The following is a 40,437-nucleotide window of genomic DNA, read 5'->3' as shown; positions in this document are numbered from 1 at the left end:
CAGCCGTACCCCAACCAAGGGCGGCATGACCACGCTCATTTCATGGCCTACTGTCAGGTGATAACCATCTCAGCACATTTTGACGCTATATAGTTGCCTTGGAGTTGGGGGCGCCGATAGGGTCAGGAACGAGCGTGACAACTTCGAAAACGAGACCGTAATGCGGCCCGTGAAGCAGCGTCAGCCCGGCGACAACTGTAGCCCGTCTTCAGAGAGGCGGGACCTTGTTTATTGGGCGGGAGTCTTGTCTTGAGGTTTTCCGTTGCTCATGCCCAGGCGGATGGCCGCCAGGGCCAGGACGGCACCGGCCAGGGACACGGGGCCGGCCGGGCGGCCGAAAAACACGATGTCCCAGATGAAGGACAGGGTGGGCATGATCAGGATGGCCAGACCGGCCACGGCGGCCGAGACGTAGGGCAGGCCCCGGGAGATGAGCAGCCAGCCCAGGCCCTGGGAGATCACGCCGTAGGCCAACAGCCACCCCGCGTCCGTGGCCGTGGGCACGTCCAGGGGGGAGTTGCCGCCCCACCAGCAGATCGCCAGCAGCGGCAGGGCCGTGGCCAGGGAGATGACGGCCATGCCCGGCACCGGGTCCGGGGCCTCGGGCGCGGACTGGGAGATGCGCACCAGGAAGGTGTAGCCCCCGAACCAGGCGGCGGCGGCCAGGCCCAGCAGCACGCCGCCGAGCATGCCGCCCCCGGTGCCGCTCACGTCCACCCCGGCCAGCAGCCAGAGCCCGGCCAGGGCCAGGGGCGCGGCCACCAGGAGGCGCGGGGACAACGGCTCCCGGAGCACGGCCCGTCCGGCCAGCGCCAGCACGAAGACCTGGAAATTGATGAGAATGGTGGCCAGCCCCGGGCCCACGGCCAGGATGGAGCGGTGCCAGCAGGCCAGGTCCAGGGCCAGGCACAGGGACGCGGACAAGGCGAAGGGCAGCACCGAGCGGGGCATGCGCAGGGTCTTGTGTTGCAGAATCGAGACTATGGCCAGGGCCAGGCCGCCCACGAACACGCGATAAAACCCGGCCACGTCGGGCTCCACCTGGGCCAGTTTGGCGAACACGGCGGAAAAGCTGATCATCACGCCGCCCGCCACCACGCTGCACAGCGGGGAAATCTTCAGCCCCAGGAAGGGCGGCAGGCTTTGGCGTGGCCCGGCGTTTGCTCCTATTGTGTCATGCTGCATGGAAATCCCTTTGGAAGAACCATGCCTTCTGAGATATCATAATAAAATCAGTTGGTTGCATTTTTTCTTTCCTACCGGCCGCCTCGGGAAAGTGATGCAAAACAGCGACTTGCGTTGCGAAATTGCGACGGTTCGTTCACCGGAATTTTCGGCGAATCGGCTGCTCCCGGCTTTGAATGCTGCTCGCAACGCTTTATGATGACAAGTTTTTTCGCTCCGGACAGGGCCGAGAGGCCGGGAGTTTTATTTTTGCGACAGGGTTTGAGAAAGCAATACGATTTTGATATGTTTTGAACGAAACCCCCGGCGCACCCTGAATCCACTATCTGAAATCCGGCGCCGGCGGCCCACCTGGAGAACGGCTATGCCTGAACGTGATGTGGCCTCGCAAGACAAGCTTATCAAAAATTTCGACTCCATCCTCGACCTCATACCGGACGGCATCTACATTTCCGACAAGAAGGGCACGACCCTCAAGATCAACGAACCCTACGAGCGCCTCACGGGCATCGACGCCTCGGCCGTCATCGGCAAGAACGTCTATGACCTGCAGGATTCCGGGGTTTTCGACACCATCGTCAACCCCGAGGTGGTGGCCACGGGCAAGCCCGCCACCAGCGTGCAGGAGGTCAACGGCCTGAAGGTCGTGCTGCGCGGGTTCCCGGTGTACAACGCCCGGGGCGGGGTGGAGCTGTGCGTGACCTTCGTGCGCGACATCACCCAGATCGACCGCCTGCGCCGCGAGGTGGCGGCCCAGCGCGAGCTGGTGGACGCCTACCAGCGCCAGATGGCCAGCCTGAACCCCGAGGCCGTGTTCCAGAAGGAGGGCATGATCGCGGTCAGCTCCTCCTCCCTGGACCTCCTGAAGGCCCTGGACAACATCGCGCCCACCGACGCCGTGGTCCTGATCCTCGGCGAGACGGGCGTGGGCAAGGACGTCCTGGCCCGCCAGATCCACAAGAAGAGCCTGCGCGTTGAGAAGCCCTACCTCAAGGTGGACTGCACGGCCATTCCCGAGAGCCTGGTGGAGTCGGAGCTCTTCGGCTACGAGCCCGGGGCCTTTTCCGGGGCCCGCTCCAAGGGCAAGCAGGGCCTGTTCGAGATGGCCAACGGCGGGACCCTGTTCCTGGACGAGATCGGCGAGCTGTCCCTACCCATGCAGACCAAGCTTTTGCGCGCCATCCAGGACCAGGAGATCATCCGCGTGGGCGCCACCTCCGTGAAGCCCATCGACGTGCGCATCGTCGCGGCCACCAACCGGGGGCTGGAGGAGGAGGTCAAGAAGGGCCGCTTCCGCAGCGACCTCTACTACCGTCTGAAGGTCGCGGTGCTGCACATCCTGCCCCTCAGGGAGCGCCGGGACGACATCCTGCCCCTGGCGCGCGTGTTCCTGCACCGCTTCAACGAGAAGTACCGCAAGGACGTCTGCTTCAACGACCGCGTGGAGAACGTGCTTCTCAACTATGGCTGGCCGGGCAACGTGCGCGAGCTGGAGAACACCATCCACAGCATCGTGGTCACGGCCACCAAGTCGCGCATCTCCTGCCGCGACCTGCCCGACTCCATGGCCTCCAAATGCGACGCCTCCGCCTCCGCCGACGCCCTGGCCCACCACATGGAGTTGGGCCGCAAGTCCCTGAAGGAGATCGTGCAGTCCGTGGAGCGCAGCATCATCGCCGAGGCCATGGAGCTCTACGGCTCCTCCACCAAGGCCGCCGAGGCCCTGCAGGTCAACCGCAGCACCCTGTTCCGCAAGATGGGCGGCGCGGCCGAGGAAGTCCAGAACGGCAAACGGCGGGGATAAACCTCCCGCCGCCGATTGGCTTAGAAGGTCTATCCCCGCCGCTGCTATGAGGATGGCGGAGAATCGGTCGTCCGCTTTGCCGCTTTAGTCCGGCCCCGGGGCTAGTTGCCCAGGCGGGCCATGACCTCCTGCACGATGTTGCTCACCAGGTCGGTGGTGGAAGCGCTGGCGGAGCCCACACCGCCCACGGCCACGCCCGGAGCTGCCGGGGCCAGGCCCAGGAGCTTGGCCGCGTTGCCGTACATGATGCCCTGGCGCACTTCGGGCTTCAGGGGCATCTGCTCGTACTTCTTGATGGCCTCGCGGAAGTCCACGAAGGGATGGGCGCTGGCGAAGAGCACCTTGTCCGGGATCATGGTGTTGCAGGCCTGGATGTAGGCCTCGGCCATGGGCGCGTGCTCGAATTCCGAGAGGTCGATGTACACGTTGGGGTTGCGCTCGGCCACGATGATGGCCTCGTTGACCCAGGGGTAGCCGCCGTGGCTGATGACGATCTTCAGCTGCGGGAAGTCCCGGGCCACGATGTCGATGTAGCGCGGGGCCACGTGGTCGATGATGGAATTGGGCACCAGGGTGGCCGGGCCCGTGGTGAACACGATGGGCACGTCCAGCTCGCAGCACTTGGAATAGATGGGATAGTACTTGGCGTCGTTGGCATAGATCTGCGCCAGGTACGGGTCCACGGCCGCGCCGCGCATGCCCAGGCTGCCCACGGCGGCCTTGAGCTCCTCGATGGCACCCATGCCCTTGTGCGGGTCCAGGCCCACGAAGCCGATGAACTTGTCCGGATAGGCCTTCACGAACTCGATGACGCTGTCGTTGTTGGACTTGGCCCCGTAGGTGGTCTCGCAGTCGCGGCCGGTGATCACGGCCTTGACCACGCCGTTGGCGTTCATGTCCACCACGACCTCGTCCAGGGTCTGGGGCTTCATCTTTCCGAAATCGATGCGTTCGCAGAGCCCCTTGAACATCTTGCTGTTCTGGATGCCCGTCACGGTTTCGGGCGTATTGGGTCTGAATCGGAAGTCGATGATCTGCATGATTGTTCCTCTATCGTCTTTATACGGTCCTTCCGTCGTGGGCGGCGCTGATCCGGCCGCTGCCCGGCGAAACTAGGTTAACGGCTAGCTCGAAACCTCGACCTCGTTGCAGGCCGTGGCGGTCTCCACTCCCTGGCGCGCCGTCTCCAGCAGTTCGTTGAAGTGCTCGTCGTCCAGGTTGGGCGTGTCGCCCATGGGGTAGTCGCGCCCGATGTAGGCGTATTTCGGCGTGCCCATGCGGTGGTAGGCCAAAAGTTCATATTGGACCCCGGGCAGGGTGCGCACCAGGGCCGCGATGGCCGCGATGCTCTCCTTGGTGTCGTTGATCCCGGGGATCACGGGTGTGCGCACGGTCACGGACTTGTCCGGATGGGCGGCCACGAGCTTCTTCAGGTTGTCGAGGATCGGGGCGCAGGAGCCGCCCGTGGCTTCCTTGTGCACGGCCTCGTCCACGCTCTTCACGTCGAAGAAGATGGTGTCCAGGTAGTTGGCGGCCTCGTCCAGCACGTGCCAGGGCACGTTGCCGCAGGTCTCGATGCAGGTGTGCAGCCTGCGGCGCTTGGCCTCGCGGAGCAGCGCCAGGGCGAACTCGCTCTGCAGCAGGGGCTCGCCGCCGGAGAGGGTCAATCCTCCGCCCGAGCGGGCGTAGAAGATGCCGTCCTCCTCCACGCGGGACAGGGCCTTGTCCACGGTCATGGTCTCGCCGTAGACGTTCAGCGCGTGGGTGGGGCAGTGCTCGGCGCAGGTCAGGCACTGGCGGCAGGCCTCGGGCAGGCGCACCACGATGCCGTCCTCGTTGAAGCCCAGCGCCTGGTTGGGGCAGACGTCCAGGCAGCGCTTGCACTTGTCCACGGTCAGACACTTGTTGGGGTTGACCGCGATCTCCGGCTCCAGGATCTGGGATTCCGGGTTGCTGCACCATTTGCAGCGCAGGGAACAGCCCTTGATGAAGACGATGGTGCGGATGCCCGGGCCGTCGTGCACGGAGTACTTCTGGATGTTGAAGACCGTGCCGGTGACGGATTTGTCTGGAATGTTGGCCAAGGTGCGCTCCTCGCGCTTGTGTTCAGGCCGGAGGGGGCGCTTTCGCGCCCCCCCGGCCGGAGGTTGGTCAGGGTTTCTAGATGGACTCGTGGGCCGTGCGGCGGATCAGGTCGTCCTGCAGGTCCTTGGACAGGTCGCAGAAGTAGGCGCTGTAGCCGGCGATGCGCACGATGAGGTTGCGGTACTTCTCGGGCTCCTTCTGGGCGGCCTTGAGGGTTTCCGCGTTGACCACGTTGAACTGGATGTGCCACAGGCGCAGGTCGCAGAAGGTGCGGATGAAGTCCACGAGCTTCTTGGTTCCCTGCTCGCCTTCCACGCATTTGGGGGTGAACTTGATGTTCACCAGGCGCGCGGCGCGCTCGCGGAAGTTGAAGTTCTTGGTGGTGTAGTTGGACAGCATGATCGCGGTGGGGCCGTTGTGGTCGGCGCCGTGGGACGCGGACGAGCCGTCGGACAGCGGGGTGTAGGCGTAGCGGCCGTTGGGCGTCGCGGAGACGACGCGGCCGAAGGGCACGTGCGAGGTGAAGGGCACGTAGCGCACGTCCAGGTGCACGCCCAGCTCCATCTGGTACTTGTTGGCGAACTCGACGCAGACGTGGTCCAGTTCCTTGCCGATGGCGTCGGCGTAGGGGTCGTTGTTGCCGTAGCAGGGCACGTTCTGCAACATGGCGCGGATGTCTTCCTTGCCCTCGAAGTTGCAGCGGCAGGCCTCGATGACCTCTTCCATGGTCAGCTTCTTCTCCTCAAAGACCAGCTTCTTGATGGCGGACAGGGAGTCCACCACGGTGCCCAGGCCCATGAACTCGAAGTAGCCCAGGTCGATGCCCTCGGGCACGTCGGGCTGGTGCAGGTCCACCGCGTGCTTCATGGCCAGGTCGTGCATGGCGCTGCCCAGCGGGGTCGCGAAGTGGTTCTTGCGGTTGTGGATGACCTGATGCTGTTGGATGAAGGCGTGCTTCAGGAAGTTGCGCTCCTGGGCCTTGAAGGCCTCGAAGAACTCCTCCCAGGTCTTCATCTTGGTCGGGTCGCCGGTCTCGATGGAGAGCTGCGTGTCCCCGTACTTCATCATCTTGCCGTTGTAGAGGGTCATCTCCAGGGCGGCGGCGAAGTTGATGTAGGGGTTGCCCGAGGTGTAGGTGTCGCGGTTGGGCATGCGGGTCTCGGCGCAGCCGGACACGGCGTAGTCGAAGATCTCCTCGAACTTGGCGCCCTTGGACAGGTGCAGCGGGATGACTTCCTCATCGTTGATGAGCTTGGGGAAGCCGGAGCCTTCCTTGATGGTCTCGGCCACCTCGGCCAGGAACCGCTCGGGGGCGCGGGCGTGGATGCGCGCGGCCAGGTCCGGGTAGTGGTGCGGGAACTCGCGCTTGGAGCGCAGGAACAGGTAGCTGAGCTCGTTGGTGGCGTCCAGGCCGTCCTTGGTCTGCCCGCCGACGGTCACGGCCTCCCAGTGGGCGTAGCCCTCGTTGAAGGCGCTGCCGTTGGGGGAGATGTAGAGGTCGATGAACTGGGCCATGCCCACGTACATGCACTCGATGAGCTCCAGGGCCTTCTCGTCGTCCAGGATGCCCGCCTCCACGTCCTTCTTGTAGAAGGGGTAGAAGTACTGGTCCATGCGGCCGTTGGAGATGATGGTGCCGGTCTTCTGCTCGATGCGCGAGAACATCTGGGTGAACCACTGGCTCTGCACGGCCTCGTAGAAGTTGGTGGCCGGGAACTCGGGCACGCGGCGGCAGTTGGCGGCGATCATCTCCAGCTCGGCCTTGCGCGTGGCGTCCTTTTCGGTCTTGGCCATCTTCTCGGCCAGGTCGGCGTGGCGGTTGGCCCAGAGGATGATGGCGTTGCAGACGATGACGATGGCTTCGTAGAAGGGCTTCTTCTCGGTGTTGTCCACGGGGGACATGGGGTCCAGGGCGTCGATCTTGGCCTGGGCCTCGTCACGGATGCCGCCGAAGCCGCGTTTGAGGACCTTCTCGTAGTCGTGCACCCACTGGATGGAGCTGCGGAAGGAGGCGGTCTCGTTCACGATGTAGCGCGAGAACAGGCCGTCGGGGTCGTCGTAGGTCAGGGTGTGGGTTTCCGGGGGCAGGGCGGCGTTGAGGGCCTCGTGGAAGGTCTTGCCCTTCCAGTAGGGGGCGATCTCCTCGACGATGACCCGGATGTCCTCCTGGGTGATGGAGAACGGGGAGCTTTCGCGCTTGGGCAGCTCCACCACGGCCATGTCCAGGAAGTCGCCGTCCAGTTCGGGGTAGAGGATGCCGTAGCGGCCCTGGCAACCGGCGCGGCCGGCCAGGAGCTGGTCGTCGTCGATATACACGGTCATGTTCTTGGCGATGTTCATCAGCGCCTTGGCCCAGCGCAGGGTCAGGTGCTCGCCCTCGGTCTGCTTCATGGACTCGGTGAAGTACTTGGCGCGCTCCACGTCGATGGCGGGCTTGAGGTTCTCGATGGTGTCGAGAATCTTGAACACGCGTTTGTGAGTCTCACGGTATTTGTTGGTCTTGCCGGCGATTCGGTCCTGAAGGGCCTGTTCATGGGGAGACAGGCAGCAATCTATGGTCATGTTAGTAACTCCTTGAAAGGTGTAACGAAACTTTAGGATATGAGCGTTTGAGCAAGTTTGGTGCCATTCTCTTCGGTTTGGCGTCACATTGTCTCTTTCGCTGAATTCCCCCGTTTTACAGGGTGGTTCCGTTGCAAGACCCGTCCCGTGCGGAGCCCGCGTCGCTGTTCGCGTCGGCGGAGGGGGGATTGTCTGATGCGGTTTTGCAACGTCAGTGTTTTTATCCTTTGGTTTCAGCTAGTTGCTCTAGGCGTGAATTTGCATCCAAATCCCGTGCCCGGCGCAATTCTGCAACGCCCGCGGGGCGAGGCTTTTCCCGCCCCGCAGGCGGTTTTCTAGTGGTTCAGGAACATGGGCAGCCAGGTCACCAGCTTGGGGAACATCATGATCAGGCCGATGCCCACGATCTGGCAGAAGATGAACTCGATCATGCCCTTGTAGATGTCCGACAGATGCCAGTGCGGTATGCAGCCCTTGATGAAGTAGCAGGACAGGGCCACCGGCGGCGACAGCCACGAGGTCTGCAGGGTCACGGCGTAGACGATGGCGAACCACAGAAGGTCCACGCCCATGGCCTTCACCGTGGGCAGCATGATGGGCAGGATGATGAGCACGATGGGCACCCATTCCATGGCCCAGCCCAGGAAGAAGACGATGGCCATGATCATGGCGATCATGATCATGGGCGGCAGCTCCATCTGGATCAGCTGGTTGGACAGCCAGGAGGCGCCGCCGAGCCTGGAGAACACCGAGCCGAAGAAGTTCGAGGCCGCGATCATGATCAGGATCATGGCCGAGAGCCTGATGGAGGAGTACATGGACTCCCTGAAGGCCTTGAACTTGAACTTGCGGTAGGCCAGCACCAGGACCAGCGAACCGAAGGCGCCGCAGGCCGACGCCTCGGTGGGCGTGGCCAGGCCGGCCAGGATGCTGCCCAGGGTGGCGCCGATGAGCAGCACCAGGGGCACGACGCCCTTGACCAGGTCCACCATCAGCGCCCCGAAGGACTCGGCGCGCAGTTCCTTGGGCAGCGGCGGGCCGAGCTTGGGGTTCAGGAAGCAGCGGATCAGGGCGTAGCCGCAGTAGATGGTCGCCAGCAGCAGGCCGGGCACGATGGCCCCGGCGAAGAGGTCGGTCACGGGCACGCCCATGAGCGGGCCCATGACCACGAGCATGATGCTCGGTGGTATGAGTATGCCCAGGGTACCGCCCGCGGCGATGGCCCCGGCCCCCATTCGCGTGTTGTAGTGGCTGCGGCGCATGGCCGGTTCGGCCATCACGCACAAGAGGGTGATGGAGGAGCCCACGATGCCCGTGGCCGCCGCGAAGATGGTGGCCGTGACGATGATGGCCACGTACAGCGAGCCCGGGATGGGGGCCATGAGTTTTTGTATCGAATGGAAGAGGTTGTCCATCAACCCCGCGCTTTCCAAAATATATCCCATGAACAGGAAGAAGGGGATGGCTCCCAGCACCGGGTCGCTCATGACCTGGTAGAACTGGATGTTCAGGAGATAGAAGACCAGCTTGCCGATGCCCAGGTAGCCGAAGCCCAGGCCGATGAAGATCATGGTGAAGGAAATCGGGAATCCGGTGCAGAAGGAGACCAGGAGCCCCACCAGGGACAACATGCCGAGCATTTCGTTGAATTCCATGACGGTACTCCCTTATTCCTGCGTTGCGTCCAGACATTCCGGGACATGGTCCTCGGGAGAGTGCTCGGCCTTTTCCCAGAACCACTTGTTGTAGCGGAACGCGTAGTAGCTTTTGATGGTTTCCGACAGGCCCTGGAGGATCATCAGGAAGAGGCCCAGGGGAATGGCGAACTTCATGGGCCAGATGATGGGCATCCAGGGGCTGGAGATGATGGTCTCGTTCTGATGGAAGGACTTCATGAAATAGTTCCAGCCGACCCAGAGGAAGACGATGTGGGCCGGGAAATAGAGGAGGACATAGATGATCATGTCCATCAGACCCTTGGTCCTCACGGACCAGTGGGCGTAGAGGAAGTCCGTGCGGATGTGTCCGCCTTCCTTGAGGCAGTAGGGCGACGCCACCATGAAGTAGATGCCGTACAGGATGAGCGCGGTGTCGCCGGCCCAGATGGTGGGCGCGTTGAAGAAGTAGCGGGCGATCACCTCATGCACCAGTGCGTACATCATGGGGATGATAAAAAAGGCCGCGCCTTTGCCGAACAGATCGCTGATCCAGTCCAGGCGTCTGACGAGTGTGTCTACGGCCTGTGAGGGCCCGGGCCCGAGGGCTGTGTTTTCGGAGTGCACGTGTGCAATCCCCCTTCTTTGTCTTGAATGTTCCTGAAAAGGCCGCGGGAGAGGGGTCCTCCCGCGGCCTTCTAGAGAGCGCGGTTGTGGTTACTTCTTGTAGTCGGACATGGCGCCGCTATCCATGGCGGCCTTGCCCATCTTGAAGTACACGCCGTTGACCTTCACCTGGTAGGGCACGGTCAGGGCGGCCCACTGGTTCAGGGATTCCAGGACCTGCTTGAAGAAGGGGCTCTTCTTGGAATACTTGTCCAGGACCTTGGGCACGGCGGCCATGTATTCCTTGATGTAGCCGTCGGGGGTGTCCTCGAGGATGACGCCCTTCTCCGTGACCATCTCCTTGAGGGCCTTGGAGTTCAGGCTGACGTTCATCACGATCTGGTCGGCAACGCTGGCGCGCATGGACTCGTTGATGACGTCCTGCAGGTGCGGGGGCAGGGAGTTGAACCAGGTCTTGTTGATGTACACGTCGCCGATGGACAGAGCCTGGTGCAGGCCCTGCAGGTAGTAGTGCTTCCACACGTCGGCCAGGCCCAGGTTCTTGTCGTCGCCGGGGCTGATCCACTCGGCCGCGTCGATGACGCCGCGCTGGGCGGAGGGCACGATCTCGGAGCCGGGCATGGAGACCACGGGCATGCCGATGAACTTGAAGGTCTCGGCCGGGATTCCGGGAGGCGAGCGGAACTTGGCCTTCTTCATGTCATCCACGTTGGTGTACTTCTTGGGGAACCAGCCGAAAGGCTCGGGGCCCATGGGCATGGTCAGCCAGGCCTGGATGTCGTAGCCCAGCTCCTTCTGGTAGTACTGGTTGAGCAGCTTGTTGCCGTCGCCTTCCCAGGCCCAGGACAGCAGACCGGCCTGGTCCAGGCCCACGCCGAGTCCGGCGGTGGGGGCGGCGAAGAGCAGGCCCGCGGGGTGCTTGCCGGACCAGTAGTGGGTCCAGGCCTGGCCGCCGTTGATGATGCCTTCGCTCACGGCGTCGAGAATTTCGAAAGCCTTGACGATGGCGCCGTCAGCGAACACTTCGACCTTGATCTCGCCGTTGGACAACTTCTCGATGCGCTTGCCCAGGCGATCCATGGTCTCGAAGTACATGCTGGACCCAGGGACAGCAGTCTGGATTTTGAGTTCGTACTTGGCAGCCTGGGCCTGCGTCGTCATGACGAACGCCAAGCACATGGCAAGGATCAGGGCGCGTTTGAACATCATAAGCTTCTCCTTGTCGCGAACAAAACGGATTGATTGACCACGTGCCGCAGCCCCACCGGCTGTGGCATCGCTTCCCCAAAAAACTCCCCGGGTTACCTTCCCGAAGAGATTCTACTCCGCAACGAGCACGGTCCCCCCTAAGCAAGGTCAGTGCCATTTTTCACATGAAAATTGGTGCATGAAGAGCAGAACGCTCCGGTAAGCGGCTGTTCGTGGACTTGCGGCGGGGGGGCGAAAAATCAGAGTGCTTCGGTCTGTCTTGTCTCCGGGCTGCTTGTTCCCTTTGTGAACGTGAGTGGTCTTACCACGGCCGGGCCAAGTGTTGCATATTTGCGGGCTATGGTTATATCTAATTGAATTATTTCGTCTTTTAAAAACGCCCTGTAAATCGGCTGTTGCGTTTTTGCACCATCGGTTTTCGCCTATATATATGGACCTCGACGCGTGGTTCTCGGTTTCCTGTTTAACTTATTGTAAAATTGAGATTTTTCCAAACATATTTTGTCCACGGCCGGAACATGGTGTAGTGTTGCAGTTTTAGGACTTTCAGTCCGATTTAGTTAGTAATAATAACTATTCAGATGTCATCCCGAAGCGTGGGAACGTGAGGCGGGTGCGCCGCCGGTTTGTAAGGTTCATGTCATTAAAGGCGCAAGCTCCGGGTTCGGGGGCGGAGTGAAATTTACATAAAAGGGCGCTGGCCGAAGGAATGCACGGAATCCTTGCACGATAGTTGCAAAACCGGTCCCTGAACTTCATGGCGTCCTGGCGCTTTCTGACCGGAAAAATATTGGGAAAGCGACGGGTTGCAGGGTGGGCCGAACCGGATGCCGGGGCCAAAACGGCATGCGGGCGAGGCGCTCGCCCTGTCTTCCGCCGAGGCGGGGGCGCCGCCAGAGAAGGAGAGACGACACATGGGTAAAGAGATCATCACCCTCTCGGATATCCTCAAGGCCGCCGAGGCCGGGCAGACCTCCATCCCCGGTTCCGGGGACGGCGTGGTCATCACTGCCCAGGCCCGCGACAAGGCCGCGGAACTGGGCATTTCCCTGCCCGGCGTTCCCGCCCCTGTGGGCGCGGAGGCCTGCGTTTCCGAAACCAGGCTCGTGGACGAGGTCTGTTCCCTGCTCGCGGAGCGGGGGGCGGGCAACGTCTCGCCCGAGGAGCTCCGGCGCGTGGTGTCCGAGGTCACGGTGGCGCGGCTGGGCCGTCCAGCCGGCCTGGGCCCCGGGCGGGGCCAGGGCCTGGGAGCGGGCCTGGGGCTCGGTCAGGGCATGGGCTTGGCGCCGGGCCGCGGCGCGGCCGCCGCGCAGGCGTCCCAGGGCGGCCCGGGGCAGTACACCGCGGCCGGCGGCGTGTATCAGGTGGAGTTCGCCCGGCTGTTCAAGGACGGCTCCGACCAAGCCGTGGCCGAGGGCCGGGTCCTGGTGGCCGAGGCCGTGAACTGCGATTGCGCGGACCTGAACGGGGCCTGCATGGAATGGGAGAACGCCTCCCTGCCGCGCACCCTGGAGCGGCCCGAGATCGCCGTGGTCATCGACGGCGAGCTGCGCCTGACCACCGAGGGCCGGACCCTGGTGGGCAAGCCCGGGGACATGTTCTACCTCTCCGCCGGGTCGCAGGTGGAGTACGAGGCCCCGGGCAAGGTCCGTCTGGCCTGCGTGAGCGTCAAGTAGGGCCCAGGGCATCGATATTTCGCACAAGGAATCAGCAGTGGATATTCTGGAATTCTGTATCGAATCCTGCCGCAAGGAACCCGGCACCGTCGTTTTTCCCGACAGCCTGGACCCGCGCGTCTACAAGGCCGCCCTCAGGCTGGAACGCGAGGGCCTGGCCCATCCCGTGCTGGTGCAGTCGCCCTTCGCGCTCCTGGACAGCATGCGCGGGCAGGACCTGCGCGCGGCCAAGTTCGAGGTCCTGGACCATTCGGGCAAGCGCCAGCTGGAGCGCAACGCGGAGACCTACATGGAGATCCGCAAGGAGAAGGGCAAGCCCGTGTCCGAGGAGGACGCCCTGCGCCTGGTGAACCACCCCCTGGCCGCCGGGGCCATGATGGTCAGGCGCGGCGAGGCCGAGGTGGGCGTGGCCGGGAACCTCTCGTCCACGGCCGAGGTGCTGCGCGCGGGCCTGGGCGTGTTGCCGCGCAAACAGGGCCTGAAGACCGTTTCCAGCTTCTTTTTCATGCTCTCCCCGGACGGTTCCAGGCAGTACGTGTTCGCGGACTGCGCCGTGGTGCCCGAGCCCGATGCGGAGATCCTGGCGGACATCGCCATCGCCTCGGCGGAAAAGGCCCGCAACGTGCTCCGGCAGGAGCCGCGCGTGGCCATGCTGTCCTTCTCGTCCAGGGGCAGCGCCAAGCACCCCCGCGCCGAGATGGTGCGCGAGGCCGCCGAGCTGGCGCGCCGCCGCGCCCCGGACATCAAGGTGGACGGGGAGCTGCAGTTCGACGCCGCAGCCGTGCCCGAGGTGGCCTCCCTCAAGGCCCCGGGCAGCATCCTGGAGGGCGAGGCCAACGTCTTCGTGTTTCCGTCCCTGGAGGCCGGGAACATCGCCTACAAGATGGTCCAGCGCCTGGCCGGATACGTGGCCCTGGGCCCGTTCCTGCAGGGGTTCGAGGGTGGCTGGCACGACCTCTCGCGGGGCTGCAGCGCCGAGGATATTTTCCGGGTGGCCGTCATCGGCACCTGCCTGAGCAGGGGCAACCTGCTGAATTAGCAAGAATCCGCCCGTCAGGGCGGCCAAGGAGGACGACATGGACGCATTGGGAATGATTGAGACCAGGGGCATGGTGGCCTTGATTGAGGCTTCCGACGCCATGGTCAAGGCCGCCCGCGTGGAACTGGTGGGCTACCAGAAGATCGGGGCAGGCCTGGTGACCGCGCTGGTTCGCGGCGACGTGGCCGCGTGCAAGGCCGCCACCGACGCGGGCGCCGCCGCCGCCAAGCAGGTGGGCGAGGTCATCGCGGTGCACGTGATCCCCAGGCCCCACGGGGACCTGGACGGGATTTTCCCGCTGAACAAGAAGTAGGACCTCCCGGGTCCGTCCGGTTCGCCGGGCGGACCCGGGGACAGGCCTTGAGCCTGTGAACGGACCAGGGTCGGGCGCGCGCGTCCGGAGAAGCAAGGCACTTTCACAATCCCGGGACGGGGAAATGGACAAGGAAACGTTGATCCGGGCGGTGCGCGAAGCCGGGGTGGTGGGCGAGGGCGGAGCCGGTTTTCCGGCCCACGTCAAGTACGACACCCAGGTGGAGACCGTCATCGCCAACGGCTGCGAGTGCGAGCCGCTGCTCTATTCGGACCAGACCATCATGCTGCAGTACGCGGCCGAGGTGGTCCGGGGGCTCGCCGCCGTGCGGGACGCCGTGGGCGCGACCCGGGGCGTGATGGCCATCAAGGCCAAATACGTGGAACAGGCCGAGGCCTTCGCCGCGGCCATGCAGGGCACCGGGCTGGAACTGGCCCGGCTGGACAATTTCTATCCCGCCGGCGACGAACACATCCTCGTGCACGAGGTCACCGGCCGGACCATCCCGCCCCTGGGCCTGCCCAAGGAGGTCGGCGCGCTGGTGGCCAACGTCGGGTCCCTGTATTCGGTGGCCCGGGCCCTGGACGGCGCTCCCGTGACCCACAAGCTGGTCACCGTCACCGGCGAGGTGGCGCGGCCCTGCGTGCTGCGGGTGCCCGTGGGCACGGCCGTGTCCGAGTGTCTGGCCGCAGCGGGCGGCCCCGTCACGGCCGACCCCGTGCTGATCATGGGCGGCCCCATGATGGGGCGCTTCCTGGATTCCGCCGAGGCCCAGGCCAAGGCCGTGATCACCAAGACCAGCGGCGGGATCATCGTGCTGCCGCGCGGGCACCACCTGCACGCCATGGCCACCATGCCCGTGGAGGTCATGCAGCGCCGCGCCTCCGTGGCCTGCATCCAGTGCCGGTCCTGCACGGACCTCTGCCCGCGCCATCTCGTGGGCCACGGCTTCGAGACCCACAAGGTCATGCGCGCCTTCGGCGGCGGCAAGGACGCGGCCATGGGCGCCACGGCTGCCGCCCTGTGCAGCGAGTGCGGGGTCTGCGAGCTGTTCAGCTGCCCCATGGGCCTCTCGCCCCGGCGCATCAACGCGGCGCTCAAGGCCGCCTTCCGCCAGAGCAAGGTGGCCTACGAGGGCCCGCGCGAGGTGATCCCCGCGCAGACGGCCCTTCGGCCCCTGCGCAAGATCCCCACCCCGCGCCTGGTGGAGCGCGTGGGACTGGGCAGGTACATGGACATCCATCCGGAATTTTTGGGCGATCTGACGCCTGACACCGTTCGCATACCCCTCCTCCAACACATAGGGGCCCCTGCGGCCGCCCGGGTCCAGCCCGGGGACCGGGTCAACCCGGGCGACCGCATCGGGGACATCCCCGAGGGAGCCCTGGGCGCGGCGGTGCACGCCTCCATCGGCGGCGTGGTCCAGGCCGTGGACGCAACCATAACAATCAAAGGAGCCTAAAGGTGGTCGCCAGCATTCAGGCCGTCGGCATGATCGAGTTCAACAGCATCGCCACGGGCATCGAGGCCTCGGACGCCATGATCAAGGCCGCGAGCGTGGAGCCGCTGTTCATGAAGACCGTATGCCCGGGCAAGTTCGTGACCGCCGTGTACGCCGAGGTCGCCTCGGTGCAGGCCGCCGTGGACGCGGGCAAGGCCTGCGCGCAGGGCCTGGTCATGGACCATTTCGTGATCCCCAACATCAGCCCGTCGGTGATCCCGGCCCTGTCCTGCGCCGTGAACGTGGAGCGGGGTTCGGCCCTGGGGGTCATCGAGACCTTCACCGCCGCCTCCTGCATCGTGGCCGCGGACATCGCCGTGAAGACGGCGGACGTGAGCCTCGTGGAGGTGCGCATCGCGCTGGGTCTGGGCGGCAAGGCCTACACCCTGCTCACCGGGGACGTGGCCGCCGTGGAGCAGGCCGTCAAGGCCGGAGCGGGCACGGCCGCGAACCTGGGGCTTCTGGTGCGGGACGTGGTCATCCCGGGCGCGGCTCCGGAACTTTTGCAACATCTGGCCTGACCGGGCGGCCCTTCGGGCCCCCGGCGGCGCAAACCGTCGAGGTAGGAAATGGCGAGTCACGATGCACTGGGTTTTGTGGAGGTCATGGGCATGGCCGCGGCCATCGAGGTTTCGGACGTCATGGTCAAGACCGCCTGGGTCAACGTCAAGACTGTCTGCAACGCCGACGCCGGACTGCTGTCCGTGGTCTGCGAGGGCGAACTGGCCGCGTGCAAGGCCTCGGTGGACGCCGGGGCCGCTGCGGCCCAGGCCATGGGCGCGCTGCTGCGCACCAATCTCATTCCCCGGCCCGCAGAAGGGCTGGAGACCCTGGTCATGGACTACGCCGATTCGGTGACGACCAAGCCGCAGCCCGTCGAGGAGGAGGCCGCTCCGGTCGCCAAGCCGGCGGCCAAGCCCAAGGGCAAGGGCGGCAAGAAGTAGGCGATTTCTTTTACACCATTCACTAGGACAACAGGACAAGGAGAATCACAATGATGGATGCTTTGGGAATGATCGAGACCAGGGGCATGACCGCGCTTATCGAGGCCTCCGACGCCATGGTCAAGGCCGCTCGAGTTGAGCTGGTGGGCTACACCCAGATCGGCGCCGGTTACGTGACCGCGCTGGTGCGCGGCGACGTGGCCGCCTGCAAGGCCGCCACCGACGCCGGGGCCGCCGCCGCCAAGGCCGTGGGCGAGGTCATCGCCGTGCACGTGATCCCCAGGCCGCATGCGGATCTGGAAGCCATCTTCCCCCTGAAGAAGTAGCGCCCGCGCGCTCAAACGCCGCGCAACGGACCGCTCCGCACGAGGCGGACGCGCCCGGCGCGCAGGGAGAACGTTTATGGAACTGGGCAAGGTTGTGGGACAGGTCGTATCGACGGCCCGCGTCAAGGGTCTGCCGAACCAGACGCTGCTTCTGGTGGATCTGGTGGATGTCGAGGGCAACGTCCTCGACGGCAACCAGGTGGCTCTGGACGCCGTGGGCGCCGGGGAGGGCGAGATCGTTCTCCTGGCGCGCGGCAGTTCCGCTCGCCGCGTTCTGGACGACGCGGTTCCCATCGACCTGAGCGTGATCGGCATCGTGGACCAGATCACCTCGGGCAAGCGGGCCCTGTACGAGAAATAACGTCAACTGGAATACGGTGGTGCACCCATGTCCGTTCGACGGGAAGAGATTGAATCCATAGTGGCCGAGGTTCTCGGCCGGATAGGAGCCGCGGCTCCGGGCGTGGCCCCGGGCGCGGGACAAAACGACTGGGGCGTGTTCGAGACCCTGGACCAGGCCGTGGCCGCGGCCCAGGCCGCGTACCCGCGCATCGAGACCCTGGCCGTTCGCAACCGGGTCATCCGGGCCATCCGCGTGGCCGCCAAGGCCAACGCCCGCCGCCTGGCGGAAATGGCCGTGGGCGAGACCGGAATGGGCCGCATCGAGGACAAGGTGCGCAAGAATCTGCTGGTGGCCAGCCGGACCCCCGGGGCCGAGGTGCTTTCGCCCAACGCCATGTCCGGCGACATGGGCCTGACCCTGGTGGAGAACGCCCCCTGGGGCGTCATCGCCTCGGTGACCCCGTCCACCAACCCGGCGGCCACGGTCATCAACAACGCCATCAGCATGCTGGCGGGCGGCAACTCCGTGTGCTTCGCGCCGCATCCCTCGGCCAAGGAGACGACCCAGGAGGCCATCCGCATCCTGAACAAGGCCATCTTCGACGAGACCGGCATCAACAACCTGCTGGTCTGCGTGCGCAAGCCCACCATCGAGGCCGCCACCCAGCTGTTCACCTACCCGGGCATCGACCTTCTGGTGGTCACGGGCGGAGAAGGCGTGGTGGGCGCGGCCAAGGCCGCCACGGACAAGCGGCTCATCGCCGCCGGCGCGGGCAACCCGCCCGTGGTGGTGGACGAGACCGCGCACATCGCCCGCGCGGCCAGGAGCATCTACGACGGCGCGTCCTTCGACAACAACATCATCTGCGCCGACGAAAAGGAAGTGCTGGTGGTGGAGGCCGTGGCCGAGCAGCTCAAGACCGAGCTCAAGGCCTGCGGGGCCGTGGAGATATCCCGGGCCCAGGCCGAGAAGTTGGCCGAGACCGTGCTCCTGGACTACCCGGCCAAGCCCCGGGCCAACCCCAAATGGGTGGGCCGCGACGCCGCCGAGATCGCCAAGATCATCGGCCTGTCCGTGCCCGAGGAGTGCCGCCTGCTCATCGTGGACGCCGGTCCGGACAAGGACTTCGTGTTCGCCCGCGTGGAGCAGATGATGCCCATCCTGCCCCTGGTGCGCGCCCGCAACGTGGCCCAGGCCATCGACTGGGCCCTGGAGCTGGAGCGCAACCTGCACCATACCGCGGGCATGCACTCCACCAACATCGACAACATGCAGGAGATGGCCAAGCGCGCCAACACCAGCCTGTTCGTGAAGAACGGCCCGCACGTGGCCGGTCTGGGCGCGGGCGGCGAGGGCTGGACGTCCATGACCATCTCCACGCCCACGGGCGAGGGCGTGACCAACGCCAGGTCCTTTGTCCGCCTGCGGCGCTGCACCCTGGTGGGCAGCTTCCGCATCGTCTAGGAACATGCAGGACGTCTGGAAGCAAACCAACGCCAAGCTCGACAGGGCGGCGCGCATCCTCAACAACGAGGAGCGCGCCGCCGCGCCCGGGCCGGTGAGCGTGGGCGTGGACCTGGGCACCGCCGACGTGGTGCTCATGGTCCTGGACCGCAAGGGCCAGCCCCTGGCCTGCTTCCTGGAATGGGCCGAAGTGGTGCGCGACGGCGTGGTGGTGGACTTCATCGGCGCGGTGAACATCGTCAAGGACATGGTGGAGAAGGCCCAGGAACGCCTGGGCCTGCCCATCACCGAGGCGGCCACGTCCTTTCCCCCGGGAACGGATCCGCGCCTGTCCACCAACGTGCTGGAGCGGGCCGGGCTGGACGTGCGCGCCGTGAGCGACGAGCCCTCCTGCGTGGCCTCGCTGCTCAGGCTGGACAAGAGCGCGGTGGTGGACATCGGCGGCGGCACCACGGGCATCGCCGTCATCGACAAGGGCGAGGTCCTGTCCTGCGGCGACGAGCCCACGGGCGGCAGGCACATCTCCCTGGCCATAGCCGGGCACTACGGGGTGCCCATGGCCGAGGCCGAAAAGCGCAAGCGCCAGGCCGAGAAGTACGGCATCCTCGGGCTGGCCACGCCCACCCTGCAGCGGGTGGCGGACATCGTGGCCACGCACATACGCGGCCGCGACGTGGACCGCTTCGTGCTCACGGGCGGCACCTGCTGCCTGCCGGGCATGGACGCGGTGCTCTCGCGCGAGCTGGGCCTGCCCGCGTTGCTGCCGAGCCAGCCGCTGCTCCTCACACCCCTGGCCATAGCATCCCTGAAGTGAGACACGATCGCCCCAACCCTACGCGCCCCACACAGGCTGACGGCCCATGAAAATCCTAGTCATCAACTGCTCAGGCGGGACGCTCCGCTACCAACTCGTGGACACGGACCATTCGGAATCCCGGGCCTTGGGCGTGGTGGAGCGCATCGGCGAGCCCGGATGCCGCGTGACCCACTCGGCCTATCCCGAGTCCTGCCACGAGTACAAGTTGGCCTGGGACCAGGAATTGCCCAACCACGCCGCCGCCGTGGCCCTGGCCGTGGAATTGATCACCGACCCCGAGCACGGGGTGGTGGAGGCCGACGGCATCGACGCCGTGGGACACAGGATCGTGCACGGGGGCGAGGCCTTCACCCGGTCCGTGCTGGTGGACGACGCCGTGGTGGAGGGCATCCGCGCCACCATCCCCCTGGCGCCGCTGCACAATCCCCCGGCGCTGGAGGCCCTGGAGGCCGCGCGCGGGCTGTTCCCGAACACGCCCCACGTGGCGGCCTTCGACACGGCCTTCCACCGCACCCTGCCGCGCAGGGCCTATCTCTACGGCGTGCCCCTGGCCTGGTACGAGGAACTGGGCGTCAGGCGCTACGGGTTCCACGGCATGTCCCACGCCTGCGCCGTGCGCCGCGCGGCCCGGCTGTTGGGGCGCAGGCCCGAGGACTGCAATTTCATCACCGTGCACCTGGGCGACGGGGCCTCCCTGGCGGCCGTGCGCGGGGGCGAGAGCGTGGACACCTCCATGGGCATGACGCCCATGGCCGGGATGCTCATGGGCACGCGCTGCGGCGACGTGGACCCGGCGGTGATCTTCCACGTGGCCAATCGCACGGGCCTGCCGCTGACCCGCATCGAGGAGATCCTCTCCCGGGAGAGCGGGCTGGTGGGGCTGTGCGGGGCCAGCGACCCCCGCAACCTGCGCGAGCGGGCCGAGGCGGGCGACAAATGCGCGGGGCTGGCCCTGGAAATGTTCGTCTACCGCTGCCGGGCCTTCGTGGGTTCGTACTGCGCCGTGCTCGGCCGGGTGGACGCCCTGGTCTTCACCGCCTGCGTGGGCGGCGACGACCCCGAGGTGCGCAGGCTGGTCTGCGACGGGCTGGAAAACCTGGGAATCCATCTGAACGCCGAGGCCAACACGGCCCAGCAGAGCGGGCGGGGCGCGGACATCTCAGGGCCGGGGAGCCCGGTGCGCGTCCTGGTTGTGCCCACGGACGAGGCCTTGGAAATTGCCCGTCATACAGCTGAAATCCTGAAATATAACACTTGATAAGCGGACGTTTATTGGGCTATTCGCAAGAGTGGAACGATGCGCCTGGGTGGGCGCAAGGGCCCGTGGCGTGTCCAAAAACGCCACGCTCATCCTAACGAAAATACTGGCGGAATAGGAATATGACCAAACAGTGCATGACCCTGGGCGGCGACGACGGTTCGCTGCTGGCCGAGGTCAAGACCCGTTCCGGGCAGAATCCCGCCCGCTGCATGCAGTGCGGCAAGTGTACGGCGGGCTGTCCCGTGGGCCTGGACGCGGACATGCCGGTGAACGCCGTGCTGCGCCTGGTGCAGGAGGGCCGCCGCGAGGAGGCCCTGGGCAGCCGCTTCATCTGGCTCTGCGCCCAGTGCCGCACCTGCTCGGTGCGCTGCCCCCAGGAGATCGACGTGGCCGCCGTCATGGGCGCGCTGCGCGTCATGGCCTGGAAAGGCGGCTATGCGGCGGACAAGCGCGTGAAGACCTTTCTCAAGGCCTTCGTGGACTCCGTGGGCCGCTTCGGCCGGGTCCACGAGCTGGGCCTGATGGCCGAGTACGCCCTGCGCACGGGCCGCATGTTCGACGACCTGGAGCTGGCGCCCAAGGCCATCACCAAGCTCTCCATCCTGCCCCACACGACCCCCGGGGCCAAGGAGGTGCGGGACATCGTGCGCCGGGCCATGGCCGCCAAGCCCGACGAGGACAAGCCCAAGGCCGCCGACAAGGCCGGGGAGGAGCGGTCATGAGCCGGACCTACGCCTATTATCCGGGCTGTTCCCAGACGGGCACGGCCGTGGAGAACGACCTTTCCGTGCGCGCCGTGGCCCGGGCCCTGGACGTGGCGCTCACGGAAATCCCCGACTGGACCTGCTGCGGCTCGTCCCCGGCCCAGTCCGTGGACAAGACGCTGCTCGCCGCCCTGGCCGCGCGCAACCTGCGCCTGGTGGAGGACATGGGCCTGGCCGGGGTGGTCACGCCCTGCCCGAGCTGCCTGAAGGCCCTGAAGGTGGCCGGGGAGTACGTGGAGGACGAGAAGGGCCGGGGCCTGGTGGGCGGGCTCCTGGAGCGCATGCCCTCGGGATCCGTGCCCAGCGCCTCGGTGCTGCAGATCCTCGTGGAGGACGTGGGCCTGGAGGAGATCGCCTCGCGGGTGGTCCGACCGCTTGCGGGCCTCGTGGCCGCGCCGTACTACGGCTGCGTCATGACCCGCCCGCGCCGCCTCATGGGCTTCGACGCCGAGGACGACCCCGTGAGCATGGACAACCTGCTCGCGGCCCTGGGCGCGAAGGTGCCCGATTTTCCCTTCAAGGTGGAATGCTGCGGGGCCAGCTACGGCGTGCCCCGGCGCGGCATCGTCGAGCGCCAGTCCGGCCGCATCCTGGACATGGCGCGGCGGGTGGGGGCCACGGCCATCGTCACGGCCTGCCCCCTCTGCCATCAGAACCTGGACCTGCGCCAGGGCCAGGCCCTGCGCGCCCTGGGCGCGGACTTCACCATGCCCGTGCTCTACGTGACCCAGGCCCTGGGCCTGGCCCTGGGGCTTGAGCCCCGCGAGCTGGGGCTGGACCGCCACGCCGTGAAGGTGGACGAACTCTTGAAAACCGTATTCGAGGCCCCCGGGGCCGACGTACAGGACAACCGGGAGGCCGGATCATGCGCATAGGAGTCTTCGTCTGCCTCTGCGGCAGCAACATCGCCGCCACCGTGGACGTGGACAGGGTCGCGGAGATAGCCAAGGGCTATCCCGACGTGGTCTTCGCCAAGAGCGAGATGTACGCCTGTTCCGAGCCCGGCCAGATGGCCATCCGCGAGGCCATCACAGAGATGGGCCTGGAAGGCGTGGTCGTGGCCTCCTGTTCCCCGCGCATGCACGAGAACACCTTCCGCAAGGCCGTGGAGCGCGCGGGCATCAACCGCTACATGTTCGAGCAGGCCAACATCCGCGAGCACGTCTCCTGGGTCAGCAAGGACATGGAGAAGAACACGCGCAAGGCCGCCGAGCTGGTGCGCGCGGCCGTGGAGAAGCTGCGCCTGAACCGGGGGCTGACCGCCGCGACCTTCGAGGTCAACAAGCGGGCCCTGGTGGTGGGCGGCGGCGTGGCCGGCATCCAGGCGGCCCTGGACCTGGCCGAGGGCGGCCTGCAGGTGGTGCTGGTGGAGCGCGAGCCGTCCATCGGCGGCAAGATGGCCAAGCTGGACAAGACCTTCCCCACGGTGGACTGCTCGGCCTGCATCCTGGGCCCCAAGATGGTGGACGTGGCCCAGCATCCCAACATCACCCTGCACACCTATTCGGAGATCGAGGAGGTCTCGGGCTACGTGGGCAACTTCGAGGTCACGGTGCGCAAGAAGACCCCCTACGTGCACTGGGACGTCTGCACGGGCTGCGGCCTGTGCATGGAGAAGTGCCCGAGCCGCAAGAGCCCGGACCCCTTCAACGAGCACCTGGCGCCCACCACGGCCATCAACATCCCGTTCCCCCAGGCCATCCCCAAGAAGGCCCGCATCGACGCCTCGGCCTGCATCAAGCTGACCAGGGACAAGTGCGGGGCCTGCGCCAAGATCTGCCCAACCGGGGCCGTGGACTTCGGCCTCGAGGACCAGCTGGTCACGGAGAAGGTGGGCGCGGTGATCCTGGCCACGGGCTACGACCTCTTCGACCACGCCAAATATCCCGAGTACGGCGGGGGTAGGTACCCCGACGTGATCACCTCCATGCAGTACGAGCGCCTGCTCAACGCCTCGGGCCCCACGGGCGGGCACGTCAAGCGCCCCTCCGACGGGCGCGAGCCCAAGCGGGTGGTCTTCGTGCAGTGCGTGGGCTCGCGCGACCCGTCCAAGGGCCGCCCCTATTGCTCGGGCTTCTGCTGCATGTACACGGCCAAGCAGGCCATCCTGACCAAGGACCACATCCCGGGCGCGGAGGTCTACGTCTTTTACATAGACGTGCGCGCACCGGGCAAGATGTACGAGGAGTTCTACACCCGGGCCCGGGAGGAATACGGCGTGCGCTACGTGCGCGGCCGGGTCTCCAAGATCTGGGAGGTGGGCGACACGGTCACCGTGCAGGGCGCGGACACGCTCCTGCAGGCCCAGGTGGAGGTGGACGCCGACCTGGTGGTCCTGGCCGTGGGCGGCGAGCCCTCGGAAGGTGCGCGCAACCTTGCTGAAAAGCTGCGCATCTCCTACGACTCCTATGGATTCTTCATGGAAGGGCATCCCAAGCTGAGGCCCGTGGAGACCAACACGGCCGGGGTCTTCCTGGCCGGGGCCTGTCAGGGGCTGAAGGACATCCCGTCCTCCGTGGCCCAGGGCAGCGCGGCCGCGGCCAAGGCCCTGGTGCTCCTGTCCCGGGACAGGCTGGAGGCCGACCCCCAGGTGGCCCGCGTGAACTGGGCCCGCTGCATCGGCTGCGGCAAGTGCGCGCTGGTCTGTCCGTTCCAGGCCATCGAGATGACCGAGGACCGTTTCGGCGCGCCCAAGGCCAGGGTCATCGAATCCCTGTGCCAGGGCTGCGGGGTCTGCAACGTGGCCTGCATGGACAAGGCCGTGCAGCTTGATCATTTCACCGACGACCAGATTCTTGCGGGAGTGAAGGCGTTATGCCGGGAATGGAAGGAACAGAGCTGAAAATAATAGGTTTTCTCTGCAACTGGTGCTCATACGGCGGGGCGGACACCGCGGGGGTGTCGCGTTTCGACCAGCCCACTGACCTGCGGGTCATCCGCCTGCCCTGCACCGGCCGCATGGATCCGCTGTTCGTGCTGCGGTCCTTCATGGCCGGGGCCGACGGGGTGCTGGTTTCGGGCTGCCACCCCAACGACTGCCACTATACCTCGGGCAACTTCTACGCCCGGCGCAGGATGGAGCTGCTCAAGAACTTCATGCCCATCCTGGGCATCGAGCCGGACCGCTTCGAGTACACCTGGGTCTCGGCCTCGGAAGGGGCCAAATGGCAGGCCGTGGTCACGGGATTCACCAAGCGCATCCACGAGCTGGGGCCCGCGCCCCGCATCGTCGATCTGAAGGATGTGCCGCTGCGCTTCAAGGAGGGCATGGACGTATGGCCGAGCTGACCCAACTCAAGGAGGCGGTGGCCAAGGTGCTGCCCGAAGTGAAGTACGTCATCGCCTGGCAGCGGGGGCACCAGCCCCTGCGCTCCCGGCCGCTGTTCGTGCGCGGGCCCGAGGACATCGAGAAGATGATCTGGGACGAGACCTGCACCAACAACCTGGCCTCGTACCTCACCAGCCACAGGGGCGAGAAGATCGGCATCGTGGTCAAGGGCTGCGACAGCCGCTCGGTTATCGAGTTGTTGCAGGAGAAGCTCATCGCGCGCGACGACGTGGTGCTCATCGGCATGCCCTGCACGGGCATGTTCAGCCTGAACAAGATCCGCGCGCGCCTGGACCTCTCGCGCCTTGGGGCCGCCGATTGGGACCAGGAGTCCCTGCGCATCGCCACCCGCGACGGCGAGGAGCACTCCTTCCCCCGCGACGAGGTCCTGGCGGACCGCTGCCTGTCCTGCGCCTATCCCAATCCGCTGGCCTTCGACGTGCATGTGGGCGAGCCCCTGGAGCCCTGGGCCCCCAGGCAGCATACCTACGCCCGGGTCCAGGAGTTCGAGAAGCTGCCCATGGACCAGCGTTTCGAGTTCTGGCGGCGGGAGATGAACCGCTGTGTGCGCTGCTACGCCTGCCGCAACGCCTGCCCCCTGTGCGTTTGCAAGGACCACTGCATCGCCGAGTCGCGCCAGCCGCACTACCAGTCCCAGGAGGCCGACGTCTGCGAGAAGTGGTTCTTCCAGATGATCCACGCCATGCACACAGCCGGGCGCTGCACCCAATGCGGGGCCTGCGAGCGGGCCTGCCCCATGGACATCCCGGTGCTGTTGCTCAAGAAGAAGATGGCGCAGGTGGTCGAGGACCTGTTCGAATACGAGGCGGGCATCGACCAGACCGCCGTGCCGCCGCTGCTTACCTTCCAGCTGGAGGAGCGGCATATCGAGGAGAAGAAATGGTGAGCGCCCAACTGTTTTTCCTGCCCCGGGACGCCATGGCGGGCTGGCTCGGAGGGCTGACCGAGGGCATGCGCGTGATGGTTCCCGTGCGCGAGGGCAACGCCGTTGTCTACGCGGAGTTCGACCCCGGGCGGCCCATGATCCTGGACAGCCAGACTGCGGCCAGCCCCAAGCACGTGATCTTCCCGCAGAACGAGTACCTTCTGGAGTACCGCCTCTCGCGCGACACCGACGAGGAAGGCCACCGGGCCGTGGAGCTGCACGCGGAATATCCCAGCCAGAAGACCCTGGTCTTCGGGGCCAGCCCCTGCGGCGCGCGCGGCCTGGCCACCCTGGACCCCGTGTTCCTGGAAGGAGCCGTGGTGGACCCGTACTTCAAGGCCCGGCGGGAGGCCAGCGTCATCGCCACGGTGGTCTGTACCTCCCCGGGGGACGCCTGCTTCTGCCACTGGGTGGGCGGTTCGCCCGACGATCCCACGGGTTCGGACCTGCGTCTGACCCCCGTCGCCGGCGGCTATCTGCTGGAAGTGGTCACGGACAAGGGCGGGGCGCTCCTCAAGGTCCGGCCCCTGGAGGCCGCCACGCCCGAACAGCGGGACGAGGCCGCCGCCGTGGTGGCCAAGGTCCTGGAGGGCCTGGAGCCCGGCCCGGATCTTTCGGAAAGCCCGGACTGGCTCCAGGCGTCCTTCGACGACCTGGAGTTGTGGAAGCGGGTCTCCGAGGCCTGCATCTCCTGCGGGGCCTGCACCTACAACTGCCCCACCTGCTACTGCTTCAACATCACCGACGAGGCCTCGGGCCTGGCCGGGGAGCGGCTGCGCAGCTGGGATTCGTGTATGTTCGCCCACTACACGCGCGAGGCCAGCGGGCACAACCCGCGGCCCACCAAGGAGTACCGCTACCGCAACAGGGTCCTGCACAAGTTCTGCTATTACCCGCGCCTGTACGGCGGCCAGAAGGGCTGCACGGGCTGCGGCCGTTGCATACACCTCTGCCCCGCGGGCCTGGACATCCGGGAGGTTCTCCTCCGGGTCAAGGAGCGCGGCATGGAGAATACCGGTGACTGAGCTTCCCAACCCCTATCTTCCGGACCTGGCCACCATCATCGAGGTGGTGGAGGAAACCGAGACCATCAAGACCTTCCGCGTGGTCCTGGACAACGAGGACAAGATGCGCACCTTCACCTTCATCCCCGGACAGGTGGCGCAGCTCTCCGTGTTCGGCACGGGCGAGAGCACCTTCGTCATCAACTCCTCGCCCACGCGGATGGACTACCTGCAGTTCAGCGTGATGAAGACCGGCGAGGTGACCACGCGCCTGCACACCCTGTCCGCCGGGGACCACGTGGGCGTTCGCGCGCCCCTGGGCAACGGCTTCGACATCGAGTCCATGCGCGGCAAGAACCTGCTTTTCGTGGGCGGCGGCATCGGCATGGCCCCGCTGCGCACCCTCATCGTCTACGTGCTGGACAACCGCGACCAGTTCGGGGACGTGTCCATCTTCTACGGCGCGCGAGGCCCGGCGGACTTTTGCTTCAAAGAGGACCTGGAGGCCTGGGAGGCGCGCGAAGACGTGATGATGCTGCGCACCGTGGACAGCACCTGCGACTTGTGGGGCGGCTGCGTGGGCCTGGTGCCCAACGTGCTCCTGGAGCGGCGGCCCTCGTCCGAGAACTGCGTGGCCATCACCTGCGGCCCGCCCATCATGATCAAGTTCGCCATGAAGGCGCTGTTCGAGCTGGGTTTTCCGCCCGAGCGCATCGTGACCACCCTGGAGAAGCGCATGAAGTGCGGGGTGGGCCTGTGCGGGCGCTGCAACATCGGGCACAAGTTCGTGTGCAAGGACGGCCCCGTGTTTACCAAGGCCGAATTGGACGAGCTGCCTCAGGAATTCTAGATATTCGGGCCGTGGCGTCGGGGTGGCGCCCCGACCCGGAGAGGGTCGGCATTGCGGACCGGAGGCGGCGGGGTGGCCGCTGAGGGCCGGGAGATTTCTCTCCCGGCCCTTTTTATTGGGAGGGGAGTGGACTGGGGAGGGGAGTCGTGGCGCAAAACCACTTCTGCCCTCCCGCCCGCCCACCGCGTTCCCTCGCGGGTAGGGCGTTGGTTTGTCGGGAGTGAAGGGGGAGGTGACGCGGCCGCGCCCCATGCGGGTACGGGGGGCTTCGCTTCGGGGGTTGCCACCCAGGTCGCTGCGCCCCCCGCACCCGCATGGGGCGCTGGGAAGTGGCGGTGGTGCGGTCCCTCAATGATTCTTCCCCTCGTGTCGCGGCACAGGTGATGCCGCCCCGTCGCACGAGCCCGGCTTCGCTTCGCTGATTTCCATCACAGCCGCTACGCCGGGCAGCGCGCCGGGGCTTGGGGAGTCCCGGAGGGCGGGGCGCGAGTAGCGTTACGGTCCGGGGCTGAGAATCATAGCATGGATCATGCGGAGGGATTTGGAGTCCTTGATGGCGTGGCACGAGTAATGCGGTAGGCCATGGAAAAGAACCCTCGTATCGGGCAATGCCCACGGATACCGACCCTCATCCGCTCAACGTCCAAGCTCATCAGCCGACTTCAACGGCGCACATCCATACCCACCCCGGAAATCGGGACCGTAAAGCGAATTCCCGGGCGTACCGTGTAGCCCGAGGAATTACGCAGGGACCGCCTGCACCCTCGACGTCATGACCCAGCGACCATTCTCTTCCAGCAACGTGCCTCTCGGACGCACATCCCCACCCCCCGCATCGGGGCGATAGGGGCGACGCGGAGGCGTATCGCGTAGCCCCGCCAAAGCCCCTGCCCCGCCGACACGTGCGGCCTTCTTGGGAAGACAAACCTTGGCGTTACCCATGGCTCTAAGGGTGCGGTATCGCCTCCACTTTAAGAGGGGGCAGGGGAGTGCAGAGGGGCCTGGGGGGTTCGCCCCCCGGCCCCTTTGCCAGCTGGTTCTAAAGCGCAAGCTTTAGAACCAGCTGTTCCCCCCCAACGAATTTCCCCGCCCGAACCCCCAGCCTCACCCACTCCAACAAAAAGCCGGGAATTCCCCAAATCCATCTTGACAATGAAATTCAATCTCAACTAATAACAACCCCACAACAACCAACTACCCCCCCAGGAGACTCCCATGCCCAAAGTCCTGATCGTCTACGGCTCCACCACCGGCAACACAGAAACCGTCGCCGACGGCGTGGCCCATGCCCTGGAGCAGGGCGGGGCCGCGGTGAAGGTTCGCAATGTCTCCGACGTCTCCGCCCCGGGGTTGGCCGAAGGCTACGACGCCGTGCTCTTCGGTTGCTCCACCTGGGGCGACGAGGACGTCGAGCTCCAGGACGATTTCGTGCCTTTGTACGAGGATCTGGAGAGCGCGGGCCTGGACGGCGTGAAGGTGGCGGTGTTCGGGTGCGGGGATTCCTCCTACACCCATTTCTGCGGCGCGGTGGACGCCATCGAGGAGAAGGCCTCCAACCTGGGGGCGAAGATCATCGTGGATTCCCTGAAGATCGACGGCGACCCGGACAACGGCGAGGTCGAGTCCTGGGGCGGTTCGGTGGCCGCGAGACTGTAGTCCTCCGCTTCGGCCGGGGCGGCCTTGCACCCCGTCCCGGCCCCTGCGGCCCCCCCGGCGAAAGCCCGCCGGGGGGGCTCTTCTTCAGACCCCCATTACCCCTTTGAGCTGGACGAATACCTCGTGGTCCCCGGGATGGCGCGTGACCGCGTGCACGTCCTCCAGCTTCTCAACCTGGGAAATCATCTGCTGCAGCCGGTTCTGGTCCTCCACCAGGAGCCAGATGCGGCTCTGGGAGCCGTCGCCCAGGGGCATGCAGGCGATGCCCTCCACGTTGTAGGCCCGGCGGGAAAACAGGCCGCAGACGTGGCTCATGACGCCGGGATGGTTGTTCACGGACAGCTCCAGCACGGTGAGCCCGGACTGGGCGGCGGCATTGGCGTCATGCGTCGGCATGTTCGACTCCTTTTTCGGTGCCCTGGATCATTTCGCGGTTGGCCGCTCCCGGAGGCACGAAGGGATAGACGTTGTCGTCAGCCTGGACCCGGAGGCGGATGAGGCTCGGGCCGGGCTCCGCGAAGGCCCGGTGCAGGGCCATCATGGGGTCGGGCAGGCCCGTGAGGTCGCAGGCCGCCAGGCCGAAGCCCCGGGCCACGGCCGCGAAGTCCGTGCCCCTGGTGTAGCTGGTGGCGAAGCGGTTGTCGTCGAAGAGCAGTTCCTGGAGCTGCTGCACCAGGCCCAGGGCCTGGTTGTCCGCGAGCACGATCTTCAGGTTCACGCCCTGCTCGGCGGCGGTGGCCAGCTCCTGGATGTTCATCAGCAGGCTGCCGTCGCCCGTGAAGCAGACCACCGTGCGCTCGGGCCGGGCCAGGGCCGCGCCGATGGCCGCGGGCAGGCCGAAGCCCATGGTGCCCAGGCCCCCGGAGGTCAGCCAGCGGCCGGGTTTCTTGAAGGGGAAGGCCTGGGCCGTGCGCATCTGATGCTGGCCCACGTCCGTGGCGATGATGTCGTCCTCGTCCAGCAGCCCGGCCACGGCCTTGATGATGCCGTAGGAGCTGGTGGGGTCGTCGGCGTGGGGCAGGATCATGGGATGGGCGGCGCGCAGCCTGCGCACCGTGTCCAGCCAGGGCTGGCGGCGGTCATGCGCGACCATGGGCAGGACGCGGGTCAGGAACTGGGCGGCGTCGGCGGTGACGCCCAGGCGCGTGGCCTTGATCTTGTCCAGCTCGCAGGGGTCGATGTCCACGTGCAGGATGCGCGCGCCCGGGCAGAACTGGTCGACCTTGCCCGTGGCGCGGTCGTCGAAGCGCGCGCCCAGGGCGATGAGCAGGTCGCATTCCTCGAGGATCATGTTGGTGTAGGGCGCGGCGTGCATGCCCAGCATGCCCAGGCACAACGGATGCTCCGAGGGCAGGGCGCCCAGGCCCATGAGGGTGCAGGCCACGGGGATGGAGGCCTGCTCCGCCAGGGTGCGCACCAGGCGCGCGGCCCCGGACTGGATGACTCCGCCGCCCGCGTAGATCAGGGGCCGCTCCGCCGTGTTGATCATGGCCGCCGCGGCCTGCAGGGCGCCGTCGGATATCTCGGGGCGCGGGTCGGCGCGGCCGGGCTCGGGCCAGGATTCGAAGGTCAGGCTGGCGGTCTGCACGTCGCGGGGGATGTCCACGAGCACCGGCCCGGGGCGGCCCGAGGCGGCGATGCGGAAGGCCTCGGGGATGATGGTCAGCAGGTCCTCGACGGAGCGCACCAGGAAGTTGTGCTTGGTGGCCGCGATGCTCATGCCGTAGGTGTCCACTTCCTGGAAGGCGTCGGTGCCGATCAGGGTCCGGGCCACCTGCCCGGTGATGCAGACCAGGGGCACGGAGTCCAGCTTGGCGTCAGCCAGGGCCGTGAGGGTGTTGGTGGCTCCCGGGCCGGAAGTGGCCAGGAAGACCTGGGGCGAGCCCGTGGCCCGGGCCATGCCCTGGGCCATGAATCCCGCGCCCTGCTCGTGGCGGGCCAGGACGTGGCGGATGAGCCTGCTGCGCGACAGGGCGTCGTACAGGGGCAGGTTGGCCCCGCCCGGGATGCCCGGGATGATGCGGATCGCCTGCCGTTCCAGAAGCCCGACGACGGCTTCGGCTCCTGTCATGATGTGCATGATCGGCCTCCTTGATGTTCCGCGGTGCGGCGGCGGGAGGCCTCCCCATGGAAGGCGAAACACCCCGCCGGCTCGCGCCGACGGGGTGTGAAATTCAGTTCTGCCTTGAACTTTGGAGAATTTGCCCGCTACAGCGCCAGCGCGTTGTGGTCGCGTACTACGACCACTACGTTTACGAGGACCCCGGTTAGGGCGAGGGCGGACAGGCGTTGCATGGGAATCTCCATTGAAAATTTGATGCTTAAAGAACATCGCTACCCGCATTCCGGGTGCTCGTCAAGAGGATGGCGGAAATTTCAGCTCTTTTTGTGCGTTTTCGCCCGGGCGTGAGGCGGGTTGTCGCGCATGAAGCGCCCGGGCGGCGCGCCCACGGCGCGGGCGAAGGCCTTGGTGAAATGGCTCTGGTCCGCGAAGCCGCAGGCCAGGGCCGTGTCCGCCAGGGACGTGCCCTGGTCCAGGAGATCCAGGGCCTGGCGGATGCGGCAGTGCAGGCGGAAGTCCGCCGGGGACATGCCCGTGCCGGAGACGAACAGGCGCTGCAGATGGAACTTGCTCAGGCGCGCCACCCGCGCCAGGTCGTCCAGGCTGTGGGGCGCGGCGGGGTCCCGGGCGATGGCGCTCGCGGCCCGGCGCACCCCGCCGTGGTCCTGTGGCGTTACGGCGTCTCCGGGGCCCGTGTCCGCCGCGCGGGCCACGAGGTCCAGAAGGGCGGGCAGGGCGGCCTCGCGCTCGGCCAGGTTCGCTGGGTCCGGGGGCAGCAGGCCGAGGAACGCGTCCAGGACCCGCGCGGCCCCCGGGTCGGCCACGCGGGGCCCGGAAACCGCGCCCAGGTCCGGGCGCACCCCGGCGGGCAGGCAAAGCAGGCGGTAGGAATGGGGCCCGTCCCCGGTCCGGCAGGAGTGGCCCCGGTCCGGCGGGATCACGAACAGTTCCCCGGCGCGCACCGGGGTTTCGCGCCCGTGCATCCGGACCAGGCGCAGGCCCCGGTCCACCATGCCGACCACCAGGCAGCTGTGGGCGTGGCGCGGGAACGCGCCGTCCACGTCCAGGCCGATCACGGCGCTGATTCCCTGGTCCGGGACCGGGATCACGCGCACGCTGCTGGCGCCTCGGCTGTGCTTCGCGGATGCCATGCGGGCTTCGCGCTCCTTTTCCTTCCGGGCCGGGCCCCGGCCGCCTACTTCAGGGGCGGGCTGAAGGTCGCCACCAGGGTCACGCCCCGGGGGCCAGCGGTCACGCTGTGCCGCACTCCCTGGGGCATGACGGCCATCTCCCCGGGCCGGTAGGCGAGTTCGTTTCCGTCCACGATGCACACGGCCGCGCCCGCGGCCACCTGATGCAGTTCGGTCTGCTCGGGGTGCGCGTGGTCCTTGAGGACGCAGCCCGGCTCCACGCGCACCAGGTGGCAGGAAAACCTGCCCTGCGTGTCCGCGCCGAGCACTAGGTCCTTGAGGCTGACACCCGCGAACGCGGGATGGGCGTTCCAGGGGCGGCCTTCCACGGCGTGGCGGCCCGAGGGCGCGGCCACGCAGCCGCATTCGATGGCATGGATATCGTTCATTGGGGTCCTCCTTGGGTTGATGTCCATGGAGGCCTTGTGCCCTGCGCGGGGGCCGGCGGTCTTGTCCGATCTTGCGGAAACCGGGGCGGGGCGGCGTGGGCTTTGACGCGCAAGCGGCCGGGGATGTATGATCGGGGAAGACGCGCGCGCCGTCCGGGTCGTCCGGCGGGCCGCGCTTGTGTTTTTTCCCCTGCAGCAGAAGCGGAGGCCGCCGTGACGGACGAAACCGTGAATTTGGAGTCCCTGGATACGGAAGAATTAATCGGCAGACTGGAAGGCGGCCTGTATTCCCTGTTCATGGGCGACGAGCAGTATGCGGACCTGGTGAAGGTGGCCGCCGCCCTGGGGCTCAAGGATTTCGTGGCCAACAGGATGCAGGGCCGGGACAGGGCCGAGGTCCTGCTGCTCTTCGCGGACGGCGAACAGATCATCTCCGAGTTCCTGGGCTATGCCGCTGACAAGGGCCTGCTGGAACTGGAGGAGGACGAGGACTAGTCCTTGTCCTCGGGTACGCCCCAGGCGTAGCCGTTGTCCTTCATGCAGCGGCCCACGGCGGCCTCCAGCTCCTCGTCGGAGGGGGTCAGGAGCGTGACCGTGCCGTCGCCGTTGTCCTTGTGCGTGGCTTCCCAGACGCAGTTGTCCCGGTCGATGTCCATGCGCTCCTTGGTGAAGCCCTTCTTGTGCCAACCCTCGCTGGGGCCGCCGAAGCAGCCGGGGAGCATGAGCAGTGAGAGGGCCAGGAGGACGGCGGTGACGCGGGTCATGGGACACTCCGTGGTTGTGGGTGTGCAAGATGGCCGGGTGGCCGTGAGGGACCATTTCTCATAATCCGGGGCCCAGGTCAAAGGACCGCCGGACAAGACAAGAGCCCCTCCTGGCCTCGCCAAGGGGGGCTCTCGCTTGCAAAAGGGGCATCCGGCCCGGCGCCGGCTCTTCAGCCGAGATCGTCCAGGATGGTCCCCGAGCCGGTGTACACCGCGCTGAGGACGCTTTTTTGGAAGTCGTAATCCGAGTTGTGACCCCCCATCGGGTCGTCGTTCATGTAGTCCAGGGTCTTGGTCACCACCTGGGCCCCGAAGGTGTCCGCGCTGAAGCTCAGCAGCTCCCCGCTGCCGAAGCCTCCGGCCACGTCGAGGCCGCCGTCGATGGGTATGCTCATGGTTTCTCCCCTCCTTGGCCGCCACGGCACGCAATACCGCCTTTCCCTTCTTATCGGCAAAAGCCGCAGGAGCTTTAGGGGTAAAATCGAACGGGTGCGGGAAACGGGCGGCGGGCCGGCGAGAGACCCGGGGCCGGGAAGGGCGGCGCGCACGCCGCGCGGGGGCTTCAGGCGCTGTAGCGCCGCAGGGTGCTCAGGAGCTGGGTGTACTTGAAGGGTTTCTCGATGAGGTCGTCGATGCCCGCGGACTCGTACTCGGGCAGCTCCCCGTGGCTGAAGCCCGACAGCGCGATGATGGGCACCCTCTGGGCTTGGTCCTCGGCCGCCCGGATGCGCCTGGTGGCTTCCAGGCCGTCCATGCCCGGCATCTTTATGTCCATGAACACGATGTCGAAGGGTTGCCCGGAGAAGGCTTCCAGGGCGGCGGCGCCGTTGGTCACGGCGGTGACGCGGTGCCCGTGGTCCTCCAGGGTGATGCGGGCGCTCTCCCTTGTGACGCATTCGTCCTCGGCCAGGAGAATATGCATAAGCTTTCCTTCATGTTCCGTTTTAACGGCTGGGATTCCGCAAATTTCAGCGGTTCACAGGGGTTTTTTAAATTTTCCTCTCGTTATACGGATTCTGGAATCGTGTCAAGGGGGGCGGCGGGATTGGACGCACGGGAAGCGCAATTTTGGGGACGGAGCGTCGGAAATGCGAAATACCCCTAGTCAGCATTGCGGGATTTAATTATAAGCCGAGATAAGTCGGACCATCAATTTATAGCTTTGGAGGTAGAGACATGGCGATCAGGATCGATGAAGACGAATGCATGGGCTGTGAATCCTGCGTGGAGCTGTGCCCGGACGTGTTCGAGATGAACGACGACGGGGACAAGGCCGTGGTCAAGGATCCGGGCAGTTCCGCCGACTGTGTGGACGAGGCCATCGATTCCTGTCCCGCGGAAGCGATTTCCAGGGACTAGGCGTGTGCCAGTGAAGAGGACCGGCCCCCGCGCGGGGCCGGTTTTTTCGCGGTCGGCCCCGGTCCGGAAGAAGCGATTCAGCCCAAGGAGGCCCCATGCCCGAAGCCAATGGATGCGATCTCTCCAAGTATCTTATCGAAGTGCCCGAGGGGGCAGACTACGCTAGACTCAGGTCCATTCCCTTTTTCGGCGTGTTCTCGGACGACGACGCCCTGGACGCGGTCTGCCGGGGCGGGACCTGGCTGGGCTGCCCGGCGGGAGTGAAGCTGATGCGCGAGGGCGACATGGGGCACGATTTCTTCGTGCTCCTGGAGGGCGCGGCCGAGGTCCGCAAGGACGGCAAGGTCCTGGGCGCGGCGATCCGGGGCGAGATGCTGGGGGAGATGGGCGCGTTCCTGCACGAGAAGCGCTCGGCCGACGCCGTGACCACGGCCAACTGCATCCTCTTCCAGCTGCACGTCACGGCGCTGAACAACCTGCCCCTGGCCGTGGTCTTCCCGCTCATGGTCCATGTCTACCGCATCACGGCCAAGCGGTTGCAGGCGGCGGATCGCAAGCTCTCCATGATGTAGCGGCGGCGGGCTGTCCATAAGCGCACGTCCGCTGCGTTGCTGCGGGAAATTGAAACCCTCGTGTATGGGAATACACGTCGGCCTTCAATTTCCCTTGCGCCTTGCGACCGCACGCTTCTGAACAGCCCGCCGGGCTTGTGCCTGGGGGAAGTCCATCTAGTAGGGAAAGGGAAGAGGCTCCCCGTAGCGGGGAGCTTTTGCTTTGGGAGGGTCAGAGGCCCTTGGCCATGAGGGCCACGGCCTTGTCGTGGTCCTCGGGGTAGCGCAGGCCGCCCCGGTCCACGATGAGGCCGGGGGAGAGGCCATCGGAGCGCGGGTCGTCCAAGGGCGCGATGATCCAGGAGCCCGTGCCGTCGTCGCCCACGACCATGTCCCGGTCCTGTTCCAGGGCCAGGCTCCTGGCCCGCTTGAGGGTCGCCTTCAAATCCATGTGATACGCAGCCTGTGGCGAGGGGTTCGCGAACGGCGCGGGAATGCGTCGCCCGTGGCGCGCGGCCGGTGGCGGAGCCCGGGTCGCGAGGGCGCACGATAGCAGCCGCGCACCAGGCGCGCAACAATCTCGCGGGGCGCGTGCCGTGGAGGATGCGGAACGGTCAGTGCTGGGCGCGGCGTTCCGCCGCGTGCGGCACGGCCAGATGCGGCGGCGGGGCCGCGCGCAGGGTCCGCAGGGTGGCGCCCAGGATTTCGGCCCGCAGATCCGGGCGCGGGGCCAGGGCCTCGGCCATGCGCGCGAGTTCCTGCGCGTCCGGGAACCAGTAGTGGGGCTCCTGGCTGAACTTCGTCGCCCGGGGCTCCGGGCGCGCCTCCGGTTCCAGAAGGCAGGGGCCGCGCAGGGCCACCAGGGACATGTTCATGGTCACGGGGGCGCCCGCGGGGTCGAAGCTCACGCGCGCGCACTGCATCAGGATCAATTCCCGCGCCCCGTCCGCGCGCGGGCGCACGTGGGCCAGGGCGAAGTGGACCGTGCGGCCCGCCAACTCGGGGAATCTCTCCGTTCCGGAAAACAACTTGCCCCACAGGGAGGCGGGCGCGACGCGCATGGCTCCCTGAAGGGAAATAAGGGGTTTGCAGATGGTGTTCATGACTCGAAGCCCTGGCCGGTCCTCCCGCCGTTTCGCCCCGGCGTCGGCGCATCCGTCCGTGAAACGCCGCCCGGTGCCGGGGATTTTTGAATTGTCCCCTTGTTACCAGTTCAAGGACATTACGGCAAGGGGGCGGGGAGAAATCCGGGCCTCGCGGGGGCGGGGGCGATTTCTGACGTGGCAGGCCGGGAACGGCCCCGGCGTCTTGCGGGGCGCTGCTTGCGGGGCGGGCGCGGCCGGGGAACCCGACGGTCCGCTTCGGATGATACCGCCCGGAATCCTTCACGCTCCGTGAAGAGTGGATCCGACTCTGGCATATCTCAATTTTTTATTGTACAATTTCGGGAAACCCTGGGCGGCGCCCTGGGTGCCGCATGATCCTCCAACGACGATTCAAAACAATTCATAAGTGTTAGCAGGGGGCACTACGAGCGGAACCGATGAAGAAACTTACAGAGATTTTTTGGTGTTTGCGTTGGCCGTGCCCTTCGGCCCCTGTCCGAGCCCGGCCGCCGCGGAAGACCTGGTGGTGACGTACCGGGCCCCGGAGAGCCCCGGGGACACTCGCTACGATTACGACAACCGCGTCCTGGCCCTGGCCCTGGAAAAGACGCGCGGCGCATGGGGGGCTACGGGCTGGTTCCCAGCCCGGCCATGAATTTTTCCCGGGCCCTGCACATGCTGGAAACCGGCGAACTCGTGAACCCGATGTTCAAGCATTCGCCCAACGACGAGATGTGCGCCAGGCTTCCCCATGCGGCTTTTCCCGTGGACCTGGGCATCGTCAGCTACAGGCTGTTCTTCGTCTCCCCGGAAATCAACCGCGCCCTGGATCGCGTCCATACCCTGGGCGACTTGCGGGCCTTCAGCATCGGCCTGGGCTGCGGGTGGCTGGACGTGGACATCCTGCGCCGGGCCGGGTTGGACGTCGTGGCCGTGCCAGACTACGCCTGCCTGTTCAAGATGGTCTCCCAGGGACGTTTCGACCTGCTCTCGCGCGGCGTCAACGAGGTCAAAGGCGAATACGAGCATTACCGTCCGTTGTGGGAGTTCGAGATGAACCAGCGCCTGGGGCTCTACTACAAGCTGCCGTGTTTCTTCTTCACGGACAGGGACGGCGGCGAGGCCGCGCGCCGGGTCCAGGAGGGCCTGGAGATCGCATACCGCGACGGCTCGCTGCAAAAGCTCTGGGAGCTGGAATACCGCGAGAGCCTCGATTTTGCGCGTCTTGAGGACAAGGTCTTCTTCGAGATCGCCAATCTCTTCCTGAAAACCCTCGACACGGGCTGCGAACGCTATTTCTTCCGGCGGCCGGGCCACGGGCGGGAGCAGGCCCGCCAGGGCGGCCCATAGGGAGCGAACCGGTCCCGCGCCGTCCTTCGTGTCGTGCCCGGCCCTCCCGGCCGGGCATTTTTTGTCGTCTGGACATCCCGGGGTGAATCTGTTTTATTGTATACGTTGTGGAGTATTTCGTTCTTTGCTGACGGACTGCGGTCGTATCGTTCGTTTTCATGCTCGTCGGAAAAGCAATGTGATATTGCATGTCGCGCATGGAGCGATGGGCCGATTCGTCCAGTATCGTCCTTGACGAGGGCGTGTTGCGGTGTCGCCGCCAGGGGGGGATGACATGGTGCGCCGGGGAATGCCGTTTTCCGGTTCTTTGTGCAGGGCGGGCGTGCTCCGCGTGGCGGCGGTGGCGCTTACGGTGTTTTTCTTCGCCGTGCTTCCGGTCCGCCAGGCGTGTGCCCAGGGTGTTTCGCCCTGCCTGAACCAGGGCGCGAAATGGCGCATAGCCTATTATGAAGGCGGGCCATGGGCGGATTACGAGAGTTCGCTCCGGGCCACGGTCCAGGCGCTCATGGACATGGGCTGGATCGAGCCCGCGCCCTTGCCCCGCTGCCGGGGGGGCGCAGGCACCGCCACGCTCTGGAAGTGGCTGTCCACCGAGGCCAAAAGCGATTATCTCGTCTTTCCCAGGGACGGCTTTCTCTCCGCCCACTGGGAGGACGGGCTGCGCAGGGAGAACAGGGACCTGATGCTCGGGCTGCTGGCCCAGGAGCGCTATGACCTGGTCTGGGCCCTGGGGTCCTGGGCGGGGTTGGACCTGGTCAACAACGACCATCGGGTGCCGACCATGGTCATGTCCACCTCCAGCCCCGTGACCGCCGGGATCATCCCCTACGTCGGGGATTCGGGCTACGACCACGTGCACGTGCGCACCGACCCCACGTGCGTGCTGCGCCAGATCCTGCTGTTCCACGACATCTTCAAGTTCTCGCGGCTGGGGCTGATCTACGAAGAGACCGTGCACGGCAGGGCCTACGCCTATCTGAACGAGATGAAGGCCGCGGCCCGGCTGGGCGGGTTCGAATTGGTGACCTGCCAGGCCCCCAATGCGAACAGCCCCATGGACACCGTGCTGGCCATGCAGAAATACGTGGCTTGCGCCAGGAAGCTGGCCCCGGAGGTGAACGCGTTCGTCTACGACGACCACACGGGCGCGATGCCCTCCCACGTGGGGCAGACGCTTCCGATCTTCGCGCGGTTCCGCGTGCCCACATGGTCCACCCGGGGCCCCGATCTGGTGGAGCGCGGGGTGCTCATGTCCATTGCCGAGGGGGATTTCGACCAGGTGGGCAGGTTCTACGCCCAGACCATGGCCCAGATTCTCAATGGCGCACGCCCTCGGGACCTGGACCAGATCTTCGACTCCCATTTCCGGCTGGCGATCAACATGAAGACGGCCGAATTCATTGGATACGACCCGCCGCCCGAATTGGTCGATACCGCGGGCAGCGTCGTCAACACCATCGATCCGCCGTGGGAGCCGGAGGCCGGGCAATAGGCCTCGGCCGCCATTTCGAAGTCGAAGATTTCAATTCGCCGTCGGGCGAGAATTCATTCCAAGAGCCATGCTTCCGCATCATGGATGTTCTGGAACGTGCGGCTCACTATTCCCCGGTTTCTCAACAAGGTTTCCGTGAACCGAATCTCTTCATAGTTGGCTGAAGTGATCTCGATCCAGGCGATCCTGTATTCGCGGATCCGATCCAGGCCCGTAAAGTAGTTGACGAACTCAAGCTCATTCTGGAGAGACCAGGAATTCGACCGTTCGCATATCCCAAGAATTTTCTTCTGCCCTGAGTCGACGCATTCCTTGAGCACGGATTCCCACATCCGCTTGGCGACCTCAAAATCCACTTCGCCGCGCAGGTCCATTTCCACGTATCCGTGCCTTCGAGATATGGTAAATGCCGCGCCCATAGGGAAATTCTCCTAACGATAAACATGGATTGCGCGGAATTTTTTGTCAACCGGTCATGAGGTTGTTCCGGCTGCGTCGGAGAGGGGGGTGGGGGGCGAAAATTGGGGCTTCTGTCTGAGGCTAGCCGCAGTATTCCTTCCTGGTCATGCCCAAGCGCTGCAAGGTGGCTCGGCTAAGAGGTGGGGTTGTTTTTTGGGGGAGGGAGGCAGTGGCGCCAATTTAGGGTGCCTCCTGTATCTGGAAGCGGTTCAGGGTCGAAGCAGTCTATCAGTTCGGAGTATACGTCCCTAGGCGGTTTGTCGAAGATTCTAACTGTCTTGCCTGTGCTGAGATGGTTATCACCTGACAGTAGGCCATGAAATGAGCGTGGTCATGCCGCCCTTGGTTGGGGTACG

At 65.9% G+C, this 40,437-nt stretch carries 42 protein-coding genes; 25 read left to right on the top strand and 17 right to left on the bottom strand.

Going from position 1 to position 40,437, the window contains the following annotated elements; genetic code table 11:
* Positions 1-228 precede the first annotated feature (228 nt).
* A complete protein-coding gene (locus tag ACYYG1_RS15380) occupies positions 229-1,185 on the bottom strand; it encodes a DMT family transporter (protein ID WP_461211220.1) in 957 nt (318 codons plus the stop codon).
* Positions 1,186-1,549: 364 nt separating this feature from the next.
* Between ACYYG1_RS15380 and ACYYG1_RS15375 the strand changes: the two genes are divergently transcribed.
* Positions 1,550-2,989, top strand: a complete 1,440-nt coding sequence (locus tag ACYYG1_RS15375) for a sigma-54 interaction domain-containing protein (protein ID WP_461211219.1) — start codon at positions 1,550-1,552, stop codon at positions 2,987-2,989.
* A gap of 101 nt (positions 2,990-3,090) precedes the next feature.
* Here the strand turns inward: ACYYG1_RS15375 and ACYYG1_RS15370 are convergent, their stop codons facing one another.
* The 6 genes from ACYYG1_RS15370 to ACYYG1_RS15345 all read right to left on the bottom strand — a co-directional run bounded on the left by ACYYG1_RS15370 (position 3,091) and on the right by ACYYG1_RS15345 (position 11,127).
* Positions 3,091-4,029 carry an amidohydrolase family protein gene (locus ACYYG1_RS15370; RefSeq protein ID WP_461211218.1) on the bottom strand — a complete coding sequence of 313 codons (939 nt, stop codon included), beginning with the start codon at positions 4,027-4,029 and terminating at the stop codon, positions 3,091-3,093.
* A gap of 84 nt (positions 4,030-4,113) precedes the next feature.
* The gene (gene hpsH / locus ACYYG1_RS15365) at positions 4,114-5,073 is read right to left on the bottom strand and encodes a (2S)-3-sulfopropanediol dehydratase activating enzyme (protein ID WP_461211217.1); all 960 of its coding nucleotides are present in this window, start codon (positions 5,071-5,073) and stop codon (positions 4,114-4,116) included.
* A gap of 76 nt (positions 5,074-5,149) precedes the next feature.
* Positions 5,150-7,636 (bottom strand): (2S)-3-sulfopropanediol dehydratase, encoded by a 2,487-nt coding sequence (gene hpsG / locus ACYYG1_RS15360; RefSeq protein WP_461211216.1) that lies wholly within the window; start codon positions 7,634-7,636, stop codon positions 5,150-5,152.
* 335 nt (positions 7,637-7,971) lie between these two features.
* Positions 7,972-9,291 (bottom strand): TRAP transporter large permease, encoded by a 1,320-nt coding sequence (locus ACYYG1_RS15355; protein WP_461211215.1) that lies wholly within the window; start codon positions 9,289-9,291, stop codon positions 7,972-7,974.
* A gap of 12 nt (positions 9,292-9,303) precedes the next feature.
* Entirely contained in the window at positions 9,304-9,918 is a 615-nt protein-coding gene (locus ACYYG1_RS15350) for a TRAP transporter small permease subunit (protein WP_461211214.1), read from the bottom strand.
* Positions 9,919-10,008: 90 nt separating this feature from the next.
* Positions 10,009-11,127 carry a TRAP transporter substrate-binding protein gene (locus ACYYG1_RS15345; protein ID WP_461211213.1) on the bottom strand — a complete coding sequence of 373 codons (1,119 nt, stop codon included), beginning with the start codon at positions 11,125-11,127 and terminating at the stop codon, positions 10,009-10,011.
* Between the two features lie 914 nt (positions 11,128-12,041).
* On the opposite strand from ACYYG1_RS15345, the gene ACYYG1_RS15340 reads away from it, so the two are divergent.
* The 19 genes from ACYYG1_RS15340 to ACYYG1_RS15250 all read left to right on the top strand — a co-directional run bounded on the left by ACYYG1_RS15340 (position 12,042) and on the right by ACYYG1_RS15250 (position 29,359).
* A complete protein-coding gene (locus tag ACYYG1_RS15340) occupies positions 12,042-12,803 on the top strand; it encodes a cupin domain-containing protein (protein ID WP_461211212.1) in 762 nt (253 codons plus the stop codon).
* A 37-nt stretch (positions 12,804-12,840) separates the two neighbouring features.
* Positions 12,841-13,842 carry a phosphate acetyltransferase gene (gene pta / locus ACYYG1_RS15335; RefSeq protein WP_461211211.1) on the top strand — a complete coding sequence of 334 codons (1,002 nt, stop codon included), beginning with the start codon at positions 12,841-12,843 and terminating at the stop codon, positions 13,840-13,842.
* Between the two features lie 37 nt (positions 13,843-13,879).
* Positions 13,880-14,155, top strand: a complete 276-nt coding sequence (eutM, locus tag ACYYG1_RS15330) for an ethanolamine utilization microcompartment protein EutM (protein WP_461211210.1) — start codon at positions 13,880-13,882, stop codon at positions 14,153-14,155.
* A 124-nt stretch (positions 14,156-14,279) separates the two neighbouring features.
* The gene (locus tag ACYYG1_RS15325) at positions 14,280-15,617 is read left to right on the top strand and encodes a 4Fe-4S dicluster domain-containing protein (protein ID WP_461211209.1); all 1,338 of its coding nucleotides are present in this window, start codon (positions 14,280-14,282) and stop codon (positions 15,615-15,617) included.
* A gap of 2 nt (positions 15,618-15,619) precedes the next feature.
* Complete coding sequence (locus tag ACYYG1_RS15320; protein WP_461211208.1) at positions 15,620-16,177, top strand: BMC domain-containing protein; 558 nt, start codon at positions 15,620-15,622, stop codon at positions 16,175-16,177.
* A 48-nt stretch (positions 16,178-16,225) separates the two neighbouring features.
* Positions 16,226-16,600 carry a BMC domain-containing protein gene (locus ACYYG1_RS15315; protein WP_461211207.1) on the top strand — a complete coding sequence of 125 codons (375 nt, stop codon included), beginning with the start codon at positions 16,226-16,228 and terminating at the stop codon, positions 16,598-16,600.
* 53 nt (positions 16,601-16,653) lie between these two features.
* The gene (eutM, locus tag ACYYG1_RS15310) at positions 16,654-16,926 is read left to right on the top strand and encodes an ethanolamine utilization microcompartment protein EutM (protein WP_461211221.1); all 273 of its coding nucleotides are present in this window, start codon (positions 16,654-16,656) and stop codon (positions 16,924-16,926) included.
* 76 nt (positions 16,927-17,002) lie between these two features.
* Positions 17,003-17,287 (top strand): EutN/CcmL family microcompartment protein, encoded by a 285-nt coding sequence (locus tag ACYYG1_RS15305; RefSeq protein ID WP_461211206.1) that lies wholly within the window; start codon positions 17,003-17,005, stop codon positions 17,285-17,287.
* Between the two features lie 27 nt (positions 17,288-17,314).
* On the top strand, positions 17,315-18,733 hold the full coding sequence (locus ACYYG1_RS15300) for an aldehyde dehydrogenase family protein (protein ID WP_461211205.1): 1,419 nt from the start codon (positions 17,315-17,317) through the stop codon (positions 18,731-18,733).
* A gap of 4 nt (positions 18,734-18,737) precedes the next feature.
* Complete coding sequence (gene eutJ / locus ACYYG1_RS15295; RefSeq protein WP_461211204.1) at positions 18,738-19,547, top strand: ethanolamine utilization protein EutJ; 810 nt, start codon at positions 18,738-18,740, stop codon at positions 19,545-19,547.
* 46 nt (positions 19,548-19,593) lie between these two features.
* Positions 19,594-20,808: an acetate kinase gene (locus ACYYG1_RS15290; RefSeq protein WP_461211203.1), complete on the top strand. Its 1,215-nt coding sequence runs from the start codon at positions 19,594-19,596 to the stop codon at positions 20,806-20,808.
* A gap of 122 nt (positions 20,809-20,930) precedes the next feature.
* Positions 20,931-21,533 carry a 4Fe-4S dicluster domain-containing protein gene (locus ACYYG1_RS15285; protein WP_461211202.1) on the top strand — a complete coding sequence of 201 codons (603 nt, stop codon included), beginning with the start codon at positions 20,931-20,933 and terminating at the stop codon, positions 21,531-21,533.
* Positions 21,530-22,450, top strand: a complete 921-nt coding sequence (locus tag ACYYG1_RS15280; RefSeq protein ID WP_461211201.1) for a CoB--CoM heterodisulfide reductase iron-sulfur subunit B family protein — start codon at positions 21,530-21,532, stop codon at positions 22,448-22,450. The genes ACYYG1_RS15285 and ACYYG1_RS15280 overlap by 4 nt, the downstream gene beginning before the upstream one ends.
* Complete coding sequence (locus ACYYG1_RS15275) at positions 22,441-24,417, top strand: 4Fe-4S dicluster domain-containing protein (protein ID WP_461211200.1); 1,977 nt, start codon at positions 22,441-22,443, stop codon at positions 24,415-24,417. Before ACYYG1_RS15280 ends, ACYYG1_RS15275 begins: the two co-directional genes overlap by 10 nt.
* Positions 24,390-24,863, top strand: coding sequence for a hydrogenase iron-sulfur subunit (locus ACYYG1_RS15270; RefSeq protein WP_461211199.1), 474 nt, complete (start codon positions 24,390-24,392; stop codon positions 24,861-24,863). The genes ACYYG1_RS15275 and ACYYG1_RS15270 overlap by 28 nt, the downstream gene beginning before the upstream one ends.
* Positions 24,851-25,810: a 4Fe-4S binding protein gene (locus ACYYG1_RS15265; protein WP_461211198.1), complete on the top strand. Its 960-nt coding sequence runs from the start codon at positions 24,851-24,853 to the stop codon at positions 25,808-25,810. Before ACYYG1_RS15270 ends, ACYYG1_RS15265 begins: the two co-directional genes overlap by 13 nt.
* A complete protein-coding gene (locus ACYYG1_RS15260) occupies positions 25,804-26,874 on the top strand; it encodes a 4Fe-4S dicluster domain-containing protein (protein ID WP_461211197.1) in 1,071 nt (356 codons plus the stop codon). Before ACYYG1_RS15265 ends, ACYYG1_RS15260 begins: the two co-directional genes overlap by 7 nt.
* Complete coding sequence (locus ACYYG1_RS15255; RefSeq protein WP_461211196.1) at positions 26,867-27,703, top strand: FAD/NAD(P)-binding protein; 837 nt, start codon at positions 26,867-26,869, stop codon at positions 27,701-27,703. Before ACYYG1_RS15260 ends, ACYYG1_RS15255 begins: the two co-directional genes overlap by 8 nt.
* A gap of 1,215 nt (positions 27,704-28,918) precedes the next feature.
* Entirely contained in the window at positions 28,919-29,359 is a 441-nt protein-coding gene (locus ACYYG1_RS15250; protein WP_461211195.1) for a flavodoxin, read from the top strand.
* Between the two features lie 84 nt (positions 29,360-29,443).
* On the opposite strand, the gene ilvN is transcribed toward ACYYG1_RS15250, so the two are convergent.
* The 4 genes from ilvN to ACYYG1_RS15230 form a co-directional block, all read right to left on the bottom strand.
* Positions 29,444-29,755, bottom strand: coding sequence for an acetolactate synthase small subunit (gene ilvN, locus ACYYG1_RS15245; protein WP_461211194.1), 312 nt, complete (start codon positions 29,753-29,755; stop codon positions 29,444-29,446).
* Positions 29,742-31,439 carry an acetolactate synthase large subunit gene (gene ilvB / locus ACYYG1_RS15240; RefSeq protein WP_461211193.1) on the bottom strand — a complete coding sequence of 566 codons (1,698 nt, stop codon included), beginning with the start codon at positions 31,437-31,439 and terminating at the stop codon, positions 29,742-29,744. The genes ilvN and ilvB overlap by 14 nt, the downstream gene beginning before the upstream one ends.
* A 296-nt stretch (positions 31,440-31,735) precedes the next feature.
* Positions 31,736-32,572 (bottom strand): helix-turn-helix domain-containing protein, encoded by an 837-nt coding sequence (locus ACYYG1_RS15235; RefSeq protein ID WP_461211192.1) that lies wholly within the window; start codon positions 32,570-32,572, stop codon positions 31,736-31,738.
* Between the two features lie 44 nt (positions 32,573-32,616).
* The gene (locus ACYYG1_RS15230; protein WP_461211191.1) at positions 32,617-33,000 is read right to left on the bottom strand and encodes a cupin domain-containing protein; all 384 of its coding nucleotides are present in this window, start codon (positions 32,998-33,000) and stop codon (positions 32,617-32,619) included.
* A gap of 213 nt (positions 33,001-33,213) precedes the next feature.
* Between ACYYG1_RS15230 and ACYYG1_RS15225 the strand changes: the two genes are divergently transcribed.
* Complete coding sequence (locus ACYYG1_RS15225; protein ID WP_461211190.1) at positions 33,214-33,495, top strand: hypothetical protein; 282 nt, start codon at positions 33,214-33,216, stop codon at positions 33,493-33,495.
* Here the strand turns inward: ACYYG1_RS15225 and ACYYG1_RS15220 are convergent.
* From ACYYG1_RS15220 to ACYYG1_RS15210, 3 genes are all read right to left on the bottom strand, one after another.
* Positions 33,492-33,764 (bottom strand): hypothetical protein, encoded by a 273-nt coding sequence (locus ACYYG1_RS15220; RefSeq protein WP_461211189.1) that lies wholly within the window; start codon positions 33,762-33,764, stop codon positions 33,492-33,494. The two genes, ACYYG1_RS15225 and ACYYG1_RS15220, sit on opposite strands and share 4 nt — an antisense overlap.
* A 170-nt stretch (positions 33,765-33,934) precedes the next feature.
* Positions 33,935-34,159, bottom strand: coding sequence for a hypothetical protein (locus ACYYG1_RS15215; RefSeq protein WP_461211188.1), 225 nt, complete (start codon positions 34,157-34,159; stop codon positions 33,935-33,937).
* Positions 34,160-34,326: 167 nt separating this feature from the next.
* Positions 34,327-34,686: a response regulator gene (locus ACYYG1_RS15210; protein ID WP_461211187.1), complete on the bottom strand. Its 360-nt coding sequence runs from the start codon at positions 34,684-34,686 to the stop codon at positions 34,327-34,329.
* 254 nt (positions 34,687-34,940) lie between these two features.
* Here ACYYG1_RS15210 and ACYYG1_RS15205 point away from each other — a divergent pair, with 254 nt between their 5' ends.
* Together ACYYG1_RS15205 and ACYYG1_RS15200 are read left to right on the top strand one after the other, a co-directional pair.
* On the top strand, positions 34,941-35,123 hold the full coding sequence (locus ACYYG1_RS15205) for a ferredoxin (RefSeq protein ID WP_461211186.1): 183 nt from the start codon (positions 34,941-34,943) through the stop codon (positions 35,121-35,123).
* A 95-nt stretch (positions 35,124-35,218) separates the two neighbouring features.
* Positions 35,219-35,695: a Crp/Fnr family transcriptional regulator gene (locus ACYYG1_RS15200; RefSeq protein WP_461211185.1), complete on the top strand. Its 477-nt coding sequence runs from the start codon at positions 35,219-35,221 to the stop codon at positions 35,693-35,695.
* 211 nt (positions 35,696-35,906) lie between these two features.
* Here ACYYG1_RS15200 and ACYYG1_RS15195 read toward each other — a convergent pair whose 3' ends face one another.
* Both ACYYG1_RS15195 and ACYYG1_RS15190 read right to left on the bottom strand, forming a co-directional pair.
* Positions 35,907-36,125: a hypothetical protein gene (locus tag ACYYG1_RS15195; protein WP_461211184.1), complete on the bottom strand. Its 219-nt coding sequence runs from the start codon at positions 36,123-36,125 to the stop codon at positions 35,907-35,909.
* A 163-nt stretch (positions 36,126-36,288) separates the two neighbouring features.
* Positions 36,289-36,735, bottom strand: a complete 447-nt coding sequence (locus ACYYG1_RS15190; protein WP_461211183.1) for a hypothetical protein — start codon at positions 36,733-36,735, stop codon at positions 36,289-36,291.
* 663 nt (positions 36,736-37,398) lie between these two features.
* Between ACYYG1_RS15190 and ACYYG1_RS15185 the strand changes: the two genes are divergently transcribed.
* On the top strand, positions 37,399-38,130 hold the full coding sequence (locus ACYYG1_RS15185) for a hypothetical protein (RefSeq protein ID WP_461211182.1): 732 nt from the start codon (positions 37,399-37,401) through the stop codon (positions 38,128-38,130).
* A gap of 274 nt (positions 38,131-38,404) precedes the next feature.
* On the top strand, positions 38,405-39,622 hold the full coding sequence (locus ACYYG1_RS15180) for an ABC transporter substrate binding protein (RefSeq protein WP_461211181.1): 1,218 nt from the start codon (positions 38,405-38,407) through the stop codon (positions 39,620-39,622).
* A gap of 53 nt (positions 39,623-39,675) precedes the next feature.
* On the opposite strand, the gene ACYYG1_RS15175 is transcribed toward ACYYG1_RS15180, so the two are convergent.
* Entirely contained in the window at positions 39,676-40,041 is a 366-nt protein-coding gene (locus ACYYG1_RS15175) for a hypothetical protein (protein ID WP_461211180.1), read from the bottom strand.
* Positions 40,042-40,437 lie beyond the last annotated feature (396 nt).

This window comes from Desulfocurvus sp. DL1XJH-121 (assembly GCF_054819825.1).
The sequence above is the reverse complement of the archived record's forward strand: the minus strand, read 5'-3'. Positions and strand labels throughout refer to the sequence as shown.

What these genes read in the sequence shown, in the direction of transcription:
- ACYYG1_RS15235 (WP_461211192.1), bottom strand. Translation starts at nt 32,572, where the DNA reads ATGGCATCCGCGAAGCACAGCCGAGGCGCCAGCAGCGTGCGCGTGATC.
- ACYYG1_RS15190 (WP_461211183.1), bottom strand. Translation starts at nt 36,735, where the DNA reads ATGCGCGTCGCGCCCGCCTCCCTGTGGGGCAAGTTGTTTTCCGGAACG.
- ACYYG1_RS15200 (WP_461211185.1), top strand. Translation starts at nt 35,219, where the DNA reads ATGCCCGAAGCCAATGGATGCGATCTCTCCAAGTATCTTATCGAAGTG.
- eutJ (WP_461211204.1), top strand. Translation starts at nt 18,738, where the DNA reads ATGCAGGACGTCTGGAAGCAAACCAACGCCAAGCTCGACAGGGCGGCG.
- ACYYG1_RS15370 (WP_461211218.1), bottom strand. Translation starts at nt 4,029, where the DNA reads ATGCAGATCATCGACTTCCGATTCAGACCCAATACGCCCGAAACCGTG.
- ACYYG1_RS15285 (WP_461211202.1), top strand. Translation starts at nt 20,931, where the DNA reads ATGACCAAACAGTGCATGACCCTGGGCGGCGACGACGGTTCGCTGCTG.
- ACYYG1_RS15195 (WP_461211184.1), bottom strand. Translation starts at nt 36,125, where the DNA reads ATGGATTTGAAGGCGACCCTCAAGCGGGCCAGGAGCCTGGCCCTGGAA.
- ACYYG1_RS15315 (WP_461211207.1), top strand. Translation starts at nt 16,226, where the DNA reads ATGGCGAGTCACGATGCACTGGGTTTTGTGGAGGTCATGGGCATGGCC.
- ilvN (WP_461211194.1), bottom strand. Translation starts at nt 29,755, where the DNA reads ATGCCGACGCATGACGCCAATGCCGCCGCCCAGTCCGGGCTCACCGTG.
- ACYYG1_RS15325 (WP_461211209.1), top strand. Translation starts at nt 14,280, where the DNA reads ATGGACAAGGAAACGTTGATCCGGGCGGTGCGCGAAGCCGGGGTGGTG.
- hpsG (WP_461211216.1), bottom strand. Translation starts at nt 7,636, where the DNA reads ATGACCATAGATTGCTGCCTGTCTCCCCATGAACAGGCCCTTCAGGAC.
- ACYYG1_RS15220 (WP_461211189.1), bottom strand. Translation starts at nt 33,764, where the DNA reads ATGACCCGCGTCACCGCCGTCCTCCTGGCCCTCTCACTGCTCATGCTC.
- ACYYG1_RS15280 (WP_461211201.1), top strand. Translation starts at nt 21,530, where the DNA reads ATGAGCCGGACCTACGCCTATTATCCGGGCTGTTCCCAGACGGGCACG.
- ACYYG1_RS15375 (WP_461211219.1), top strand. Translation starts at nt 1,550, where the DNA reads ATGCCTGAACGTGATGTGGCCTCGCAAGACAAGCTTATCAAAAATTTC.
- ACYYG1_RS15300 (WP_461211205.1), top strand. Translation starts at nt 17,315, where the DNA reads ATGTCCGTTCGACGGGAAGAGATTGAATCCATAGTGGCCGAGGTTCTC.
- ACYYG1_RS15215 (WP_461211188.1), bottom strand. Translation starts at nt 34,159, where the DNA reads ATGAGCATACCCATCGACGGCGGCCTCGACGTGGCCGGAGGCTTCGGC.
- ACYYG1_RS15180 (WP_461211181.1), top strand. Translation starts at nt 38,405, where the DNA reads ATGGTGCGCCGGGGAATGCCGTTTTCCGGTTCTTTGTGCAGGGCGGGC.
- eutM (WP_461211221.1), top strand. Translation starts at nt 16,654, where the DNA reads ATGGATGCTTTGGGAATGATCGAGACCAGGGGCATGACCGCGCTTATC.
- ACYYG1_RS15275 (WP_461211200.1), top strand. Translation starts at nt 22,441, where the DNA reads ATGCGCATAGGAGTCTTCGTCTGCCTCTGCGGCAGCAACATCGCCGCC.
- ACYYG1_RS15175 (WP_461211180.1), bottom strand. Translation starts at nt 40,041, where the DNA reads ATGGGCGCGGCATTTACCATATCTCGAAGGCACGGATACGTGGAAATG.
- ACYYG1_RS15210 (WP_461211187.1), bottom strand. Translation starts at nt 34,686, where the DNA reads ATGCATATTCTCCTGGCCGAGGACGAATGCGTCACAAGGGAGAGCGCC.
- ACYYG1_RS15260 (WP_461211197.1), top strand. Translation starts at nt 25,804, where the DNA reads ATGGTGAGCGCCCAACTGTTTTTCCTGCCCCGGGACGCCATGGCGGGC.
- ACYYG1_RS15185 (WP_461211182.1), top strand. Translation starts at nt 37,399, where the DNA reads ATGGGGGGCTACGGGCTGGTTCCCAGCCCGGCCATGAATTTTTCCCGG.
- ACYYG1_RS15355 (WP_461211215.1), bottom strand. Translation starts at nt 9,291, where the DNA reads ATGGAATTCAACGAAATGCTCGGCATGTTGTCCCTGGTGGGGCTCCTG.
- ilvB (WP_461211193.1), bottom strand. Translation starts at nt 31,439, where the DNA reads ATGCACATCATGACAGGAGCCGAAGCCGTCGTCGGGCTTCTGGAACGG.
- ACYYG1_RS15205 (WP_461211186.1), top strand. Translation starts at nt 34,941, where the DNA reads ATGGCGATCAGGATCGATGAAGACGAATGCATGGGCTGTGAATCCTGC.
- ACYYG1_RS15380 (WP_461211220.1), bottom strand. Translation starts at nt 1,185, where the DNA reads ATGCAGCATGACACAATAGGAGCAAACGCCGGGCCACGCCAAAGCCTG.
- ACYYG1_RS15265 (WP_461211198.1), top strand. Translation starts at nt 24,851, where the DNA reads ATGGCCGAGCTGACCCAACTCAAGGAGGCGGTGGCCAAGGTGCTGCCC.
- ACYYG1_RS15270 (WP_461211199.1), top strand. Translation starts at nt 24,390, where the DNA reads ATGCCGGGAATGGAAGGAACAGAGCTGAAAATAATAGGTTTTCTCTGC.
- eutM (WP_461211210.1), top strand. Translation starts at nt 13,880, where the DNA reads ATGGACGCATTGGGAATGATTGAGACCAGGGGCATGGTGGCCTTGATT.
- ACYYG1_RS15340 (WP_461211212.1), top strand. Translation starts at nt 12,042, where the DNA reads ATGGGTAAAGAGATCATCACCCTCTCGGATATCCTCAAGGCCGCCGAG.
- ACYYG1_RS15345 (WP_461211213.1), bottom strand. Translation starts at nt 11,127, where the DNA reads ATGATGTTCAAACGCGCCCTGATCCTTGCCATGTGCTTGGCGTTCGTC.
- ACYYG1_RS15250 (WP_461211195.1), top strand. Translation starts at nt 28,919, where the DNA reads ATGCCCAAAGTCCTGATCGTCTACGGCTCCACCACCGGCAACACAGAA.
- ACYYG1_RS15230 (WP_461211191.1), bottom strand. Translation starts at nt 33,000, where the DNA reads ATGAACGATATCCATGCCATCGAATGCGGCTGCGTGGCCGCGCCCTCG.
- ACYYG1_RS15290 (WP_461211203.1), top strand. Translation starts at nt 19,594, where the DNA reads ATGAAAATCCTAGTCATCAACTGCTCAGGCGGGACGCTCCGCTACCAA.
- ACYYG1_RS15305 (WP_461211206.1), top strand. Translation starts at nt 17,003, where the DNA reads ATGGAACTGGGCAAGGTTGTGGGACAGGTCGTATCGACGGCCCGCGTC.